This window comes from Lactobacillus sp. ESL0703, assembly GCF_029433435.1.
GTDB lineage: Bacteria > Bacillota > Bacilli > Lactobacillales > Lactobacillaceae > Lactobacillus.
Map to the genome: position 1 here is coordinate 1 of NZ_JAQTIB010000006.1, position 57671 is coordinate 57671.

The 57671-nt window shown below is 39.3% G+C and carries 56 protein-coding genes, 6 tRNA genes, 1 riboswitch and 1 other annotated feature; of the genes, 54 read left to right on the plus strand and 8 right to left on the minus strand.

Annotation, left to right across the window (positions count from 1 at the left end; translation table 11 throughout):
* Positions 1-86: 86 nt before the first annotated feature.
* The 7 genes from PT278_RS07555 to PT278_RS07585 all read left to right on the plus strand — a co-directional run bounded on the left by PT278_RS07555 (position 87) and on the right by PT278_RS07585 (position 4100).
* Positions 87-159 (plus strand) — tRNA-Asn (locus tag PT278_RS07555).
* A gap of 6 nt (positions 160-165) precedes the next feature.
* A tRNA-Ser gene (locus tag PT278_RS07560) sits at positions 166-257 on the plus strand.
* Between the two features lie 668 nt (positions 258-925).
* A tRNA-Val gene (locus PT278_RS07565) sits at positions 926-998 on the plus strand.
* Positions 999-1131: 133 nt separating this feature from the next.
* Positions 1132-1203 (plus strand) — tRNA-Glu (locus PT278_RS07570).
* A 4-nt stretch (positions 1204-1207) separates the two neighbouring features.
* A tRNA-Val gene (locus PT278_RS07575) sits at positions 1208-1280 on the plus strand.
* Positions 1281-1346: 66 nt separating this feature from the next.
* A riboswitch (SMK box riboswitch) is annotated at positions 1347-1434 on the plus strand.
* Positions 1432-2631, plus strand: coding sequence for a methionine adenosyltransferase (gene metK / locus PT278_RS07580; RefSeq protein ID WP_277131408.1), 1200 nt, complete (start codon positions 1432-1434; stop codon positions 2629-2631). (Overlaps the previous riboswitch by 3 nt.)
* Before the next feature lie 17 nt (positions 2632-2648).
* On the plus strand, positions 2649-4100 hold the full coding sequence (locus PT278_RS07585; protein ID WP_277131409.1) for an MDR family MFS transporter: 1452 nt from the start codon (positions 2649-2651) through the stop codon (positions 4098-4100).
* A gap of 43 nt (positions 4101-4143) precedes the next feature.
* Here the strand turns inward: PT278_RS07585 and PT278_RS07590 are convergent, their stop codons facing one another.
* Positions 4144-4782: a phosphatase PAP2 family protein gene (locus PT278_RS07590; RefSeq protein WP_277131410.1), complete on the minus strand. Its 639-nt coding sequence runs from the start codon at positions 4780-4782 to the stop codon at positions 4144-4146.
* Positions 4783-5070: 288 nt separating this feature from the next.
* On the opposite strand from PT278_RS07590, the gene leuS reads away from it, so the two are divergent.
* Both leuS and PT278_RS07600 read left to right on the plus strand, forming a co-directional pair.
* Positions 5071-7485 carry a leucine--tRNA ligase gene (gene leuS, locus PT278_RS07595; RefSeq protein WP_277131411.1) on the plus strand — a complete coding sequence of 805 codons (2415 nt, stop codon included), beginning with the start codon at positions 5071-5073 and terminating at the stop codon, positions 7483-7485.
* A gap of 98 nt (positions 7486-7583) precedes the next feature.
* A complete protein-coding gene (locus PT278_RS07600; protein WP_277131413.1) occupies positions 7584-9227 on the plus strand; it encodes a polysaccharide biosynthesis protein in 1644 nt (547 codons plus the stop codon).
* Between the two features lie 124 nt (positions 9228-9351).
* Here the strand turns inward: PT278_RS07600 and PT278_RS07605 are convergent, their stop codons facing one another.
* Complete coding sequence (locus PT278_RS07605) at positions 9352-9573, minus strand: PspC domain-containing protein (RefSeq protein WP_277131414.1); 222 nt, start codon at positions 9571-9573, stop codon at positions 9352-9354.
* 67 nt (positions 9574-9640) lie between these two features.
* A tRNA-Leu gene (locus tag PT278_RS07610) sits at positions 9641-9724 on the minus strand.
* 100 nt (positions 9725-9824) lie between these two features.
* On the opposite strand from PT278_RS07610, the gene PT278_RS07615 reads away from it, so the two are divergent.
* The 10 genes from PT278_RS07615 to PT278_RS07660 all read left to right on the plus strand — a co-directional run bounded on the left by PT278_RS07615 (position 9825) and on the right by PT278_RS07660 (position 19794).
* Positions 9825-11114 carry a serine hydrolase gene (locus tag PT278_RS07615; RefSeq protein ID WP_277131416.1) on the plus strand — a complete coding sequence of 430 codons (1290 nt, stop codon included), beginning with the start codon at positions 9825-9827 and terminating at the stop codon, positions 11112-11114.
* A 2-nt stretch (positions 11115-11116) separates the two neighbouring features.
* On the plus strand, positions 11117-11959 hold the full coding sequence (locus PT278_RS07620; protein WP_277131417.1) for an NAD(P)H-hydrate dehydratase: 843 nt from the start codon (positions 11117-11119) through the stop codon (positions 11957-11959).
* 63 nt (positions 11960-12022) lie between these two features.
* Complete coding sequence (locus PT278_RS07625; RefSeq protein ID WP_277131419.1) at positions 12023-12667, plus strand: L,D-transpeptidase; 645 nt, start codon at positions 12023-12025, stop codon at positions 12665-12667.
* 258 nt (positions 12668-12925) lie between these two features.
* Complete coding sequence (argS, locus tag PT278_RS07630) at positions 12926-14611, plus strand: arginine--tRNA ligase (RefSeq protein WP_277131420.1); 1686 nt, start codon at positions 12926-12928, stop codon at positions 14609-14611.
* A gap of 107 nt (positions 14612-14718) precedes the next feature.
* Complete coding sequence (gene fba / locus PT278_RS07635) at positions 14719-15633, plus strand: class II fructose-1,6-bisphosphate aldolase (RefSeq protein ID WP_277131422.1); 915 nt, start codon at positions 14719-14721, stop codon at positions 15631-15633.
* Positions 15634-15776: 143 nt separating this feature from the next.
* Complete coding sequence (locus PT278_RS07640) at positions 15777-16961, plus strand: MFS transporter (RefSeq protein WP_277131425.1); 1185 nt, start codon at positions 15777-15779, stop codon at positions 16959-16961.
* A gap of 1 nt (position 16962) precedes the next feature.
* Positions 16963-17508 carry a histidine phosphatase family protein gene (locus tag PT278_RS07645; protein WP_277131427.1) on the plus strand — a complete coding sequence of 182 codons (546 nt, stop codon included), beginning with the start codon at positions 16963-16965 and terminating at the stop codon, positions 17506-17508.
* A gap of 192 nt (positions 17509-17700) precedes the next feature.
* The gene (locus PT278_RS07650; RefSeq protein ID WP_277131428.1) at positions 17701-18456 is read left to right on the plus strand and encodes a hypothetical protein; all 756 of its coding nucleotides are present in this window, start codon (positions 17701-17703) and stop codon (positions 18454-18456) included.
* A complete protein-coding gene (locus PT278_RS07655) occupies positions 18456-19097 on the plus strand; it encodes an ABC transporter ATP-binding protein (RefSeq protein ID WP_277131429.1) in 642 nt (213 codons plus the stop codon). Before PT278_RS07650 ends, PT278_RS07655 begins: the two co-directional genes overlap by 1 nt.
* Positions 19090-19794 carry a hypothetical protein gene (locus tag PT278_RS07660; protein WP_277131431.1) on the plus strand — a complete coding sequence of 235 codons (705 nt, stop codon included), beginning with the start codon at positions 19090-19092 and terminating at the stop codon, positions 19792-19794. The genes PT278_RS07655 and PT278_RS07660 overlap by 8 nt, the downstream gene beginning before the upstream one ends.
* Positions 19795-19863: 69 nt before the next feature.
* Here PT278_RS07660 and PT278_RS07665 read toward each other — a convergent pair whose 3' ends face one another.
* Positions 19864-20718, minus strand: coding sequence for an RluA family pseudouridine synthase (locus PT278_RS07665; protein WP_277131433.1), 855 nt, complete (start codon positions 20716-20718; stop codon positions 19864-19866).
* A gap of 87 nt (positions 20719-20805) precedes the next feature.
* Between PT278_RS07665 and PT278_RS07670 the strand changes: the two genes are divergently transcribed.
* The 6 genes from PT278_RS07670 (at position 20806) to PT278_RS07695 (ending at position 28414) form a co-directional block, all read left to right on the plus strand.
* The gene (locus PT278_RS07670) at positions 20806-22863 is read left to right on the plus strand and encodes a PBP1A family penicillin-binding protein (protein ID WP_277131435.1); all 2058 of its coding nucleotides are present in this window, start codon (positions 20806-20808) and stop codon (positions 22861-22863) included.
* Between the two features lie 17 nt (positions 22864-22880).
* Complete coding sequence (locus tag PT278_RS07675; RefSeq protein WP_277131436.1) at positions 22881-23231, plus strand: YlbF family regulator; 351 nt, start codon at positions 22881-22883, stop codon at positions 23229-23231.
* Positions 23232-23239: 8 nt separating this feature from the next.
* The gene (locus PT278_RS07680; RefSeq protein WP_277131438.1) at positions 23240-24451 is read left to right on the plus strand and encodes a DNA repair exonuclease; all 1212 of its coding nucleotides are present in this window, start codon (positions 23240-23242) and stop codon (positions 24449-24451) included.
* Positions 24438-26933, plus strand: coding sequence for an AAA family ATPase (locus tag PT278_RS07685; protein WP_277131441.1), 2496 nt, complete (start codon positions 24438-24440; stop codon positions 26931-26933). Before PT278_RS07680 ends, PT278_RS07685 begins: the two co-directional genes overlap by 14 nt.
* Positions 26926-27903 (plus strand): HD domain-containing protein, encoded by a 978-nt coding sequence (locus PT278_RS07690; RefSeq protein ID WP_277131444.1) that lies wholly within the window; start codon positions 26926-26928, stop codon positions 27901-27903. Before PT278_RS07685 ends, PT278_RS07690 begins: the two co-directional genes overlap by 8 nt.
* Before the next feature lie 91 nt (positions 27904-27994).
* Complete coding sequence (locus PT278_RS07695) at positions 27995-28414, plus strand: type II toxin-antitoxin system HicB family antitoxin (protein WP_277131446.1); 420 nt, start codon at positions 27995-27997, stop codon at positions 28412-28414.
* Positions 28415-28662: 248 nt separating this feature from the next.
* Here PT278_RS07695 and PT278_RS07700 read toward each other — a convergent pair whose 3' ends face one another.
* The 4 genes from PT278_RS07700 to PT278_RS07715 form a co-directional block, all read right to left on the minus strand.
* Complete coding sequence (locus PT278_RS07700) at positions 28663-28824, minus strand: hypothetical protein (protein WP_277131447.1); 162 nt, start codon at positions 28822-28824, stop codon at positions 28663-28665.
* Positions 28825-29084: 260 nt separating this feature from the next.
* Positions 29085-29984, minus strand: coding sequence for a peptidylprolyl isomerase PrsA (locus PT278_RS07705; RefSeq protein WP_277131449.1), 900 nt, complete (start codon positions 29982-29984; stop codon positions 29085-29087).
* 115 nt (positions 29985-30099) lie between these two features.
* A complete protein-coding gene (locus PT278_RS07710) occupies positions 30100-30432 on the minus strand; it encodes a hypothetical protein (RefSeq protein ID WP_277131451.1) in 333 nt (110 codons plus the stop codon).
* 10 nt (positions 30433-30442) lie between these two features.
* Positions 30443-30874, minus strand: a complete 432-nt coding sequence (locus PT278_RS07715; RefSeq protein WP_277131452.1) for an HIT family protein — start codon at positions 30872-30874, stop codon at positions 30443-30445.
* Positions 30875-30964: 90 nt separating this feature from the next.
* On the opposite strand from PT278_RS07715, the gene PT278_RS07720 reads away from it, so the two are divergent.
* The 29 genes from PT278_RS07720 to PT278_RS07860 all read left to right on the plus strand — a co-directional run bounded on the left by PT278_RS07720 (position 30965) and on the right by PT278_RS07860 (position 57162).
* Positions 30965-31705 carry an ABC transporter ATP-binding protein gene (locus tag PT278_RS07720; RefSeq protein WP_277131454.1) on the plus strand — a complete coding sequence of 247 codons (741 nt, stop codon included), beginning with the start codon at positions 30965-30967 and terminating at the stop codon, positions 31703-31705.
* On the plus strand, positions 31698-32897 hold the full coding sequence (locus tag PT278_RS07725; protein ID WP_277131456.1) for an ABC transporter permease: 1200 nt from the start codon (positions 31698-31700) through the stop codon (positions 32895-32897). Before PT278_RS07720 ends, PT278_RS07725 begins: the two co-directional genes overlap by 8 nt.
* Positions 32898-32900: 3 nt before the next feature.
* Positions 32901-33560 (plus strand): tRNA (guanosine(46)-N7)-methyltransferase TrmB, encoded by a 660-nt coding sequence (gene trmB, locus PT278_RS07730; RefSeq protein WP_277131458.1) that lies wholly within the window; start codon positions 32901-32903, stop codon positions 33558-33560.
* Between the two features lie 35 nt (positions 33561-33595).
* A complete protein-coding gene (locus PT278_RS07735) occupies positions 33596-33916 on the plus strand; it encodes a thioredoxin family protein (RefSeq protein ID WP_277131460.1) in 321 nt (106 codons plus the stop codon).
* A gap of 16 nt (positions 33917-33932) precedes the next feature.
* Positions 33933-34580, plus strand: coding sequence for a YtpR family tRNA-binding protein (ytpR, locus tag PT278_RS07740; protein ID WP_277131463.1), 648 nt, complete (start codon positions 33933-33935; stop codon positions 34578-34580).
* 135 nt (positions 34581-34715) lie between these two features.
* The gene (gene murC, locus PT278_RS07745; RefSeq protein ID WP_277131464.1) at positions 34716-36032 is read left to right on the plus strand and encodes a UDP-N-acetylmuramate--L-alanine ligase; all 1317 of its coding nucleotides are present in this window, start codon (positions 34716-34718) and stop codon (positions 36030-36032) included.
* Between the two features lie 131 nt (positions 36033-36163).
* Entirely contained in the window at positions 36164-38833 is a 2670-nt protein-coding gene (polA, locus tag PT278_RS07750; RefSeq protein WP_277131467.1) for a DNA polymerase I, read from the plus strand.
* 12 nt (positions 38834-38845) lie between these two features.
* Complete coding sequence (mutM, locus tag PT278_RS07755; protein WP_277131469.1) at positions 38846-39676, plus strand: bifunctional DNA-formamidopyrimidine glycosylase/DNA-(apurinic or apyrimidinic site) lyase; 831 nt, start codon at positions 38846-38848, stop codon at positions 39674-39676.
* Complete coding sequence (gene coaE, locus PT278_RS07760) at positions 39673-40287, plus strand: dephospho-CoA kinase (RefSeq protein WP_277131471.1); 615 nt, start codon at positions 39673-39675, stop codon at positions 40285-40287. The genes mutM and coaE overlap by 4 nt, the downstream gene beginning before the upstream one ends.
* Complete coding sequence (gene nrdR, locus PT278_RS07765) at positions 40274-40753, plus strand: transcriptional regulator NrdR (protein ID WP_277131473.1); 480 nt, start codon at positions 40274-40276, stop codon at positions 40751-40753. Before coaE ends, nrdR begins: the two co-directional genes overlap by 14 nt.
* Positions 40746-42095 carry a DnaD domain protein gene (locus PT278_RS07770; protein ID WP_277131513.1) on the plus strand — a complete coding sequence of 450 codons (1350 nt, stop codon included), beginning with the start codon at positions 40746-40748 and terminating at the stop codon, positions 42093-42095. Before nrdR ends, PT278_RS07770 begins: the two co-directional genes overlap by 8 nt.
* Before the next feature lie 8 nt (positions 42096-42103).
* A complete protein-coding gene (dnaI, locus tag PT278_RS07775; protein WP_277131476.1) occupies positions 42104-43003 on the plus strand; it encodes a primosomal protein DnaI in 900 nt (299 codons plus the stop codon).
* A 295-nt stretch (positions 43004-43298) separates the two neighbouring features.
* A complete protein-coding gene (thrS, locus tag PT278_RS07780) occupies positions 43299-45230 on the plus strand; it encodes a threonine--tRNA ligase (protein WP_277131477.1) in 1932 nt (643 codons plus the stop codon).
* Positions 45231-45412: 182 nt separating this feature from the next.
* Positions 45413-46150: an amino acid ABC transporter ATP-binding protein gene (locus PT278_RS07785; protein ID WP_277131478.1), complete on the plus strand. Its 738-nt coding sequence runs from the start codon at positions 45413-45415 to the stop codon at positions 46148-46150.
* Between the two features lie 12 nt (positions 46151-46162).
* Complete coding sequence (locus PT278_RS07790) at positions 46163-46978, plus strand: transporter substrate-binding domain-containing protein (protein WP_277131480.1); 816 nt, start codon at positions 46163-46165, stop codon at positions 46976-46978.
* Complete coding sequence (locus PT278_RS07795) at positions 46975-47613, plus strand: amino acid ABC transporter permease (protein WP_277131483.1); 639 nt, start codon at positions 46975-46977, stop codon at positions 47611-47613. Before PT278_RS07790 ends, PT278_RS07795 begins: the two co-directional genes overlap by 4 nt.
* An 11-nt stretch (positions 47614-47624) precedes the next feature.
* Entirely contained in the window at positions 47625-48278 is a 654-nt protein-coding gene (locus PT278_RS07800) for an amino acid ABC transporter permease (RefSeq protein ID WP_277131484.1), read from the plus strand.
* Between the two features lie 129 nt (positions 48279-48407).
* Positions 48408-48519, plus strand: a sequence feature (ribosomal protein L20 leader region).
* A 23-nt stretch (positions 48520-48542) separates the two neighbouring features.
* Positions 48543-49067, plus strand: a complete 525-nt coding sequence (gene infC, locus PT278_RS07805; RefSeq protein WP_277131516.1) for a translation initiation factor IF-3 — start codon at positions 48543-48545, stop codon at positions 49065-49067.
* A 28-nt stretch (positions 49068-49095) separates the two neighbouring features.
* The gene (rpmI, locus tag PT278_RS07810; protein ID WP_122018520.1) at positions 49096-49296 is read left to right on the plus strand and encodes a 50S ribosomal protein L35; all 201 of its coding nucleotides are present in this window, start codon (positions 49096-49098) and stop codon (positions 49294-49296) included.
* A 44-nt stretch (positions 49297-49340) separates the two neighbouring features.
* Positions 49341-49697: a 50S ribosomal protein L20 gene (gene rplT, locus PT278_RS07815; protein ID WP_277131488.1), complete on the plus strand. Its 357-nt coding sequence runs from the start codon at positions 49341-49343 to the stop codon at positions 49695-49697.
* Positions 49698-49802: 105 nt separating this feature from the next.
* Positions 49803-50327, plus strand: a complete 525-nt coding sequence (locus PT278_RS07820) for a YqeG family HAD IIIA-type phosphatase (RefSeq protein ID WP_277131491.1) — start codon at positions 49803-49805, stop codon at positions 50325-50327.
* Positions 50320-51432, plus strand: a complete 1113-nt coding sequence (yqeH, locus tag PT278_RS07825; RefSeq protein WP_277131493.1) for a ribosome biogenesis GTPase YqeH — start codon at positions 50320-50322, stop codon at positions 51430-51432. Before PT278_RS07820 ends, yqeH begins: the two co-directional genes overlap by 8 nt.
* 9 nt (positions 51433-51441) lie before the next feature.
* A complete protein-coding gene (locus tag PT278_RS07830) occupies positions 51442-52080 on the plus strand; it encodes a nicotinate-nucleotide adenylyltransferase (protein WP_277131496.1) in 639 nt (212 codons plus the stop codon).
* Positions 52073-52672, plus strand: a complete 600-nt coding sequence (yqeK, locus tag PT278_RS07835) for a bis(5'-nucleosyl)-tetraphosphatase (symmetrical) YqeK (protein WP_277131498.1) — start codon at positions 52073-52075, stop codon at positions 52670-52672. Before PT278_RS07830 ends, yqeK begins: the two co-directional genes overlap by 8 nt.
* 10 nt (positions 52673-52682) lie before the next feature.
* On the plus strand, positions 52683-53030 hold the full coding sequence (gene rsfS / locus PT278_RS07840) for a ribosome silencing factor (protein ID WP_277131500.1): 348 nt from the start codon (positions 52683-52685) through the stop codon (positions 53028-53030).
* 6 nt (positions 53031-53036) lie between these two features.
* On the plus strand, positions 53037-54191 hold the full coding sequence (locus tag PT278_RS07845) for a nucleotidyltransferase (RefSeq protein WP_277131503.1): 1155 nt from the start codon (positions 53037-53039) through the stop codon (positions 54189-54191).
* 2 nt (positions 54192-54193) lie between these two features.
* The gene (locus PT278_RS07850) at positions 54194-54754 is read left to right on the plus strand and encodes a DUF177 domain-containing protein (protein ID WP_277131506.1); all 561 of its coding nucleotides are present in this window, start codon (positions 54194-54196) and stop codon (positions 54752-54754) included.
* 154 nt (positions 54755-54908) lie between these two features.
* Complete coding sequence (locus PT278_RS07855) at positions 54909-55622, plus strand: response regulator transcription factor (protein WP_277131508.1); 714 nt, start codon at positions 54909-54911, stop codon at positions 55620-55622.
* Positions 55600-57162: a HAMP domain-containing histidine kinase gene (locus tag PT278_RS07860; protein WP_277131511.1), complete on the plus strand. Its 1563-nt coding sequence runs from the start codon at positions 55600-55602 to the stop codon at positions 57160-57162. Before PT278_RS07855 ends, PT278_RS07860 begins: the two co-directional genes overlap by 23 nt.
* The last annotated feature ends 509 nt before the right edge of the window (positions 57163-57671 follow it).

A 57671-nucleotide genomic window follows, 5' to 3' on the forward strand; every position in this document is an offset into this window, starting at 1 on the left:
ACACAGTAGTTAAGCTTCTTCACGCCGAGAGTAGTTGGTGGGAGACTGCCTGCGAGGGTAGGACGCTGCCGTGCTTTTTTTAATATTCCGGCTTAGCTCAGTTGGTAGAGCGCTTGACTGTTAATCAAGATGTCGTCAGTTCGAGTCTGACAGCCGGAGTATTTTGGAGCGTTGTCCGAGTGGCTTAAGGAGCATGATTGGAAATCATGTATACGGGTTTTAATCCTGTATCGAGAGTTCAAATCTCTCACGCTCCGTCATTAATTTTAAAAAGGCAGTTAAATAAATTTAACTGCCTTTTTATTTGTTTTTGATATAAATATACACGAAGTTAAGTAATATAGATGATGTAATATTTCAAAACCTAGTTTTGATTCAATTTTATAGAGAAATTATACTAATAATTCAAAATGAGCTAAAAAGTACTTTTCTTGTTTTGTGTGTTCTTTATTCAAAATGAATTGGTATTGATCGTAAAAATGACAAATTAAAGTTTGGGTTGCTAAATTGGAATAGTTAACAAATTTTAAACTATTTAGTTTTGAGTAGGGCATATTATGGTTGACATCTAAATGTTCTACCCAAAATTAGTAAGAATCTGTGCTGCTATTGAAAAATATTTTCTATTATCTACAATTTTTGTTGGTTAATTTTTCAAGTGCTTTTCATGTTATTCTTTATAATATTTTTTATATCAATATTATGATTTATAGCTCAATCTTCCTTATAACACATGTTAATAATCAATATTGCTTTTGATAATTGCTCTCTTTATTAATGCTTTTAAATTGTTTTAAGCCTACTAACTTTTTAATTATAGTGGAGTAAAAAATTACGAATTTTGCAAAAAATGCTAAAAAAAGATAGACAAGTCCTCAACCTTTTGCTATAGTATTAAGAGTAGTCATGAGATGACAACGACCTCGGAGGATTAGCTCAGCTGGGAGAGCATCTGCCTTACAAGCAGGAGGTCACAGGTTCGAGCCCTGTATCCTCCATAATAATGGTGGTGTTAATTGCACCGCCATTATTTATGGGATTAATTAAATATTATTTTTCCTAATTGAGAAAGAATTCTTGCATTTTGCAATGTATCTAGTATACTAGTAAGAGTGCTTTGATTCAGGCTATGACCCGTTGGTCAAGTGGTTAAGACATCGCCCTTTCACGGCGGTAACATGGGTTCAAATCCCGTACGGGTCACTTTGGAGGATTAGCTCAGCTGGGAGAGCATCTGCCTTACAAGCAGGAGGTCACAGGTTCGAGCCCTGTATCCTCCATCGTTCTAAGACTACCGAATCTACGGTAGTCTTTTTTTATACAAAAGAACGAAACAATTTAATATTTATCGGTTCAAGTCCTGAGAGGATCCGCTGAGTAAGTGGAGATGCCTTGTAACCGAATAGCTGTTGTCTATACAGGGGGACTATTATGGAAAAACGTTTATTTACTTCGGAATCTGTTTCTGAAGGACATCCGGATAAAATTGCGGATCAAATTTCAGACGCGATTTTGGATGCGATTATTGCTCAAGACCCAGATGCACATGTAGCCTGTGAAACGATCGTTACCACGGGTATTGTGTACGTATTTGGTGAAATATCCACGAGTGCGTATGTTGATATTCAGTCAATTGTCCGCAAAACTGTTTTGCGAATTGGCTATGATAAGCCAGAGCTTGGTTTTGATGGCAATAATTGTGCGGTGCTTGTTGATATTGACGAGCAATCATCTGATATTGCTGACGGTGTCGATCATTCACTAGAAACACGTGAAAATCAGTCTGATGAAGATAATTTGGACCAAATTGGTGCAGGTGACCAAGGGTTAATGTTTGGTTATGCTATTAAGGAAACGCCAGAGTTGATGCCTTTGCCAATTTCACTTGCACACCGGTTAATGCGCCAAGTTGCACAACTTCGCAAAGACGGAACATTGACGTGGCTGCGCCCAGACTCTAAGGCACAAGTTACTGTTGAATATGATGAAGCCGGCAAACCGAAGCGGGTTGACACGGTTGTTATTTCAACTCAAACGGATGACCAAGTTACTAATGAAGAAATTCGCCAAGCAATGATCGATTTAGTCATTAACAAAGTAATTCCTGCTGAGTATTTGGATGAACAAACAAAGTTTTTGATTAATCCATCAGGCCGCTTTGTTATTGGTGGACCTAAAGGTGACTCTGGTCTAACTGGCCGTAAAATCATTGTTGATACTTACGGTGGTTACGCTCGTCATGGTGGTGGTGCTTTTTCAGGCAAAGATCCGACTAAGGTCGATCGTAGTGCTAGTTATGCTGCACGTTACGTGGCTAAGAATATTGTGGCTTCTGATCTAGCAGACCGCTGTGAAGTGCAGCTGGCTTATGCCATTGGTGTTGCTCATCCAGTATCCGTGATGATTGATACGGCAGGTACTGGAAAAGTCAGCGATGAGCTGTTGACTAAGGCTGTCCGTGAAATCTTTGATTTACGACCAGCTGGCATTATCAAGATGCTAGATCTGCGGCGCCCAATTTATGAGCAAACTGCTGCTTATGGTCATTTCGGTCGCACTGACATTGATTTACCATGGGAGAAAACTGATAAGGTTCAAGCAATCTTGGATTTTGTAAAGAAAAATAAATAATTTTAAGGAGGAGCATTATGAAAAAAACAAACGTACCAGTTGTTACGCTTGCGATTTTTATGACAACTTTTATGGCTGCGATTGAAGGAACAATTGTTTCAACTGCAATGCCAACCATCGTTTCTGACCTCAATGGTCTAGAAATTATGAACTGGGTTGTTTCAATTTTCTTATTTATGACGGCTGTATCGACTCCTTTATACGGAAAACTGGCAGATAGCATTGGTCGCAAGCCAGTTTTTTTGTTTGGTATTGCGTTGTTTGTCATTGGTTCAGCCCTTTGCGGTCAGGCACACAATATGATGGAGTTAATCTTGTTCCGGGTTATTCAGGGCCTTGGTTCTGGTGCAGTTCAGCCTGTTGCAATGACAATTATTGCTGATATGTACACTTTGAAAAAGCGGACCAAGATGTTGGGACTTAATTCTGGTTTTTGGGGTGTAGCTTCTGTTATTGCACCGCTTTTGGGTGGTTTTATCGTTCAAAACTTGTCTTGGCACTGGGTCTTCTATATCAATGTCCCAATTGGCTTAATTGCCTTCTTGCTGGTTGTGTTCTTTTTGCATGAACCAAAAGAAAGAGTGGCAGTCAAGCTGGATATTAAGGGGACTTGCTGGTTAACGATTCTATTATTAACCCTAATGTATGTACTGCAAGAATTAGGCTCGCTTAATTGGCTGATAACTGCGGCTCTAGTGGCTTTAATTGTAATTAGTGCAATTGCCTTTTATCAAGTTGAAAAGAAGGCAGATGACCCAATATTGCCGCTCTCGATGCTCAAAGGCAGAGAGTTCTTATCTTTGAACCTAATTACCTTATTTATTGCCGGAGTTGTAATTGGTTTTGAATTTTACATTCCGACTTGGATGCAGGGAATTAAAGGGACAAGTGCTACAATTGCCGGCTTTGCGGTTACGCCGAGTTCTGTAATGTGGGTTGTTGGTTCATTCTTAATCGGCAGTATGCTTGGGCGTTTTGGCGTTAAGAAAACTTTCTTCGGCATGCTGGGATTATTAGTAATTGCTGACTTTCTATTGCTGATTGTGCCGCTGCAAACACCATTTTGGGTATTTTGTGTTATTGCAACAATGAATGGTGTAGCTTTTGGGGCAATTTTAACCGCATCACAAGTTCGCTCACAAGTCCTGGTAGCCCCTGAAAACGTGGGTGTGGCAACATCCTTTAATACGCTGATGCGGTATTTAGGACAAACAATGATGGTTTCAATCTATGGGATTACTTTCAATACGATTGTTGCTGGTCAACTTGCTAAACATCCAAATCTGACACAGGCAATGATGAATAAGATTGTTTCATCAGTTAAGGCTAAGGAGCTTGCTGCTAATCTTGTTCCGCAGCTGCGGCAAGTATTGTTTAGTGCCTTAAAGGGTGTCTACGTTGTTTCAATGGTGGCAATTGTAATTTCAATTTTGATTAACTTTTGCTATAAAAAACAAGAAGAAAATTAAGTAATAAAAAAAGTCGACTGAAGTCGGCTTTTTTGTTAACAATTTATTCTTTTAGGTAGTAATGATACAGGATAGAATAACCAATTAAAACAAAGGTAATTCCTTCTAAGAACCCGCCTAAAACATCTGACGGATAATGAACATGTGTGAAAATTCGGGTGTAGCCAATTAATAATGGGAAACAAGCCCAAATAATACACAGAATAGTTTTACCAGCCCTATTTTTGACCATTAGAATAGTTAAAACAATTAAAATTCCGAACAACGTCGCACTACCAACAGAGTGACCAGATGGAAAACTATAGCCGTGGGCTGCAACCAAGTGGTGTACATAAGGCCTGTGGCGCGCAATCGCGTGCTTGATAACCCAATTGTAACCGTTGGCTGCAATCATTGTTCCCGCCGTAAAGAAAGCGTAGGCGTACTTTTTAAAGATGACCAAGATAATAAATAAGATAATCGTCTCAAGCACAATAACACTTGTGTTGCCCAAATTGGTAAAGGTTGTGGCAAATTTGATGTTAGCCGGATTGGTGTTACAGATAATTCCAATTACAGCTTGGTCAAATTTGTGAATGATTTGATTGCCTGAAGAAACTAGAATTGCCCAAATTGTATAAAGAGCCAAAAAGATAGTTGCGGGCACAATTGTATCTCTTTTGGCGTGTGTTGTATTACTCAAATGTTTTTCTCCCCTTGTTTTTTTTAGCATTTGTGGTAAATTATAATCATTATTGATAAAAAAATAAAGGTCAGGAACTAGTAGCAAGGTTGTTTTTCCTTAGAGAAAAGTCGGTTGGTGCAAGACTAAAAAAAACTAATTGTGAACTGAGCCTGAGAATAACCTTTCGTTGTGCTGCCGCGTTAAGGAGCGTTAGAGGGTCATGCTGCGGCATGAAACTTAGGTGGTACCGCGATTATTCGTCCTATGATTAGTTTCATAGGACTTTTTTTATGAGGTGAAGAATAGATGTACAATCACAAAGTCGTCGAAAAAAAATGGCAAGATTATTGGGCCAAGAATGATACTTTCAAAACGGGCAATGATCCGAAAAAGAAAAATTATTATGTAATGGATATGTTCCCGTTTCCGTCTGGCAAGGGATTGCATGTTGGTCACCCAGAAGGCTATACGGCAACTGATATTACCGCCAGAATGAAGCGGGCACAGGGCTATAACGTCTTATATCCAATGGGCTGGGATGCCTTTGGTCTGCCAACAGAGCAATATGCGTTAAAGACTGGTAAGGATCCGGCTGTTGTTACTAAGGAAAATATCGCTACTTTCAAAAAGCAGCTCCATAAGCTTGGCTTTTCATATGATTGGGACCGGGAAATTGCGACCTGTGATCCGAAGTATTACAAGTGGACCCAATGGACATTTGAGCAAATGTACAAGAATGGTCTTGCTTATGAAGCCGAAGTACCAGTTAACTGGTCGCCGGATTTAGGAACTGTTGTTGCTAATGAGGATATTGTTGATGGTAAGACTGAGCGTGGCGGCTACCCAATTTATCGCCGTAATATGAAGCAATGGATGCTCAAGATTACCGCTTATGCTGATCGACTTCTTGCTGGTCTAGACAATCTTGATTGGCCGGAAAACGTTAAGGAAATGCAACGTAACTGGATTGGTCGTTCAGTTGGTGCGCAAGTTACCTTCAAGATTAAGAATTCTGACAAGACCTTTGATATTTTCACAACTCGTCCTGATACCTTGTTTGGTGCCAGCTATGCTGTGTTAGCTCCAGAGAACAAGTTGGTTGAAGAAATTACAACAGCTGAACACAAGGCTGATGTTGATGCTTATGTTAAGGAAATTGAATCTAAGTCTGACTTGGAAAGAACTGATTTGAACAAGCATAAGACTGGTGTCTTCACGGGTGCGTATGCAATTAACCCAGTTAACAATGAAGAAATTCCAATTTGGATTTCAGATTATGTTTTAGCAACTTATGGTACGGGTGCTGTTATGGCAGTTCCAGCTCATGATGACCGTGATTACGAATTTGCCCAAAAATTCAACTTGCCAATTAAGGCTGTAATTAAGGGCGGCGACATTACTAAGGAAGCTTATACCGGTGATGGTGTCCACTTTGATTCCGAATTCTTAAATGGCTTGAATGTTGATGATGCCAAGAAGAGAATGGTCGCTTGGCTGGAAGACCACAATGTTGGTGAAAAGAAGGTCAACTACAAACTGCGTGATTGGGAATTTGGCCGTCAACGTTACTGGGGTGAACCAATTCCTATCATTCATTGGGAAGATGGCGAAACAACCTTAGTTCCAGAAGACCAATTACCACTAGTTTTACCGCATGCAACTGATATTAAGCCATCTGGTACGCCTGAAAGTCCGCTTGTTAACTTGACAGATTGGGTTAACGTAGTTGATGAAAATGGCCGCAAGGGTAAACGCGAGACTAATACAATGCCTAACTGGGCTGGCTCGTCATGGTACTTTATCCGTTACGTTGATCCGCATAATGACCAAAAACTTGCTGATTATGACTTGCTTAAAAAGTGGCTGCCAGTTGATTTGTACATTGGTGGGGCAGAACACGCAGTTCGGCACTTACTTTACGCTCGTTTTTGGAATATGGTTCTCTATGACTTGGGTGTTGTACCAAATGAAGAGCCATTCCAACGTCTATATAACCAAGGTTTGATTTTAAAGAACCACGAGAAGATGTCTAAGTCAAAGGGCAACGTTGTTAATCCAGACGATGTGATTGATGAATATGGTGCAGACAGCTTGAGAACTTATGAAATGTTCATGGGACCTCTTGATGCTTCAATCGATTGGGATGATAATGGTCCTGCTTCAACTAAGAAGTTCTTGGATCGCGTCTGGCGTCTATTTGTCAATGATTTAGATTTGAAGCCAATTCCACAAGAAAACATTGTTCCAGAAAATGATGGTGAGCTGGATAAAGTTTATGCAGAAACAGTTAAGAAGGTAACCGAAGACTTTGAGGCATTGCACTTTAATACTGCAATTTCACAAATGATGGTCTTTGTTAATGCCGCCCAAAAGGCCAAGACGATTCCACAAGAATATGTAGAAGGCTTCATTACCTTAATGGCACCAGTTGCACCACACATGATGGAAGAAATCTGGCAAATTATGGGTCATGACGAATCAGTTACCTTTGCCAAATGGCCAACTTATGATCCAGCCAAGTTAGTTGAATCAACAGTTGAGATTATGGTTCAAGTAAATGGTAAATTACGTGGCAACTTCAAGGTTGCTAAGGATACTGCTAAAGATGATTTGCAAGAACAGGCTTTAGCATTGCCACATGTCCAAAAATTCTTGGAAGGCAAAGATGTTAAGAAGGTAATTGTTGTTCCTAACAAGATTGTTAACATTGTTGCAAAATAAAATTTAATTTTTCCTAAAATGGATAGTTATCTGATTGAGAATTATCAGTTTTGCTTGCAAAATAGTATGGTTAGTACACTAGATTTAGGGAAAATTTAATGAAAGAAAATAATTTAAAAGAGCAAAACACGCAGGATACCTTTATTAAGGGTAGTGCATGGATGACTTTTGGCTCGATTACGTCGCGGATTTTGGGTGCGCTATACATCATTCCGTGGTTCATCTGGATGCAGCCGTATGGCAACATTGCTAACGCGCTGACAGCTAGAAGTTATAATATTTACAGTATTTTTATCTTGATCTCAACGGCAGGGATTCCTGGGGCAGTAGCTAAGCAGGTTGCCAAGTATAATGCTCTTAATGAATACGGTGTTGGCCGCAAATTATTTCGTAAGGGTCTAATGCTAATGGTGGCGCTCGGGATTGTTTCGGCAATTATTATGTATGTTGCATCGCCACTGCTGGCTTCTAATGGTTCACGCAGTGATCCGCGCCAAGTCGCGGTGATGCGCAGCCTATCTTATGCCATCCTGATTATTCCAATTCTGAGTATTATGCGGGGATACTTCCAAGGCTATACTGATATGATGCCATCGGCAGTATCCCAGTTTGTGGAACAGCTTGCCCGTGTTGTGTGGATGCTGTTAACTGCTTATGTTATCATGCAGGTGCAGCATGGCTCGTTTGTTGACGCGGTTGTACAGTCAAATTTAGCGGCGGCAATTGGGGCTGTCTTTGGAATTGCAATTCTAGTTTGGTTTTTGTTTTCAAGACGGCATAAGCTGAATGACCTTGTTGCTAACTCAAATAATGAAATTGAAGTTTCAACCATGGGTCTGTTTGGTGAAATTATCGCCCAAGCAATTCCGTTTATTATTATTGATGCGGGTATTCAGTTATTTTATTTAGTTGACCAGTATACTTTTCACCCAATGATTGCCAGTTTGGTGAAGGTAAGTTACAACACGATTGAAACTTGGTATGCCTTGTTTGCGCTCAATGCTAATAAGTTAATTATGATTATTGTGTCGCTTGCTAGTGCAATGGCAGTTACGGCAATTCCACTGCTTTCAGCAGCCCATGCTAAGCATGATTTCCATGGTATTTCCGAACAAATTGGTAATACGCTCGACTTATTTTTATTTGTCATGATACCGGCAGCATTTGGAATGGCAGCAATATCAACACCGATTTATACAATCTTTTATGGTTATGATAAATTAGGTTCGAATATTCTGTATTTGTCATCTTTTACAGCGATTTCGCTGGGACTGTTTACGGTTTTAATGGCAGTGTTGCAGGGCTTGTCAGAAAATGGTTTGGCAATAAAGTATCTCGTGCTTGGCTTGATTATCAAAATAATTGCGCAGTACCCAATGGTCTACGTCTTTAAAGTCTATGGACCTCTAGTAGCAACCAACTTGGGGATGCTGGTAATTATTTTCTTGGCTTTGAAGCATTTGCAGGTAAGTTACAACTTTAATAGCAGTCGGACTAGTCGGCGCTTCATTGGCATTACTTCATTTTCGATAATTATGTTTCTGCTTGTTTTAGCAGTTGAAAAGGGCTTGGAATTAGTGTTAAACCCAGTAGTTCGCTGGCAGGCATTATTAATTGTGGCTGTGGCTGTTCTTGTTGGTGGCATTTTCTACGTCTTTGCGGCAATTAAGTCTGAATTAGCCCAGAAGATTTTGGGTGACAAGATTGTCCCGATTTTAAGAAAATTACATATTCAAGCATAAGAAAAGACGCTATCACTTAATTGTGATAGCGTCTTTTTTGGTTACAAAAGTAGCTGATGAGCTATTTTTGTACGCCCCTGCCAAGGAACCTTATTGTAACATAATTAATGGATTAACTGCTTAATTAACGCTTAGTGTATTCACCATCTAAAACATCATTATGCTTGCCTTTTTCTGGAATTGCAAAGGCAGCGATAATGTAAAGGATTAGTCCCCAACCCGTGAAGCAAATCAAAGCACCGCCAATAATTCTTGTCCATGCTTTGTCCCAACCGAAATATTCGGCAATGCCACCCAAGACACCAGCTAAGATTTTATCGCGTGATTTTGTTAAATGTTTCTTCATTGTTTTGCTCCTTTGCTCCAATTTTATTTAATAAAAAAAGCTAATCATACAGATTAGCTTTTACTGATGCCCCGAAAAAGATTCGAACTTTCACTTAGTTACCTAAACAGCGACCTGAACGCTGCGCGTCTGCCAATTCCGCCATCGGGGCTTAAATATTTTTAACACAGTAATAATAATACCAAAAATTTGGTAAAATGTAAGCATAAAACGAAAAATATCTAAAATTTTTTTCTGACTAAGGAGGATTTATGACTTTTAAGCATAAATTTAACAAAATTATTGTTGCTCTGATAACGGTGGTGCTACTTATTTTACCAGTAGCACCAGCTTCTGCAGCAACGCAAGTATCGAGCGACTATCATGCCGATCAACTGCAGTTGAATGTTAAGTCAGCGATTGCAATTGATAGTAAGACTGGTCAGCTATTATACGGTAAAAATATCAATCAGCCGCTGCCAATAGCTTCAATGACCAAACTGATTACGGTTTATCTGACTCTGACCGCAATCAAAGAAGGAAAGTTAACGTGGCAAACTAAGGTGAAACCGACCGACGCGATTATTCGGGTTGCCAACAATAAGGATTTTTCTAATGTTCCGCTTCATGTGGGCCACGAATATAGCATTAAGCAGCTCTATCAGGCGACTTTGATTGAGTCAGCGAACGGTGCCGCAATGCTCTTAGCACAAGCCGTCAGTGGCGCTCAACAGCCGTTTGTTAGGCAGATGCGCAAGCAGTTAACCAAATGGGGAATTACTGATGCCCAAATCTATACAACTTGCGGATTGCCTAATAAAAATGTAGGTGCAGATGCTTATCCCGGCGCTTCTAGTGATGCGGAAAATAAGCTTTCAGCTAAGGATATGGCAATTGTGGGGCAACATTTACTGGCCGACTTCCCGCAAGTAATTAAAACGACTAAAATTGCTCACTTAGCTTTTGTCGATCAGACTACGAAAACACCAATGGCTAATTTTAACTGGATGCTTAAGGGGCTGTCACAGTATAATCCTCAGTTAAAGGTTGATGGCTTAAAGACAGGGACAACTGATGCGGCCGGTGCGTGCTTTATCGCGACAACTAAGTATAACGGTGCGCGGATTATTACTGTCGTGATGGGGGCTGAGCACCGTGATGGCACCGATCCTTCGCGGTTTGTTCAAACTAAAAAGCTATTAAGTTATCTCTATCATAATTATCGACCGATTATTTTTAATAAAAATGAAGTAATCACGGGGCTTACCAGTATGAAGGTTCATAATGGTAAGGCACGGCAGGTTAATATTGGAATGAAAGAAAATAGTGAAATCTGGGCACCGCTTACTGGTTCTAAGCTGCATGTTGAACTAGCCGATAATCAGGTTGAAGCGCCTGTAACGGCTGGACAAACAGTGACAGATTATAAATTTAAAGCAGGTTCAGAACAATTAATCTCACTGACTAATCCTGCTGGCATGCGTCTGCCAGCTAAATCGTTTCAAACGACAACGCGGGTCAACTTTTTAGTTCGCTTCTGGCGCTGGCTCTTTGGAGGTTAAAGATGGTTGCAATCCCAGCGGATATTTTAACTAAGGTAATTAAAAAAAGACCAAGTGATACTCATAAGGGTAATTATGGTCGCGTGTTATTAATCGGCGGTTGTGAAAATTATGGTGGTGCCATAATTATGGCTACTGAGGGCACGTTAAATAGTGGTGCTGGTCTAGTGGCGGTGGCAACGCACTCGCTTAATTTATCAGCGTTGCACGCCCGTGACCCAGAAGTAATGTATATTGATTGGCACGATCATGATTTGCCAGCTTTAATTAAAAAGATGGATGTGGTTGTTTGTGGCCCAGGGTTAGGACTAAGTAGTTTTGCGCAAGAGTTAATGCAAATGTTGTGCAGTACTTTGACCAGTGAGCAAACGCTGGTTTTGGATGCCAGCGGTCTTGATTTAATCGCTGAGAAGCGAAGTTTAATTCCCCAGCATGTTGGTAAAATTATTTTGACACCGCACCAAATGGAATGGCAGCGATTGAGTCAGATTAAAATTGCTTTTCAGACTGATAGCGCTAATTTAACGGCGCTAAATGAGTTATTTCCACGAAAAAATGCCATTTTGGTTTTGAAATCTAATCACACGCATGTCTATTGCGGGGATGGATCAATCTTTGTTAATCCATTAGGCAATCCAGGGATGGCAACTGGGGGCATGGGCGATACGCTTGCCGGCATTATTGGCGGCTTTTGTGCTCAATTTGGTAATAATCTTGATTCGATTATGGCTGCCGTTTACATTCATTCTTTGGCTGGCGATCATATTGCCCGAACAGATTATGTGGTCCGACCGACCAAAGTCAGCGCGCTATTGCCGCAGATAATGAAAAAATATGCAAATTAAAATAGTTATATAGAATTGGTTTTGTTGTAAAATAGGACTACGTGTTAGAAAGAAAGGATGAGAATGAAAAAAAGTCTATTAAAGCCGCTTACTTTTTGTTTTATAGTTTTAATCTGCGTCATTAGTTTGGCCCGAATTTCAATGCCGCAAACTCATGAAGAAATAAGTAATGCCAAGGCAAACCAAACTGTAGTTAAAAAGACAGCTGCTTCTTTTCGTCCTTATCAAGATCCTAGCGATTTGCGTCGGCCGTACAATTGGCGCAAGTCAAGCGAACGTAAGCCATACCCTAAGATTAAACGATTGGAAAACGATATCTCGATTCGTGTTTCGCTTAAGGGCAACCGAGTATATATTTTGCGCAATAACCGGCGTGTCTATACTATGCTGGCTAGCGGCGGGATATTCAAAAAGGGCAAGTCGTTAACACCAACAGGTACCTTTAAGATTCAAGACAATCGCGGGGAATCATTTTATAATCCTAACTTAAACGAGGGTGCCAACAATTGGACCAGTTGGGATAAAAATGACGTTTATTTGTTCCATTCAGTGCCAACTAAAGATAATGGTCAATATAATTTGAAAGAAGCTAAGAAATTGGGCAAGCAGCAGGGGTCACATGGCTGTGTTCGTCTAAGCGTACCTGATGCGCAATGGATAATGAAAAATATTAGGTCGGGTACCAAAGTAATTGTGAAGAATAATTAAATAAAAAGAGTTGGCTAAGACTCTTTTTCCTGTTATAATTTGTGCTGAGAACGATTAGAAGTAGTAGGCAATTTTCCATTTAGCGAGTCTGCAGCTGGTGTAAGGCAGGTTGGTAAAATTGTATGAAGGCGTGTCTAATCGATAATTCAGTAAATTTAATAAGCGGATACTTTGTATCAAATAGAGTGGTACCGCGGGTAAGAACTCGTCTCTTTCTGCATGAGCAGAAAGGGACTTTTTTTGTAAAGTGAGGTAAAAATGAATTTCAAAAATGAAGTAGTCGAGTTATTGGCACCAAAAGTTGACTTGCCAAAGGAAAAAATTGCGGCGTTAATCGAACGACCAAAAAATGAAAAAATGGGTGATTATGCCTTTCCAGCTTTTGCATTAGCTAAAGTGATGCATAAAAATCCTGCTGAAATTGCTAAAGAAATTGCAGAGCAATTGTCTAGTCCAGCTTTTTCTAATATTCAAGCAGTTGGTCCGTATGTCAACTTTGCAATTAATCATGAAAAATTAATTTCACAAACATTGACTGAAGTTTTAACCCAAAAAGAACATTTTGGTGACCAAAAATTAGGTACGGGCAACGTTCCGATTGATATGTCCAGCCCGAATATTGCCAAGCCGATGTCAATGGGCCACTTGCGGTCAACCGTAATTGGTAATTCAATTGCCAAAACCTTGCAAAAGGTTGGTTATACACCAGTAAAAATCAATTTCTTGGGAGATTATGGTACGCAATTTGGTAAATTGATTGCGGCTTATAAGCATTGGGGTAATGAAGAAGACGTTAAAAAAGACCCAATCATGAACTTGTTCAAGTACTACGTTAAGTTCCACGCTGAAGCTGAAAAGCATCCAGAACTTGACGATGAAGGTCGTGCTTGGTTTAAGAAGTTAGAAGATGGTGATCCAGAAGCCGTTGAGTTATGGCAATGGTTCCGTGAAGTTTCATTGGTTGACTTCAAGCGTATTTACAAAGATTTAGGTGTTGAATTTGACTCTTACAAGGGTGAAGCCTTCTTCAATGATAAGATGCAACCAGTTATTGATGAGTTGAAGCAAAAAGATTTACTGCATGAGTCACAAGGTGCGCAGGTTGTTGATATGGGCGAGGATGAGAATCCAGCTTTAATTGTCAAGTCAGACGGTACTAGTGTATATTTGACACGTGATATTGCTGCAGCACTCTACCGAATGAAGAGCTATAATTTTGTGAAAATGCTATATGTGGTTGGAAATGAGCAGGCACAGCACTTTGTGGAACTTAAGACAGTTCTAAAGAAGATGGGTTATGACTGGGCCGATGAAATTTACCATGTTCCATTTGGCTTAATTACCCAAGGCGGTAAGAAATTATCAACGCGTAAGGGTAACGTTGTCTTCCTTGACAAGGTATTAAAAGATGCAGTTGCACTTGCCCAAAAGCAAATCGAACAAAAGAACCCTGATTTAGCTGAACAAAAACAAGTTGCTCATGATGTTGGTGTTGGTGCCGTTATTTTCCATGACTTAAAGAATGATCGGACAGATAACTTTGACTTTGACTTAGAAGAAGTTGTCCGTTTTGAAGGTGATACTGGTCCTTATGTACAATACACAAATGCCCGGGCACAAAGTGTATTGCGCAAAGCTGCAAAGATGGACCAAAAACCTGAATTAAGCAACTTGAAATTGAATGATGACTGGTCCTTTAGTGTGGCTAAAGCCTTAGCTGATTTCCCTCGAATTATTGCCCGCAGCAGTGACAAATTTGAGCCGTCAATTATTGCTAAGTATGCACTAGATTTGGCTAAAAAATTCAACAAGTATTATGCCAATGTCAAGATTTTGACCAATGATGAGCAAATCGCTTCCCGCTTAGCGCTAGTAGAAGCAACATCAATTGTTTTGACGGAATCTCTGCGTCTGTTAGGAGTTAACGCACCTAAGGAAATGTAGTTGAAAAATATTTTTCTAAAACAAGCGCTTACATAAAATAAAAGATTGTTCAATGATTAATTATTACGGTACAATAGCAGTGTAAGTTTATATAGGAGGTATTTTTAATGGCTTATTTAGATAATGGTAATCAGATCTTTAAAGACGCTCGTAAAAACCATTATGCAGTAGGTGCATACAACACTAACAACTTGGAATGGACTCGTGCAATTTTGCGTGCTGCTGAAGAAACTAGAACTCCAGTTTTAATTCAAGTTTCAACTGGTGCTGCTAAGTACATGGGTGGCTACAAGATTGTTAAGGACATTGTTGAAGACACAATGGATGCAATGAACATTTCTGTTCCAGTTGTTTTGAACTTGGACCACGGTGACTTTGAATCAGCTAAGGAATGTATTGCACTTGGCTACTCTTCAGTTATGTTTGACGGTCATGCACTTCCAACTGATGAAAACTTAGCTAAAACTAAGGAAATCGTTAAGTTAGCTCATGAACGCGGAATTTCTGTTGAAGCAGAAATCGGTAAAATTGGTGAAAACCAAGGCACCGATGGTGGTGAATTAGCATCTGTTGAAGATGCTAAGGCATTCGTTGCTGCTGGTGTTGACAAGCTTGCTTGTGGTATTGGTAATATCCACGGCGTTTATCCAGAAGGCTGGAAGGGCTTGAACTTTGACCGTTTGAAGGAAATTGCTGATGCTGTTCCTGTACCACTTGTTTTGCACGGTGGTTCAGGTATTCCTGAAGACCAAGTTAAGAAGGCTATTTCTCTTGGTATTTCTAAGGTTAACATTAACACTGAATTCCAATTGGCTTTCCAAGGTGCTACTCGTAAGTACTTTGAAGAACATCATGATGAAGATAAAGCTAACAAGGGTTACGATCCTCGTAAGTTGTTGTTGCCAGGTACTGAAGCCATTACTGATGCCATGAAAGAAATGATTGGTTGGCTTGGGACTCCTTCAATCGATGAAGAACTTAAGAATGCTGCTTTTGACAGAAGCTCATTGAACGAAGAATAATTTAGCTTAATAATCAATAAAAGTCCTATTTGACTAATAAAGTCAGGTAGGGCTTTTTTGATATAACCGATATTTAGCTGCTTTTGAAAATAATTATTGCTTATGCTATATTAATAAAATATTAAAAAGAGGTGATTAATAAAATGAAATCTAGAACTATTGCTGGCAAAATTGCGGTAACTTTTTTAATATTTACTGCGTTTTTTACTTTATTTCGTTCTTCTATGGCGGGAATTTTTTCTTTATTTTATGCGAACAATGGTATTCATGATGCACAAATTTCTACAATTAAATCATGGCAAAGTGTTGGTATTTTAATTGGGATGCTGCCATCAGGATTTTTGGCAGATAGAATAGGCCGACTTAAAGTGCTAAACCTGTCAGCGATAATAATTAGTTTTAGTTTCTTTTTATTGATCTTAAAGCCGTGTTTTATAATATTTTCTCTAGCAGAATTTCTATATGGTATTGGCCTAGCTTTTAATTCTGGAACTTTGCTGGCGTATATTACTGACTTACAAGAATTAAACAAAATAAAGCCTGATAGTAGATTAATGGGTAAGCAAACAGCGATTTTGAATATTGCGACGCTGATTGGCGGTAATATTGGAACATGGCTCTTTGGCGTTAAAATGACTGCTCCTGTTTGGTTCGGACTGCTAGGGCTGGCTCTATATCCTTTGTTCGTCATTATTTTTATTAAAATCATGGGTTTTCATGATAATCGGGCATGGATTTTTAGTAATCGCATTAATTTTTTTAGTGCAATGATGGCTATCATTAAGAAAAAATCATTTTGGATTTTATTTTTAGTTAATATTGGTTACGATTGTGGAACGCAATTTTTAATGATTTATTGGTCGATTATTTATGTTAAACAGTTAGGTTTTAACTTATCCTTTGTGTATACGGCTTTTATGTGTGCAACAATTTTTGGAGCATGGTTGTTTCAACAAATATCCGGGAAAAATCTTAAGGGATTAACAATTATCAGTACATTATGCATGATGCTGCTATTATGTAGCAGCTCTATTTTTAGCAATCGATATATGTTACTGGTCATATTTTTACTTATTGAATTATTAATGGGTCTACTATCTGGTCAAATTTCTGCTTTTAGCAATTGGGCAATTTATGGTGAAAATAATAAGTCACTGATGTTGTCGACTGTTTCGTTTGGGGTAGAAGTTGTTGTTAGTTTGTCCCTAATTGTTGATGATAAAATTATCGCTGCTAGCAGTAATTTAACTATTATGTATTGGGTTTCAGCTGCATATTTTGCCTTAATTTTATTGGCTGTCCCATTATTAAACAAAGGTAAGAATTAAGATGACTACAATTTATTTGATTAGGCATGGTGAACCTGACACAAGCGTGCATGATGATTGGACAAGACCATTAACTAAGCTAGGACAGCAGCAAGCGCAAGAAATTGCTGATAAATTTAAGAATGTGTCGTTGACTGCTATATATTCAAGTCCGCTTAATAGAGCAGTGGCGACAGTAACACCTTTGGCGCAGCAACAAGATTTAATAGTACAAACAAGTAACTTGTTAGTTGAGCGCAGAATGCCTGAATGGTTTAGTGATGCTCAAGCTTTTGATGAATATACTAAGCGGCAGTGGCAGGACTTTACTTTTGCTGCCAAGGGTGGTGAATCCTTGGCAGAAGCACAGACAAGGTATCTTGATTTTTTAAAGAAAATACCTGAATCGGGGACAGTTGCAATTGGTACTCACGGGACAGTAATGTGTTTAGTCTATGATGCGGTATATCGCGGCAAAGGTTTTAATGTATGGAAAAGTTTACCATATACGGCGATTTTAAAACTAAATGTATTTAAAAATAGTATTGTTAATACAAGCTGTATTTAAAAAATAGAACCAATAAAATTGATGAATTTATTATTGATTTATGTCACAAATATGTTTATAATAACTTTTTTGTAAACATATTAAAACAAATTTAAAAGGTAGCAAATTAAGAGCAGCGTTTAGAGCCAATGGATATAATCTTCGTACCACAGAAGCTAATCTTAAATGGAGACCATAGAGAGATAAATTTAAATGAAAAAGTCTTTGAATAAGCCTGAATGCATTACTTTTTGGGCTAGCGTATTACTATATATTTTGATTTCTATGTTCTGTCAAATTGGAATTCCCCAAGAGCCTGTGTATTACAAGGCAATCGAGCAGAATTTTTATTTTAACAGTGTCGTAACTTATTTAATTCCGTTAATTGTTATCTTTATGGGTTGGCAAATGACATCAAGATATTGGTTTTCTAGTTTTAGAGAGTGGCAACTTTTAAGAAATAAAAAGAAGTATTGTTGGCAGCAAGTAAAGCGATTATTTATAGTTGCAGTATTGTTCACATTAATTAGCTGGATTCTTACGATGCCATTTGTTAAGTTAACATCATTTATTGGAGTGACTGCTCAAGACTATCATGAGCCTTTTACTTTTAGTAACGGCCTATTATATATTTTTGGTCATGGTGTGGGAATGTTTATTGCGATATTAATTGCAATACTTATTAATTTTGAGATAATGATGGTTCCTTTGATTAGTAATTACTGCTTCAAAAAGCAATGGCAAGTATTTGCGTTTTCTGTTTCTATAGTTACTTTTTTGCCGATACTGTTATTTGGATTGGGAATCATACCAGAGCAATGGGTTAGTTATAACTTGATCGGACTTTTTGATACTGCTGAGAGAGTAAGTCAACTGCAAGCACCTTTTTGCTTTTTATTTTTGGTATTGATGATAGAAATAATATTATTATATTTGATAAATAAGTATCGTGAAAGGACAAGTTATTAATGAATCAAGCAGTTATACTTGAAGATGTTGCCATTTCTTTTAAAAATCGTCCTTTGTTAACCAAGGTTAATTTTAAAATTTCTGCAGGAGATATTGCATTACTTAGTGGTGAAAATGGTTCAGGTAAATCAACTTTACTAAAAGTAATATGTGGACTAAGGCAGCCTAAAAGTGGTCGTGTTAATGTATTTGGAAAAGAATTAGGGCCTGGAAAGTTTGCCCAGCAAACTGCAGTATTGATTAATTCTCCTAGATTTATTAATGATATGTCAGGATTTGATAACTTGTGGGCATTGGCACAGATTAAGCATCAGATTAGTCAAGAAACAGTTAGATTGTGGATGAATCGTGTAGGCTTAGATCCTACAAGTAAGGTAAAGGTAAGAAAGTATTCCTTAGGGATGAACCAAAAATTAGGTTTAGCACAAGCTTTAATGGAAGATGAGAACTTAATTTTGTTGGATGAACCATTAAATGGCTTAGATAAAAACTCAAAACAAAAAATTGTTGACTTAGTTGAAGAAGTTCATTCAGAAAACCCACAAAAAACCTTTATAATTGTTTCCCATGATAATTATTTCAATACGATAGCCAATCGCTTTTTTGAAATTAATGGGGAAGAAGTTGCCGAAAATGTTTAAATTCTTAATTAAAACAAGTCACAAAAAGATTACTAGATTGATTATTGGATTAGTTTTAATCGCCCTTTGTGCTAGCATTTTTGGCTATATTGGGCCTATTTATGGCAAACCGAGTATCTGGCCTACTTTTTTTAACTTATCTGTAGGTATGGAAATGGCGGCTTTTGTCTTGCCGCTAGTAACTTTATTTGTCGGGTTTAGTATTTTTGAAATTATCGGAACGAGTTATTTTGATGTAATTGAAATTCGTGCAGGTGAGCGAAAAGATGACTTAAATGCATTCATGGTATTAGCATTTTTTGTGGCATTTTTAATTGAATTAATATTTCTTGTAACTGTAGTTATTAAGGGAATATTAACTGGTACTAGTGCTGATTCTAAGTATTTGGTTACAGCTCTAATTGAATTTTGGCTGCAGTTAATTGATATATATGTGTTTTTATTATTTATGTTGTTAATTCAACTGATTTTTAAAAAGACGGGCTTAACATTTTTATTTGGTTCTGTATATACAATATTAATGTTCGGCAGTTTAAAAGGTCTTTTACCTTTTAATCGCCCAATAATTGCTGGCACAGAATTGTTCTTTTTAGCGCGTAAATTAATTAGTCCGGCGTATTCATTCTTAGGATTAATTTGGTTAATAATAATGGTAATTGCAATTAAGTTTACCGCAATTAAACTTTATGAAAAATGACCAAGCTGTAACGTAAATGTAAGTGAAATTACAAAAAATATGAGATATTAAAAATCGCTAGACTTTTGTCTAGCGATTTTTTTCTAGTGGCAGTTTAACCTGAACTTTATCAAAGGAAAAGGGCTTATTAAATGACATCTGGTAGGCAGTTAAGTGCAAAAGCTCATCTGGTCTGTATTCCGGATTATAGAGCGGATCGCCAACAATTGGGCAGCCAATAGCGGCTAAGTGGACGCGGATTTGGTGTGTACGGCCAGTTTCAAGCTGTAATTTAATTAGTGCTGTGTCAGATGTTTGGCTTAAAACTTGATAATGGGTGATTGATGCCAACCCATCTTCACGAACCATTCTTTTGCGTTGGTCATTGGGGTCATGACCGATCGGTAGAGCGATTGTACCACTTGCTTGCAATTTTTCTGGGTGATTAACAACAGCGAGATATTCACGATGAAAAATTTTGGTGGTTAATTCGCGATTAAGAATTGGCACGACAGCTGGATTTTTAGCAACTAGCAATAAGCCATTGGTTAACATATCTAGCCGGTGGACAACAAAGGGACTGAAGCCTAAGTAAGTAGCACAGTCGTTTAATGCAGTATTGGTTTCAGCTAAATTTGGATGCGTCTTTTGTCCGGCTGGTTTATTAATTACTAATAAGTCTTGGTCTTCATAAATAACGTCGGGCAAGTTGCCGCTTGCTGGATAGATACCTTGCTGGGAATCAACACAATCCAATTCCAATTCAATTTTGTCATCGGGATAGACTAACTGACTAAAATATCGGTAATTGCCATTGACGCGAATTTTTTGCTCAATTCGCAAGAAATGCCGCCACTTGCGCGGCACTAAAAGTTGGCGCAGCAGGTCACCGACAGAACATGGTTTGAGATTTTTGGGATAATTAAGTGTAAAATAATAGCTCATAAATATTTATTAAGTCTTTTTGTAAATAAAACTAATCCTCTTCTAATATGATACAATTCTAAGTGTTTCTAAAAAGGAGCAGAATTCATGGACAATAATGAACCAAAGAAAAACGGTTTAAGTAGGGCGTGGCATCGCTTTGACAACCGTTTTTATATCGGTCGCTGGATTATTTTAATCCTGCTTAGCGTGATCCTTTTGGTTTGTACGTATTATACCGTTAAAGTAAAAACTTCGAATATATCTAATTTAAAGGCCTCTTTGTCAACAACGACTGCCATTTATGATTATAAAGGTCAGAAGGCAGGCTCGCTGTATTCTCAAAAAGGTTCCTTTGTCGAATATAATAAAATTTCGCCAAATGTCAAGAATGCTGTGATTTCGACCGAAGATCGAACATTTTGGACTAATCCCGGCTTTAGTGCTAAAGGAATGGCACGGGCGGCATTGGGACTTGTTATTCATCATGGACAGATTTCTGGTGGTGGTTCAACCATTACCCAGCAGCTTGCCAAAAATGCGTTGTTAACCCAGCAGCAGACATTTTCGCGTAAGTTGGAAGAATTATTTTTTGCCGTTGAGATTACGCATGTTTATTCCAAAAAAGATATTTTAACAATGTATCTCAATAATGCCTATTTTGGTAATGGTGTCTGGGGAGTTCAAGATGCCAGCAAAAAATATTTTGGTAAAGATGCCAGTCAGTTGACTGTTGGCGAGGGTGCAACACTGGCTGGAATTCTGCGTAATCCTAGCCAATATAATCCAATTGACCACATGTCTTATGCATTGTCGCGGCGAAATTTGATTTTGAATTTGATGGTTGCTAACAAAAAATTGTCGCAATCAGCTGCTAGTGCGGCGCAAAAGCAAGGTCTAACCTTAGTTGATGCTTACCATAACCAAGATGGTTACCGTTATCCATACTTTTTTGATGCTGTGGTTGATGAGGCCATTGACCGTTACGGCTTAAAAGAAGAAGACGTAATGAATAAGGGGCTGAAAATTTATACGACGCTGAACCAGAATTATCAAGGACAGCTGCAGGATAAATTTAACCAGGACTGGTTGTTCCCACAAAACGCTGCTGATGGCACCCAAACGCAGGGAGCGAGTGTAGTGATGGACCCGGCAACTGGTGCTGTGCGAGCAGTTATTGGCGGACGCGGCAAGCATGTCTTTCGTGGGTATAATCGGGCAACGCAAATGAAGCGCCAGCCTGGCTCATCCATTAAGCCGCTGGTTACGTATGCGCCAGCTCTGCAAGAGGGTTATCATTATGATTCGTCGTTATCTAATAAGCTCCAGCGATTTGGGAAGAACGGCTATGAGCCTCACAACGTTGATAATGGCTATTCTGATAAAATTCCAATGTATACAGCGGTGGCTCAAAGTAAGAATGTACCGGCAGTTTGGCTTTTAGATAAGATTGGGGTTGCCAAGGGCGTTCAGTCGGCAAACAATTTTGGCTTGAAGGTACCTAAGTCTGACCAAAATCTGGCTTTGGCGCTTGGCGGCTTGTCTAGTGGTGTCTCGCCGTTGCAAATGGCTAGGGCTTACTCTGCCTTTGCCAATAAGGGAAATTTGCCCAATAATTCATACTTTATCACTAAGATAACTGATGCTAGTGGCAAAGTTTTGGCTGAAAATCATAATCCAGGCACCCACCGCATAATTTCAACTAATACTGCCAAGGAAATGACAACTATGCTTCTTGGCGTTTTCAGTAATGGTACGGGGGCTTCGGCACAGCCTAGTGGTTATCGAGTTGCGGGGAAGACGGGGTCAACGGAAGTACCTAATTCTTATGGCTTTGGTACTAAGGACCAATGGATCGTTGGGTATACCCCTGACGTTGTTATCGCAACTTGGGTTGGCTTTGATCGAACTAACAGAGAGCATTATATGCATGGCATTTCGGAAACGGGAATTACAAGGCTGTATAAGGCCGAGATGGAAGGCATTCTGCCGTATACCGCGCAAAATCAATTTACCGAGCAGGCCCCTAACCAAATTGTTAAGCAAAATGGTTCCGGAACGGATTGGACCGGTGGTATTGGCGATAAAATTGAAAAAGGTTTTGGTTCGGCGAGTCAAAAGCTCAATGAATGGTATAATAATATCAAGGGCCTAATCGGCCATTAATTTAGGAGGACTTTTATATGGTAAACATCTACGACTCAGCTAATCAATTAGCTTCTGACTTGCAGGAAATCGACGAATACAAGGCTTTAGAAGAAGCAATTGACGGCGTTAAAAAGAATGCTGATAGTTCTGCCCTGTTTAAGGAAATGGACAAGATGCAAGCACAAATTATGCAAGCCCAAGCTCAAGGTAAGGATATTACAAAGGATATTCAAGATGAGTACAACCAATTGAACGAAAAAGTACAAAAGGATCCACAAATTTTGAAATTGCTGCAAGCAGAACAAGGTTTGTACAAGACAATTGACGATGTTCAAAAGGCAATTACTAAGCCAATTAATGATCTTTATGAAGGTCTTAGAAATTAGAAGTAATTATGAAATTTATCCACTTGGCGGATGCACATTTAGATAGTCCATTTTTGGGGCTATCTTTTTTGCCATCTAAGCGATTTTCTCAAATAGAGCAAGCACCGAATCAGTCTTTAAGTAAAATTGTTGACCTAGCGCTGGCAGAACAGGTTGATCTGGTGTTAATTGCCGGTGATACCTTTGACAGCGCGCGGCCAAATCCTAGCAGTCAGCTTTTTTTCGCTAAAGAAATTAAGCGCTTGACCCAAGCAGAAATTCAAGTTGTGATGATTTTTGGTAATCACGATCATATGCGGGCAGCCAATTTATTGGTGGCAGATAGTCCGTACTTTAAGCTGCTGGGTGACGGCGAGCAGGTTGAAACCGTGTCTTATCAGACTAAAAGCGGCTTTGACTATGACATTAGCGGCTTTTCGTATCTTAATAATCATATTACTTCTGATTTGGTGCCGGATTTCCCTATGAAGACATCGCATTATACCTTTGGGATGATGCATGCGCAGGAGAAGGCGGGGCAGGCTAATCAAAATGTCTATGCACCCTTTACTTTAGGTGAACTGAAAAATCTGAATTATGATTATTTTGCTCTTGGTCATATTCACTTGCGGCAAGTTCTGTCGGAAAAGCCATTAATTGTCTATCCCGGTAATATTCAGGGTCGTCATATTAACGAGTTGGGTGTTAAGGGTTGCTACATGGGAACAATCAATGAGCAAACCAAGAAGACCCAAATTGAATTTGTCCCAACTAGTCCGATTACTTGGGCTAAAGCTGACTTGACCTTAACTGCCGAAATTAGTCCGAATGACTTGCATACGCATCTTTTGGCAAGCCTTAAAAAGCAGACAACGACCTATTATAGTCTGCAAATTATTGGTGCGGAATACCTGAACGAGCAAGAACGTGAATTAATGCAGGACACTGATTATTGGCAGTCAATTTCACAAGAATTAGCTTTTGATTCGCAGCTAGTAGATGTGCGGTTTACGACTAACAGCCGCTTGGAGATTGCAGCTAATGACCAAGATTATTTTACGCAGGCAGAAAGTGAACTTTTTACGCCGGCAACATTTGCTAAGTTAAGTCAAGACTGGCTTAAAAAAGATGAATTAGCTGCTGAACTTGCGCAAGATCCTGAGTTTTTACAAGAAGTGAAGGAGTTGGCGGCGGTTAAATTGAATAATGAGTTAAAGGGGATTAATGATGAAGCTGATTAAGATAAAAATTGTCAATTTTGGTCAGTTTTCGAATTTTACCTTTGACTTAGGAAATGAGAACTTGAGTGTCTTTTTTGGCGCTAATGAAGCGGGCAAGAGTACGGTCGTAGCTTTTATCAAGCAAATTTTATTTGGCTTTCACTTGGATAAACGCAAGAGTGACTTCTTTGAAGATTACAAGCCGTTGGCACGTGTAAGTCCGATGGGTGGGTCGCTGTTTTTTATCGCTGATAATGGTCAGCAGTTTGAATTAGAACGCCTCTATGCCAGTGGTAAGGGGTCTAAGCTAGGGACACTGACTGTGAAATGTGACGGGCAGATTGTTCCCGAAAGTATCTTTTTTGACCAAATTAAAAATATTGATGGTGACTTTTATGCCTCAAGCTTTATTTTTAATCAGGATATGCTGGCCAAGGTAATTGATATTAGCCAGACAGACTTATTGGAGCGGATTTATTATTTAGGAGCCGCCAACAGCGACCAATTAATTGATTTGCGTGACAAGTTTGCTAAAAAAGCGGATAAATTATTCAAAAGTCGCGGTTCTGTGCCGCCAGTCAATAAACTGCTGAAAAAGATGCAGGAGCAAAAAACTCAGTTAGCTGCAGTAGAAGATGAATTTACGGATTATCAAGCATTAGAAACTAGTGCAGCTAAGCAAAAAAATTTGCAAGAAAATAGTGAAACTGAGTTGCGTAAATTGCAAAGTGAGTTAAATCAAATAGAACAATTGCGTAAGCAGCTGCCTAATTACCAAAAATTGCAGGCTTTGAAACAGCAGGTAAAAGAAGTGAAGTTTGATCCGGAACAGTATCAAATAGCGCAAGGATTGGACATGCAGCAGCAAAGTTTACAAAAGACAATTGCGGGATTGAAGCAGCAACTAACGCAGTTAACGGATGTTGCGGAAGATACTGCGGCAGCTAAATTAATTCAAAAAAAGCCCGAATTACTGCAATGGCAGGCAGAATATCGTGCATGTGTGCAAAAAGCAAAGCAAATAGAGCAAGCTAAGCAGCAGTTATTAGCATTGAGTCCAGATTTAGCAAAGATTGCTGAATTTAATCAAACTGCAATTGTTAAATTACAGCAGGATTACGAAGAATTACCGCCAAAGGAGCCAGTAGCGCAAAAGAGTAGCACCAATCAGGGGTGGCTACTTGTAGGTGGCGCTTTGGCAATTATTGGCATGATTTTGCTAGCTACGGGTTCTAAGATTATTGGCGGTTTGTTATTAGTCAGCGGAATTATCGGTGCAGGTTGGGGCATAAAGGAGCAAAAACAACAACAGAAGAAGCAGGTTGCTTTGCGAGCAAAGCAAGCTAAAATTAAGCAAAAACAAGCGGCTTTCGGTCAAAAATATGGCCTTAATCCAGAGAATTTGGATTTAGCTAATTTGCTCAATCAATGGCGCCAGTATCAATTGCAAAAACAAAATGAGCAAGCTAACCAAGAGCAGCTAGGCAGTTTACAGGAACAGGTGGACCAATTGGCTCAAGAGCTCAGTATGGCTCTGCACCAAAATGTAGCTACTGACTTTGCTTCAGTAATTACAGCGATTGATTCACTTACTGAACAAAAGTCCCAACAGCAGCGTCAAGAAGAGAAAAAAGCATCACTTGAAAACAATTTGACAGAAGATACAAGGAAATTGCAGCAGGTACAATTAAAGTTAAAGGCTGTATTAGCAGAAGCTGGTGTTAAGACGTTAGCTGATTACGAGCAATTGCAAATTAATAAGCAGCAGCAGGAAACAATTAAAATGCAGATTGTAGCTTTGACTGCTAATTTACAAGAAGACTTGCCAGAATTAGAACAATTTTTACAAAATGAGTCAAAGGTTCAAGAAAAAGAAACAGCTTTGCGGAAAGAAATTGCGGCTGCTGAAGAACAAAATCATGTATTGCAAGGTCAAATAGCTGAAAGTAATGTGCAAATGGCTAATCTTGCCAGTTCCACAGCTGTGTTTACGGCTAAGCAGGAATTAGCCAATACCCAAACGCTGTTTCGCAATCAAAGTGCTGAATATTTAGCTGATTTATTTGCCAGCAAGTGGATTGGACGAGCCCTTGATCTCGCCTCCAATGAACGTTTTCCAAAAATGTTGACTGACGCAAAAGAATATTTGCGACTGTTAACAAATAACCGGTATAATAATATTAAAATTGACAAAAAATTGTCAGTCACGCGCGCTGATGGCAAATCTATCAAGGTAAAATACCTTTCGCGCGGTACCCAGGAACAACTTTACTTTGCCTTAAAATTAGCTTTTGTACAGCAGATTAAGGACCAAATTAAATTACCAATCCTAATTGATGATTCGTTTGTTAATTTTGACGATCAAAGAACGGGCCAAATTGAACAGCTCTTAAAGCAAATTGCGCAAACTACTCAAGTTTTGATTTTTACGGCACAAAACAAGTTAGTTGAACAATTACAGCTGCAACCGCTGACTTTTACGAAAGGAACCGAAAATGTTTAAACGCCTACTGGATTACAATGATGGTGAAGAATTAGAGTTAGTAGTTTTAATTAAAAATTCCCAATTGCGTCACACAAAAAAGGGCAAGTTGTACTTAGCAATGTCTTTTGGGGATAGTTCTGGTGAAATCCGTGGTAATTTTTGGGATGCAAATAATCAAGATGCCGCGACTTTCAGTGCTGGAACACTTGTTGAACTTAATGGTAGACGTGAGGAATATCAGGACCAGCCGCAAATTAAGATTTATAGCTTACGGGTCGTTGGTCCTGAAGAAGGTTATGATCTTCAGGAATTTATTAAGTCGGCTCCCGAAAAAATTGCGGACATGAAGGAAGAAATCAACCAATATGTGTTTGAAATCCTGAATCCAACATGGAATCGGATTGTGCGCTATTTATTGAAAAAGTGGGATAAGCGGTTCTTTGATTATCCGGCAGGTAAGAGCAACCACCATGCTGTTCGTGGCGGGTTAGCCTTCCATACGGTGTCAATGCTGCGGGATGCTAAAGGAATTGCGGATAATTATTCGCAGGTTGATCGGTCGCTGCTTTATGCTGGCTGTATTTTGCACGATATGGGCAAAGTCCTAGAGCTGACTGGACCTGCGGCAACCCAATATACGACAGAAGGCAATCTGGTTGGGCATTTGGTACTGATTGATGAACAAATAATGATGGCGGCCCAAGAGATGAAGATTGATCCAGAATCAGAAGATCTATTGCTATTGCGGCACATGGTGCTGTCGCATCACGGCAAGTTTGAATATGGTTCGCCAAAATTGCCGGCCTTGCTTGAAGCAGAACTATTGCACCGCATTGATGACATGGATGCGGCGGTTTATGCTATTACCAATGCCTTGCAGCACACGCGTCCTGGAACTTTCACTGATAATATTATGAGCCAAGGTGGGCGCAAATTTTACCGCCCGAAGGTCGATGAAGCTTTAAGCAAGTCGCATAAATTAGAATAAAGCAAAAAAGAAGTTCACTGGAACTTCTTTTTTGTTGACTAGGACATGCGTTGAAGTGTATAAACATATATAAAGCTAGGGAGTAGAACTTATGAATAAAAAAGACTTATATGTTTATCCGGCAATCTTTGATGATTCGGAGAATGAAAAGAATACTTTTACGGTAACTTTTCCAGATATTCCGGGAGTATTTACAGAGGGAAAGGGACTTGCAAAAGCCATGGCAATGGCAAGGGAGTGTCTGGAACTAGCGTTATTTAATGAAGATGATGTTGATGAGAGATATCCAGCTAGTGACATAAATCAAATTAAAAATGAAAATCCGGGTAAGCTAGTAAATTATGTTTTGGCAGATATGCTGGAAGCTAAACGGATTGTTAAGCCTGCTTGGGTAAAAAAGAATACAAGAATTCCAGGTGTGCTAGCTGCTAAAGGAGAACAAGCCGGCATTAACTTTTCTCAATTATTAATAGAAGCTCTTGAAGATAAATTGGGAAAATCTGACTATTAAAGTATTATTTTTACTTTTTTGGTCATTCACAATGTATAACAATTTTTGTTAAAGGCTGATATACTAGGTATTTTCAAATTGTCTTTAAGTTATTTTTTGACAAATTATACGCTATGTATTATAGTAATGCTGTATACAAAAAGAAGTCCTACTGGAATAGGACTTCTCAACATGAGTTTCCGCATAAAGCGGTGACTTACTAACATTTTTAATAAATTAAATAATCGCTAGGGTCTTAAGCTAGGCGGTTATTTTTTCGCTTTAAAATTTTTTAAAGCAGCTCTTAGTTCATTAAGTGCGCTAACTAATTTGGTGGCATTATCAGTTAATTTAATTAAACTACTGATAATTTCTGCCAGTACCCAAATAGTTGCGGCAAATGATAAACCAAAGGCAATAACAATATCCAAGGTGGATACCTGACTAATCCTTTCTGCAAAATTCTAGGAGTTACAGTTGTTACACCATAAGCACCACTTCCTCAGTTTAAAAATTAGTCACCGCAATCTAGCTTCAATTCATGTTCACTGTCAATTATAACTGGAAGCTAATCATTAATGCAAGAGGGGGTATATATTACTATTTTACTCAATTTAGCCATAGTAAAACCCCGAAACTAGGACAACTAATTTCGGGGTTTTATTTAATATTTGACTTTATAAATTCAAGATTATTTGCTTGAATCACTCTTAGAAACGTATGATGCTAAAACATTCTTCAAGTCATCATCCTTGATTGAAACATCAGCCTTCTTTAAGACTGTTGCGATTACATCACGCATTGTTTCTTGGTCTTGTGACATTGATTGGTAAATTTGGTCATCAATTTCCTTCTTGTGTGAGGCAAATGAACCCCTAGCTGGGTGGTTAATCATCTTGATAATATGGTAACCATATTGTGACTTAACTGGAGTCTTGGTGATTTCACCAGTCTTTAATTGGAATGCAGCCTTCTTGAAGCCAGCATCTAGGCTAGTATCAGTTGAATCGAATGCAGGCAACTTACCAGCATTTGACTTAGTAGCAGTATCTGTTGAGTACTTCTTAGCTAAAGTCTTGAAGCTCTTACCATCCTTTAATTGGCTGATAATGTCTTCGGCTGTTGACTTCTTAGTAACCAAGATATGTTGAACAGTAACTTTAGGTTGGTATGACTTCCAAGCCTTGTCTTCTTGACTCTTAGAAACTTTCTTGATGTCTTTCAAAGCTGCTTCGGAAAGCAGAGTAGTCTTCAAGTTATCCTTAAAGCTTGATTCAGTCATGCCTTGTTGTTGCAAAACGGCGCTGAATTGAGAACCGTATTGTTTCTTATAATTGTTAAATTGTTTGTTAACTTGATCCTTAGAAACCTTGCTGCCGTATTGTTGGTCCAAAACATGGTTAATAATCATGTTAGCCAAAGCTGATTGACCAGCTTGCGACTTCTTCATTTCGTTGTAGTAATCATTTTGAGTAATTTTACCACCCTTGTATGAAGCAACGGTTTTGCCGCCGTTAGAACAAGCAGCAGTTGATAATGCGATTCCAGCTACAGCGATTACTGCAGCTGCCTTTTTCAAATATTTTTTCATAAAATAACTTCTCCACATCCTTAATAAAATTAAGTCATCGACAACTAATATAACATAAATTAACTAGCAACGTTTTCTATTTTCGTATTTTCACAGAAAATTCAAACTTTCTTTACTATTTTTTAGTTTTAGCAGCTAAATCACTAGTTAAATTGTTATTTTGTTCTTTCAAATCCTTGATTAAGCGGTCCAATTTCATTTGGTAATATTCAATATCTTTTTGCAAGGCAATAATTGACTTTTCTGCCAGGGGAATAGCATCAGCTAATTCTTGCTTAGCATCTTTCAAATTGGCAATAGCTGTTAAAAAGTTACTTGTATCTTCTTTAGTCTCGTCGACTTCACGTTTAATTGGCGCACCAAAACGGCTGCCTTCTTTGTCCGTTAATAATGATAAGACAATACCAATCACGGCACCTGCAGCAGCACCTAAACTAAAATGTTTCATAATTTACTCCTTAGAATTGTGCTTTAATTTCATCAGCGATCTTTTGGTAATCTGCTTCACTATACTTGTCGGCGTTATTGCGGGTGGCAAGCTTAAGACCGTCGCCTTCAAACCGAGGAACAAAGTGAATATGTGAATGCATGACAACTTGGTTAGCACTAGCACCGTTATTGGTGTTAATGTTCATGCCGGTGATTTTTGGATCAAACTTTTTAATAGCGTTAGCGATTTCTGGGATATATTGCAAAAAGCGTCTGGCATCTTCTGTTGTGTAGTCAAATAGGTTGGTAATATGCTTTTTGGGCACCATTAAGGTGTGGCCAGGATTGACTTGCGATAGATCTAGAAAAGCTTTAACGTCATCATTTTCAAAGACGGTGTAACTAGGCACGTCACCACGAATAATTTTACAAAATAAACAATCTGCGTCTAATTGATTCATTTTTTACCTCTTTTATTTCAAAATTTAGTTTCTTTTAATATCATGCTATCATATAAAATGAGTAAATTCATTAAAAGAAAGACAGGAAATATGGTTCTTAAGATTGAACACTTAACTGGTGGCTACACAGGAGTACCAGTAATTAAGGATATTAACTTAGAAATTAAGCCGGGTGAAGCACTAGGATTAATCGGCCTCAACGGTGCAGGGAAGTCGACAACGATCAAGCACATATTGGGTTTGTTAAGACCGCAGAAGGGGACAATCAGCCTTAATGATGTGGAATTAACTAAGCAGCCGACTAAGTTTAAGCAGCAGGTTGCCTATATTCCGGAAACGCCGGTTTTGTATCCAGAATTGACCTTGGCAGAACATCTGGAATTAACAATGCTGGCTTATAAGCTTGATGAGCAAACAGCTTGGTCACGGGCAAAGGAATTGTTAAAGCTGTTTCGTTTAGATGATAAGTTGGACTGGCTGCCCGTTCACTTTTCTAAGGGAATGAAACAAAAGGTAATGATTGTAACAGCCTTTTTGGCTGATACTAGCTTACTAGTGATTGACGAGCCATTTACGGGTCTTGATCCGTTAGCTGTTGCCAATCTGATAGACTTAATCAAACAGGCAATTGCGAATGATAAGATGGTCTTAATGACGACCCACGTATTAGCAGATGCCGAACAGGCAATTTCTAATTATGCAGTTTTGAATAATGGCACGATTGAGGTAATTGGCAGTCTTGATGAAATTCGGGCTCATTATGGTTTGAAGTCAAGTGATGCATTTGATAAACTTTATCAAGTTTTGAATCAGGAGCAGCAACATGCGTAAATTGGCTCAAAATAGACTTCAGGATAATTTGCGGCAATCCCTCAAATATTTAATGCTGGTGTTCAACGACTTCTTTATCTTGGCGTTAATTTTTCTTTTTGGTGCCTTGATGTACTGGTATGCTCAAAGCATGAAGACGATGCCGCAGGGGCGCTGGTTTTACCGTCCATTAGTTGCTGTCTTATTGTGGCTGCCGTTATTAACGGGTAACCTAGTTACGCTCCTGCAAGAGGCAGATTTGCAATTCTTATTGCCGCAAGATGAGCAGATGGGCCAGTACCTAACGCCCTTAATTAAGTACAGTATGGTGCTGCCAACATTATTAATTGCCTTATTGGCAGGAATTTTGTTTCCTTTTGCGACACTTAAGGCGGGACTAGCACCAGTAAATTATTTGCTGTTTGCAGTTGCCATTTGGCTGGCTAAGTTTTTACAATTAAAAATTACTCAGCAGAATCTTTATTTCGGCCGAAAAATTTCGCTTGTCTTAGTTAATTTAGTATTATTGGTTGTACTGAGCTTGGCAATATTGCAGCCAGTATTAATCTGGGTCTTGCTAGTTTTATTGGTAGTTGGCATTATTGCGATGCACTTTATACTTAAACGCAAAACATTATTTGATTGGCGTTATGCGGTAGCTCAAGAAGAAAAACGTAAAAATCGTGTCTATACGGCTTTTAGCATGTTTACCGACGTTAAAGAAAAGCAGGTAACGATCAAACGGCGTAAGTATCTTGACTTTTTGTTGCCAAGGGCGCTAGCTAAGGAAAATCCCAACCGCTTTTTGTATCGGCGCTCATTGCTTCGGAATCCTGAGAATTTAAATTTATTAGTTAGAATGACGGCATTTGCGGTATTGATTTCGTGGTTGGTTCAAAACTGGGCATGGGCACTTGGATTGTCATGTTTAGTGATTTTTCTAACAGCCTATCAATTATTACCCATGGCCGACGAATTTGATGATAATATTATGTATCGGGTAGCACCGATTACACGCAAAGATCGTGGCCGCGACCTAATTGTTGCTTTGTCAGTGCCAATGTTATTACAATGGCTGATTATAAGCGTGTCGTGGTTGTTATTATTGCCGCTTAACTTGCAGTTGTGGGAGGCAATCGGATTACTAATTTGCTTTAGCATTTTGGTTGTGCAGCTGTATTTACCATACAAGATTAAGAAGAGGAAGATTTAATAAATGAGATTACGAAATAAGCCGTGGGCGGTTGAGTTAGTGAAGAACCATCCGGAGAGTGTTCTTGACAGACCAGATCCAGATGTGAAGATTGACTGGGCTGCCCGCTTTCCTAAGCCTGAGCAGCCACTTGAAATTGAAGTAGGTTCAGGTAAGGGTCACTTCATTACTACTTTGGCTGAAATGCACCCAGAGAAAAATTTTGTGGCGGTTGAATTACAGATCACGGCTGCCGGTATTATTTTGCGGACGAAGCTTGATAAAAAGCTCGATAACTTGCAGATTTTATGTGCGGACGCAGCCGCAATTGATGCCTTTTTTGCACCAAATTCAACTGATGTAATTTATCTTAACTTTAGTGATCCGTGGCCAAAAACACGGCATGAAAAACGTCGGCTGACATACCAGTCATTTTTAAACAAGTACGAAAAGGTCTTGACTAATTCAGGACAGATTGAGTTTAAGACGGATAATGCGGGGCTATTTGCGTATTCACTCAAGAGTATGAATAATTACGGGATGCACTTTGACTTTGTGTCTGTTGACTTGCACCATGAAGCAGAAGAGATTGTGGCGCAAAATGTGGAAACTGAATACGAACACAAATTTGCGGCTAAAGGTAATCCAATTTATGCTCTTCATGCTGATTTTGGAGTAAAATAATTAGGTATCGGTTAACAATAAAAGGGGTTTTACTGATGGAACAAATTAAAGAATTAACGCAAACAAAATTAACTGAAATTACTAAAAATGGTCGTACTGTCTTGGAATTTTCTGCTGATTGGTGCCCAGACTGCCGCTTTTTAGATCCATTTATGCCGGCAATTGAGCAAGATTTTGCCGATAGCAAGTTTTATCAAATTGATCGTGATGGCTCAATTGATTTAGCTAAAGAACTAAATATTATGGGAATTCCATCATTTGTTGTCTACCAAGATGGCGCAGAAATTGGTAGACTAGTAAATAAGGATCGTAAGACCAAAGATGAAGTTGAGGACTTTTTGCGGTCACTTGACTAATTAAGGAGATTATTTAATGATTACTAGTATTAATAAACGCAGTTATCCTAATACATTAATCGTGATTTTGGGTCAAGATCACGGTAAGAGCGAATACGTGGAAAAGGGCGACATTACTCAAGTTATTGATGAACAAGGTAACGTTACTGGTTACAACTTTTTTAACGTTGACAAGGTAATTGACTATGCTAAATTGCCAGATGGTCAAGTTAAGTTGACAGATGCTGAGCTGGCAGCTTTGAACCAAAAGCTGACTGAAGCTGGCTTTGATACTGAATTAGCTTATGGCAAGCCAACTCTTGTTTATGGCTTAGTTAAGACTTGTGACAAGCACCCAGATTCCGACCACTTGCATGTCACCACGATTGAAGTTGGCGATGGCGAGGAACACCAAATCGTTTGTGGTGCACCTAATATTGCTCAAGGTCAAAAGGTAGTTGTTGCCTTGCCTGGTACGTTGATGCCTAATGGTCAACAAATTTGGCCTGGCGATTTGCGTGGCGTTGACTCATACGGCATGATTTGTTCAGCTCGCGAATTAGGCTTAGAACATGCAGAGCAAAAGCGCGGTATTATGGTTGTACCTGATGACTTTACAATTGGCGCTGCTTTTGATCCAGAAGTCTGTGATGAATTGCTAGCTAGCGGCAAGATTAAGTTATAATCTGCAAAAGACCTTTTTGGAAAGGTCTTTTTTCTTTGTAAAAAATTTCTTTAGCTTCCAATTAGCCTCTGCTCTTTTGGTCTTAATAATGGTAAAATAATAAACGATTATTGAATAAAATTTGGAGCAAATGAAATGTTAGATAAGAACAAACAAATTTGGTTTATTGGAATTAAGGGTACAGGGATGGCTTCTTTGGCCTTGTTGTTGCACGACTTAGGCTATAAGGTTGCCGGCAGTGATATTACTAAGTACACTTTTACGCAAGTACCGCTAGAAAAAGCTGGGATTGAAGTTGCTGACTTTGCGGCTGCTAATATTAAGCCTAGCGGTCAAATAATTGTTAAGGGTAATGCTTTTAAAGACGATAATGTTGAAGTCAAGGCATGTGAAGATCAGGGTATTACTTGGCAGAGTTATCCTGACACAGTTGAAGAAGTCGTAGCGATGCATACCAGTATTGGTGTTTCTGGAACTCACGGCAAGACTTCGACGACAGGCCTATTAGCTCATGTACTCGGTGAAGCTGCACCAACTTCTTATTTAATTGGTGATGGTGAAGGTAAGGGCGTCCAAGATTCGCGCTTCTTTGTTTATGAAGCCGATGAGTACCGCCGTCACTTCTTGGCTTATCATCCAGATTATCAAATTATGACTAACATTGACTTCGATCACCCTGATTACTTTAAAGATCAGGACGATTATACTTCAGCCTTCCAAACAGCTGCCGATCAAACTAAGAAGGGGTTATTTGTTTGGGGCGGCAACAGTCGTCTGCAAGCTTTAAAGACTAGTATTCCTAAGTATACTTATGGTTTTGAAGACACTGATGACTTCCAAGCAGTTAATATTGACCGGACAACGACTGGTTCAACTTTTGATGTTTTAGCTCATGGTAAAAACATTGGCCGCTTCACAGTTCACTTATTTGGTGACCATAACATTTTGAATACGACGGCAGTTGTGGCGGTTGCTTATACTGAAAAAATTCCGCTAGAAGATATTCAAGAAGGTTTGTTGACTTACAGTGGTGCCAAACGCCGGTTTACTGAAACTGACTACGGTGATATTAATGTAATTGATGATTATGCTCACCACCCAACCGAAATGAAGGCTACCATTCAAGCTGCCCGCCAAAAGTTCCCGGGTAAACGTCTAGTTGTTGTCTTTCAACCGCACACATTTTCACGGACTAAAAAATACGCTAAGGACTTTGAAGAAATTTTGCGTGATGTTGATAAGGCTTATATAACGCCGATCTATGCATCTGCTCGTGAGAGTGCTGGCGATATATCAAGTGAAGACTTAACTGCGCAAATTCCAGGCTCAGAAGTTATTGATTTGGCTAATATTGCTGATTTAACCCAGAACCATGACAGCGTTATTGTCTTCATGGGTGCCGGTGATATACCAAAATACGAAGATGCCTTCGCAAAATTATTGCAAAAATAAAATTAACTAAGAAACTAGTTGCAACGCGACTAGTTTTTTTAAATTATAAGTAAGTCAGTAACCTGCTAGAAGCCATTAAAACTGTTAGAATGGTATGTGAATTAACTGACGAATTAATAACGAGGAGAATTATGGCTAATCAAAAATTACTTTTAATTGATGGTAATTCCGTTGCCTTTCGTGCGTTCTATGCACTTTACCGGCAACTTGAAAACTTCAAAAACGCTGAAGGTCTGCACACTAATGCCATTTATACTTTTAAAAATATGCTGGATGTTCTATTAAAAGACGTTGAGCCAGATTATGTCTTGGTTGCTTTTGATGCCGGCAAGACAACTTTTAGAAATAGCATGTACGATGACTACAAGGGCGGCCGCCAGAAAACACCGCCTGAATTATTGGAGCAGTTACCGTATATTCAAGAAATGCTGCATGATTTAGGGATTGCGACTTATGAACTAAAGAATTATGAAGCCGATGATATTATCGGGACTTTCGCGCGTCTTGGCGAAGAACAAAATATGGCGGTGACAATCGTTACTGGAGATAAGGATTTAACTCAATTAGCTTCAGAAAAGACAACGGTCATGGTAACTAAGTCTGGCGTTTCAGACCTAGAAGCATATACGCCAGAGCACATGAAGGAAATCAATGGCGTGACGCCAACTGAATTTATTGATATGAAGGCACTCATGGGAGACAATTCTGATAATTATCCCGGAGTAACTAAGGTTGGTCCAAAGACGGCTTCACGTTTAATCCAGCAGTATGGTTCAGTTGAGGGACTTTACGAGCATGTAGCTGATATGAAAAAGTCCAAGCTAAAGGAAAACTTAATTAACGACAAGGATAAGGCCTTTTTAGCTAAAAAATTAGCAACCATTAACCGTGAAAGTCCAGTAGCGATTGGTTTAGCAGGTGTTAAGCGGCAAAAGGTTGACCAAGAAAAATTACGGCAGTTTTACGAAAAGATGAATTTTCGTAAATTTTTAAACCAATTGGACACATCAGATACTGCTTCTGGTGAAAATGCGTCTGAAGAAGTTAAGATTGACTATGTTGAACTTACTAAAGAGCGGCTAGAACAAATTAAGGTTGTTGAAGGAGATACTGTCAGCTTTTATTTGGGGATGCTGGGTGCCAATTATCACTTGGCAGAATTTATTGGTTTTGCCCTTAAAATTGGCGAGCAAACCTTTGTCAGCCGGGATGTTGAACTTTTGCAGACCGAGCAATTAAAGCAAATTTTAGAAAATAACGAAATTCAAAAAGATGTCTTTGACCTTAAACGAACAATGGTTGGTCTCAATCGCCTAGATATCCAAGTTCAGGGAATTGATTATGATATGCTGCTGGCATCATACTTAGTTAATAACGAGAATAATTCCAATGACATGGGCGAAGTTTGCCATTTGTATGGTGACTATTCTGTCAAGAGTGACTTTGAAGTTTATGGTAAGGGCAAAAAGGAGCACGTTCCTGATGATGACCAGATTTTATTCAGCCACTTGGCCAGCAAAGCCCAGTCGATTGTTAGGTTGAAGGATGAATTATTAAAGCAGCTCAAGGATCATGAACAGGATGACTTATTTGCCAGTATTGAAATTCCGGTAGCGCGCGTTTTAGCAGTAATGGAAATGAACGGCATTAAGGTACAGGCAGGCACTTTAATTCAACTGCAGAATGAGTTTGCTGTGGAATTGCAAGACCTTGAAAACAAGATTTACCAAGAAGCTGGGGAACGTTTCAACCTTAATTCTCCTAAGCAATTAGGGCATATTTTGTTTGAAAAGATGGGCTTGCCGCCAATTAAAAAGACCAAAACCGGTTATTCAACCTCAGTTGACGTTTTGAACCAGTTAAAAGACCAAAGTCCAATTATTGATGAAATTTTGACTTACCGACAGATTGCTAAAATTCAATCGACTTATGTTAAGGGTCTGCTTGATGTTATTCAAAAGGATAGTCGCGTTCATACGCGCTATTTGCAGACGTTGACGGCAACAGGACGTTTGTCTTCAGTTGATCCTAACTTGCAAAATATTCCGACTAGAACCGAAGAAGGCAAGCAAATCAGAAAGGCCTTCGTTCCAAGCACGCCTGATGGCTACATTTTTTCTTGTGACTACTCGCAAATTGAATTGCGGGTTTTGGCACAAGTTTCTGGTGACGAAAACATGCAGGAAGCCTTTAAGACAGGTTATGATATTCACTCACACACGGCAATGAAGATTTTCCACTTAGATTCTCCAGATGAAGTAACGCCATTAATGCGTCGCCGAGCAAAGGCCGTTAACTTTGGGATTGTTTATGGAATTTCTGATTATGGCCTGTCTAAGAATTTGAACATCAGTCGAAAACAGGCCAAGGAATTTATTGATAATTACTTTGAGCAATATCCGCAAATTCGCGATTATATGGACAAGGCTGTTCAAGAAGCGCGTGAAAAGGGCTATGCCGAAACAATTATGCACCGACGTCGTTACTTACCTGATATTCATGCCAAGAATTTCAATGTGCGGTCGTTTGCGGAAAGAACCGCGATAAACTCACCAATTCAGGGGTCAGCTGCTGATATTATTAAGATTGCCATGATTAATATGCAGAAGAAGTTGGATGAATTACACCTCAAGACAAAGATGGTAGTTCAGGTTCATGATGAGCTGATTTTTGATGTGCCTAAGGATGAACTGGAAACGATTAAGAAGATTGTTCCCGAGGTCATGCAGTCAGCAGTCCAGCTTGATATTCCGCTAATTGCTGATTCCGGTTGGGGTCACAATTGGTATGATGCAAAATAAGGAGAAAAATTAATGCCAGAAATGCCGGAAGTTGAAACAGTGCGCCGTACTTTGCTTCCCTTGATTAAAGGAAAAACAATTAAAGAGATCACCTTGTGGTATCCTAAAATTATTGCCAGCGACCATGATGAGTTTGTCAAACAAGTTACTGGTCAGAAGGTTTTAACCATTGATCGCTATGCTAAGTACTTATTAATTCGTCTAAGTGGCGATTTAACAATTGTGTCGCATTTGCGTATGGAAGGTAAATATCGGCTGACAACAGTTGCCGAACCTAAGGATAAACACGATCACGTGCAGTTTGCCTTTACTGATGATACAGCCTTACGCTATAACGACGTGCGCAAGTTTGGCCGCATGCAGCTGGTTGCAACGGGAACAGAAAAGATTGTCACTGGAATTAGTAAACTTGGTTTTGAACCTAATTCTACCGAGTTTACGGTGGAATTTTTAGCAGCCGGACTTAGCCGCAAGAAGAAAAATATCAAGAGTACTTTGCTTGACCAAACTATTGTTGCCGGGTTAGGCAATATCTATGTTGACGAGGTCTTGTGGGAAACGAAAATTCATCCATTAAGTGTTGCTAGTCAAATTCCTAGGGAAAAAGTGGCAGAACTGCATGACAATATTAACGCGCTAATTACTCTAGCGATTGCTAAGCGTGGTACTACAGTGCATACTTATCTTGATGCTAATGGTGAAACCGGCGGCTTTCAAAAAATGTTGCGGGTCTATGGTCATCAGGGTGAACCGTGCGCGCGCTGTGGCAATTCGCTTGAAAAGATCAAGGTTAATGGTCGAGGGACGACTTTTTGTCCTGAGTGCCAGGTGGTTTACAAATGACTCTAGTGTTGGGCTTAACCGGCGGAATTGCCAGCGGCAAAAGTACGGCAGATGCCTTTTTTAAAAAGCAGCAACTGCCGATTATTGACAGTGACCTGATTGCTCATGATATTTTGAATGTTGGTGAAGCTGGTTATCATCAAGTTGTCCAGCAATTTGGCCGTAATTTTTTAAATCCGGACCAAACGATTAATCGTCATCAGCTTGGCGAAGTGGTGTTCAGTGATCCTAAGCAATTGAGTATCTTGAATAAAATTACCCACCCGTTGATTTTTCAAATAATTCAGACTAAAATTACGCAAAATAAACAAGCTGGTGAGCAGCTGGTTATTCTGGATGCTCCGGTCTTATTTGAATCGGGCGCGCAAAAGTATTGCGACAAGACGTTGCTAATTACAGTTTCTGAAGAAATGCAGATTAAGCGGCTGATGGCGCGTGATGGCTTAACGCGTAAGGCGGCGCTAAATCGGATTAACAGTCAGATGCCACTTGCTAAAAAAGTCAAGTTGGCCGACTATGTAATTACAAATACTGGTACAATAGAAGAATTAGAGGCCCAATTGGCCCAGTTGCTATTTAAATTAAAAGGAGAGAAGAATGGAATGTCCTAATTGTCGGCAAAATGCCTCACGCGTAATTGATTCTCGTCCCAGCGACGAAAATCGGGCGATTCGTCGCAGACGTGAATGTGAAAATTGCGGCTTTCGGTTTACAACCTTTGAACGCATGGAAACGACCCCATTGTTAGTCATTAAAAATGATGGTACAAGGGAGCCGTTCAGCCGTAAGAAAATTTTGCATGGTGTGATGGCTGCTGGGCAAAAGCGTCCAATTACGAGTGCCCAATTTGAACAGCTGGTTGACCATGTTGAAAACAAGGTTAGAAAACAAGGCATCAGCGAAATTTCATCAAAGAAAATCGGGCAAATTGTCATGGACGAATTGGCTGATATTGATGATGTTGCTTACATTCGATTTGCCTCGATTTACCGGGAATTTAAAGATATGTCCAGTTTTATGAAGACCATGGAAGACATGATTGCTAAACGTGAGGAAAAGGGGACTAATGATGTTTGAGACCGCTAATCCCAAACAACCTTTTTTTATTATTAATCAGGTGACGGTTTTCCCGCAGGATCTGCAAGTCTTAATTAAGCTGTACCAACCGCTCGTTGGTGCTAGTGGCATTGCTCTCTACTTAACTTTGATGGCCGATTATGATGCGGCGGCAATTTTATCTGACAGCAAGGGTATTTACCATCTGCAAGAACAGCTTGACTGCAGTTTGAAAGAATTGTTTCAAGCACTGCATAAACTAGAGGCAGTGGGACTTGTTAAGACGCGTATTATTAAGAATAAAATCATGGGGCAAGTGTTGCTGTTTTCTTTAACTTGCGTGCCCACTAGCAGTGAATTTTTTGCGACAGCCCTTTTGGCAAGCTTATTAAAAGAAAAAGTCGGCGTGACAACTTTTCAGTCGTTGAGCCATGCCTTTGCCCGGGAAAATAAGCGCAGTGAAAATCAGGTTAATGGCATGCAGAGTGCTAAGGATGTCTCTGCCTCATTTATGGATGTTTTTCGTTTGCCGGATGAGGAGGCAATTAGTCCCTCGCAAGATGTCCAGCAAGCAGCCCAGGAAAATCAAGCACAGCCGGCTGCTAAGGCCAGTGTTAATGAGCAAGATACGATTGACTGGCAGTTTATGAAAGAGCAGTTTGAAATTTACCAAATTGATTCCAGTGAAATTGATAAAAATCGGGCAGCAATTAGGGGAATAATGCGCACTTATGGCTTGTCGGAGCAGGAATTTGTCGACGAAACTTTGCCCTGCCTGCATGATAGCTATGAGCTTGATATGCCGCTGATTAAGCGGACCATTGCGGAAAATATTCACGCTGAAGGTACACGGAAGAATTTGCAGCAAACACAAGACCAACAAGCCTCAATTCAAGACAATTCTAGTTTGAGCTTGCGTGACCAGCGGATTTTGCAGCTAGCGCAGACGAAGTCGCCGGCGCAATTTTTGTACCGCTTGAAGACTGACAAGCATGACTATGTTGACGCCAGTGAGTATAAGGTGCTGGATAATTTGTATAATCAAAAAGATATTCCAGCAGAATTACTCAATATCTTGACCTATGCCTGCTTAAACAGTGGGCCGTCAGTGTCTTACCGTTTGGCTAATACAATCTTGCATGATTGGCTGCAGCATGGTGTTAAGACAGGCAGTCAGGCTTTAGAATACATGGAAAAGCGCCAGCAGAAGAAGAGTTACTATCCTCGTTATTCGACAAAAGCTAAAAAGGTTGAAAAGGGTACCGACTGGAGTAAGAAGACAGCAGAGCAAAGTACAGATGTTTCTTCTGCCGACTTGAAAAAATTCTTTAAAGATTTAGAAGATAAAAATGGCATGAAGTAGGTGAGTTTATGCAGTCAATTGGTGATATTATTAATAATTTGAATCCGGAAATTGCTAGGAAGCATAATTTGGAACAAATTTACCAGCAGGTTTTGGCGGATGAGAGTATTCAGCAATTTTTGAACCATCACAAGGACCAAATTACTTCCGAAATGATTAAAAAGAGCTGGTCTAACCTCTATGAGTACTATTCGGCTCAGCATAAACAAGACCCAGTAACAGCAGGTTATCGACCTGAATTATTTTTGAATCATCATGCTATTGACTTGCGTTATGTGCCGGATGAAAGCAAAATTGAGCAAAATTTGCGTGCTAATACCAAAAAGCATTTGCACCTGATTAATTTGCCGCAAACTCTGCACGATGTGCGCTTGAGTCAAGCGGATGCAACGTCGGAACGGTCTTCGGCGTTGACAGCTATTGGTAAATTTTTAGCTGCTTATCCCCTAAATCCTCACCAAAAAGGGTTGTACTTATCAGGAAGCTTTGGTGTGGGTAAGACTTACTTATTAGCTGGGTTAGCTAATCAAGTTGCGGCGATGGGCAAGCAGGTGGTCTTTTTACACGTGCCGACATTTATTGCTGGTCTGTCCAGTCATTTTGAAGATAACAGCCTGCAAAAAGAAATTGACCGCGTTAGTCAAGCTGATGTATTGCTATTAGACGATATTGGTGCCGAGACTCTGAGCCAATGGTCACGTGATGACGTGTTGGGCGTAATTCTGCAGGCACGAATGGATAATGTGCTGCCGACCTTTTTCTCATCTAATTTTGCAATGGCGGACTTGGAAGAACATTTCAAAGAGACCAAGAATGCAATTGATCCGATTAAGGCAAAGCGCCTAATGGAGCGTGTACGGACACTCGCCAAAGAGGTAGTAGTGTCAGGTCCTAATCGGCGTCATTAATTTATTTTTAAGCAATTTCTATTAAAAAGTTCTTGCATTTAAATGTCGTTTGCGTATAATTAAGTGCAACGAATGAACATGATGTTGCTTAATTCAGAGAGAAGGACGCTTTTCTGGAAGTCCTTCATGAGCAAGACCCCACTCATTCTACTAATAAAGGTTTTAACAAAGGCTGGATTCCATTATCAATCTTAAGAGAGGGTTAGAGATACTCTAATCTAATTTGGGTGGAACCGCGCTAATATACGTCCCAGTGCTTAATTGCACTGGGACTTTTTTGTTTATGGAGGTAAACATGAGTTTTTCAATTACTTTGCCTGATGGGTCAAACCGTGACTATGACCAAGCTGTTTCAATTGCCGATTTGGCACATGACATTTCAACTTCACTTGGTAAGGCTGCCTTGGCCGGAAAAGTTAACGGCGAATTAAAGCCAGTTGATTACGAATTAAATGATGATGCAGAAGTAGCAATTATTACTGATAAAGATGAAGACGGCTTGAACGTTTTACGTGCAACTGTTGCCTTTGTTTTTGAAGCAGTTGCTAAGAAGGCTTATCCAGAATTACGTTTGGGTGAGCATGATGCAGATAGTGATGGCTTTTTCGTTGACACTGATAAAGAAAACCAAATTAAAATTGGTGAATTACCACAATTAGAAAAGGCTATCCAAAAGGCTGTTAAGAGTGGTGCCAAGATTGAACAAGTAGAAATGTCTAAGAGCGAGTTAGAAGACATCTTTAAAGATGACAAGTTCAAGCTTGAATTGTTAAAGGCTGAAGATGATACAGTTTCTGCATACAAGTTAGGTGACTTCGTTGACTTTGGCTTCAGTGCACTTTTGCCAAATACTGGTAAGATTAAGCAATTTAAGTTGCTCAGTGTTGCTGGTGCATATTGGCAAGGTCAATCTTCTAACCCAATGCTGCAACGGATTTCTGGAACTGCCTTTTTCAAGAAGACTGACCTTGATGCCGACATTAAGCGCCGCGAAGAAATTAAGGAACGCGACCACCGGACAATCGGTCGTGACCTTGACTTATTCTTCGTTGACCCTAAGGTTGGTGCTGGTCTTCCTTACTGGATGCCAAAGGGTGCCACTATTCGCCGCGTGATTGAACGCTACATCATTGATAAAGAAGTTGCTCGTGGTTACCAACACGTTTACACACCAGTATTGATGAACTTGGATGCCTACAAGACTTCAGGTCACTGGGCACACTACCGCGATGACATGTTCCCACCAATGGATATGGGTGATGGCGAAATGCTTGAATTAAGACCAATGAACTGCCCATCACATATTCAAATTTACAAGCACCATATTCGTTCATACCGTGAATTACCAGTGCGGATTGCTGAACTTGGAATGATGCACAGATATGAAAAATCAGGTGCTTTATCAGGTTTGCAACGGGTTCGGGAAATGACCTTGAACGATGGTCACACCTTCGTTACTTTAGACCAAGTCAAAGATGAATTTGCTAGAACTTTGCAATTAATCATGGACGTTTACAAAGACTTTGACATTACTGACTACTACTTCCGTTTGTCATACCGTGATCCAAAGAATACCGAAAAATACTTTGCTAATGATGACATGTGGGAAAGAAGTCAATCAATGCTTAAAGGTGCTATGGATGATATGGGCCTTGACTATGTTGAAGCAGAAGGCGAAGCAGCATTCTATGGTCCTAAGCTTGATATTCAAACTAAGACAGCTTTGGGCAGCGACGAAACCATGTCGACCATTCAACTTGACTTCATGTTGCCAGAACAATTTGACTTAACTTACATTGGTCAAGACGGCGAGGAACATCGTCCAGTTATGATTCACCGTGGAATCGTTGGTACGATGGAACGGTTCATTGCTTACTTAATTGAAATTTACAAGGGTGCATTCCCAACTTGGCTGGCTCCAGTTCAAGTAGAAATTATTCCAGTTAACCTTGATGCTCACGGCGATTATGCTAAGAAGGTTCGCGACGAATTGAACAAGCGCGGCTTCAGAGCAGAAGTTGACTTTAGAAATGAAAAATTGGGTTACAAGATTCGTGAAGCTCAAACCCAAAAAGTTCCTTACACGCTTGTTTTGGGTGATAAGGAAATGGCAGACAATAGTGTCAATGTTCGTCCTTATGGTACCGACAAAGAACTTGCTAAGAGTTTAGACGAATTCATTAAAGAAATTGACGCTGACGTTAAGTCATATTCACGTGAAAAATAAAAAAGATAATTAAGAATTAGAAAACATATTATTAATTTCGGCACTTTTAAATTTAAAAAATCTGTTGGTATTGTCTGTCGAGTTACAAACGTAGTGTAGACGATTGGCTTTACTGGATTTTAGCTAGCTGAGTGTTCAATTTGATACTTAAACTTTCTACTAATATTAATGAGGAGAAATTTATGTCGATGATCGAATTCCGCAATGTGCAGAAATTTTATGGTAAGTTTCATGCTTTACACGATATTAATCTAAAAATTGATCGAGGAGAGACCGTTGTCTTGATTGGTCCTTCTGGCTCTGGTAAAAGTACGTTAATTCGGACAATTAACCAGTTAGAATCAATTGAGGATGGGCAATTAATCGTTAATAATCGCGATTTGTCAGATCCTAAGACTGACGCCAATCTTTTGCGTCGCGACGTTGGGATGGTTTTTCAGCATTTTAATCTTTATGCGAATAAAAATGTTTTGGAAAACATTATGTTAGCGCCGCGAATTGTGAGTCATGTGCCAGAAGCTGAAAATAAGCAGCGAGCACTAGCCTTACTAAAGATGGTTGGTCTAGCTGATAAGGCTGAAAACATGCCGCGTCAGTTATCCGGCGGGCAAAAGCAACGGGTTGCAATTGCAAGGTCTTTGGCAATGCGTCCTAAATTACTGCTCTTTGACGAACCAACATCAGCACTTGATCCAGAAATGATTGATGAAGTGCTGCAGGTTATCAAAAAAGTCACGACAGCTAGTGACATGACTTCATTAATCGTGACGCATGAAATGGGCTTTGCTAAAGAAGTAGCTAACCGCGTGATTTTTATGGATCAGGGTCATATAGTCGAAGATGACGCCAGCCAAGACTTTTTCCAGCAGCCGCAAACTGAACGTGCACAACAATTTTTAAGTAAAATTATTGCGCATTAAGGAGTGACCATCATGAAAAAGAAATTTTGGTTAATTCCGGTTTTGTTTTGTATGTTGTTTTTGTCAGGCTGCCGGCAAAAAGTTGCCGATCAGGCAGTTTTGAAAAATGCGCAAAGCTCCAAGACGATTACTTGGGGCGTAGAAGCAGATATGAAACTCTTTAGTCTGATTGACGTGCGTGACGATGTCCATAAGGGGTTTGAAATTGACCTTGCCAAAGCAATTACTAAGCAGATTTTAGGGCCAAGTGGTCAAGCTAAGTTTGTGACCGCAACTGCTCAATCTCGGATTCCGCTGCTCAAAAATGGTAATGTGGATGCCGTGATTGCCACAATGTCGATCACTCCTGAGCGTAAAAAAGTAATTGACTTTTCTAATTCGTATTTCAATGCGGGCGAGTCCTTGCTCGTGCCAACTAATTCAAGCATTAAAAACGTGCATGATTTGAATGGGAAAACCGTTATTGGAATTGTTGGTGATAATTCTTCTGAAGTAGTTAAAAAGTTTGCGCCCAAGGCAAAAGTAATTGGGATGCAAAACTACGGTCAAGCTGTAAGTGCTTTGAAATCGCACCAAGGTGATGCCTTAGTGTCAGATAATGGGGTGCTGTATGGTTTGGCAGTTGAAAATCCTAGTTTGGTTGTAACTGGCGGTACTTTTACCAAAGAACCGTATGGTATTGCGATTAATAAGCAGCAAAAACCGTTTGAACGGGCTGTTAATCGCGCAATTACCCAGCTGCAGCATAGTGGGGAATACAATCACTTGATTAAAAAATGGTTTGGTCAAGTTCCCGGGTTTAACTACAAGGAGATGTATCAACGATGATTAATATCTTTACCCATTTTGGTAGTCAGCTTTTAGTTGGTCTGGGTTGGACTTTATTATGCAGCTTGATTACCCTAGTTTTTAGTTCAATCATTGGAACAGTACTTGCACTTTTGCAAATGCTGCCGAGCAAATTAGTTCATTTGCTGTGCCGAATCTATATCGAAGTCTTTCGTAATATTCCGTTACTGGTCATTGTAATGTTCTTGTACTTGATTATTCCGTTATACTTCTTTAAAATTAACGGTTTCACTGCAGGGACAATTGGCTTGACGCTCTACACGTCAGCATTCATTGCCGAGATTATCCGCTCTGGAATTCAGTCAGTTGAATCGGGCCAGCTGGAAGGTGCCCGTTCTACAGGAATGACTTATTGGCAGGCAATGCGCTATGTGGTTTTGCCGCAAGCTTTTAAAATCGTTATTCCATCTCTTGGCAATCAATTTGTCAATTTGATTAAGGATTCTTCTATTTTGGCCTTTGTGGCTGGGTTTGATTTGCTTTATCAGGCCAATGCGATTGCATCGAAGACATTTGATACAATCAATAGTTATTTGGTGGTCGGTATATTGTACTTACTTTTAACAATGCCATTAAGTTACTACATGCATTATTTAGAAAAGAAATTAAGCTAGGAGGAAGAGCGATGCAAATTTGGACTAATGCTTTTTCGTGGATTAATATTCGCTTTTTATTACTTGGATTAAGGGTTACACTGTATATTTCCCTAATTGTGATGGTTTTGAGTTTTATTATTGGCTCATTAATGGGAATTTTACGGTTTGCTAAAATCAAGTACGTTTCGGCAGTTGTCGGCTTTATTGTTGATCTGGTCAGAAACTTGCCGTTATTACTAATTATTTTCTTTACTTATTTTGGCTTGCCTAACTTTGGCTTTCGCCCCGATGTTGTTCCGGCAGCAATCATTGCGATGACAGTTTTTGAATCTGGAATGATTGCAGAAATTGTGCGTTCGGGAATTCAATCGGTAGCAACCGGACAAATGGAGGGTGCACGTTCGACAGGGATGAATTTTGCCCAGACAATGTGGCATGTGGTCTTGCCGCAGGCATATAAACACATGATTCCAACGCTTGTCAGTCAATTAGTATCGTTAATTAAAGATACGTCACTAGCAACAATCATTGTTGTTCCTGAAATGACGCAGCAAGCGCAAATTGTTTACGGTCAAAATGCTAACTTCACATTGCCGATGTTTGTGGCTCTGGCGCTACTTTATTTTGTGGTTTGCTTTACTTTGTCGATAGTGGGCAATCTAGTTGGTAAACAGTTAAATTGATTTTGAATAGAAATGCATTCAGATGATTAGTTTTAATCATACTGGGTGCATTTTTTACTTAAATATCGAAAAGTTATCGTCAACTTATTGACAAGAATGCCGCAGCAGTACTATAATAATTTATTAGTTGAGAACAAGAAGAAGCTCCCGCTTCTCGCCTAAGTTAAGTTGACCTCTGGGCTAATCGATATTTTCTGTTGATTATGGGCGGGTAACTTAATACCCGTCCTTTTTCTTGTCCTCAAATTAACACGGAGGTGAAGAATTATACCAAGGAATTTAATATTAAACGATCAAATTCGTTCACGCGAAGTTCGTTTAATTAATGCAGATGGTGATCAAGTTGGTGTAGTAACTAAGACTGAAGCATTACGGCAAGCAAGTGTTGCGAATTTAGATTTAGTTCTGATTTCGCCTAATGCTAAGCCACCAGTTGCTCGCATCATGGACTATGGTAAGTACCGTTTTGAACAACAAAAGAAACTCAAAGAGTCTCGTAAGAAGTCCAAGACTGTCAGTGTTAAAGAAATCCGTTTAAGTCCAACCATTGAAGGTAACGACTTTAACACTAAGTTAAAGCACGCGCAAAAGTTCCTCACTAAAGAGGGCGCTAAGGTTCGTGTTTCGATTCGGTTCAGAGGTCGTGCAATCACCCACAAGGAATTAGGACGTGAAGTGCTGGAGAAGATGGCTGAAGCCACTGCGGATATTGCTACTGTGATTAGCAAGCCGAAGATGGAAGGTCGTTCAATGTTCTTGATACTCGCTCCTAAGAGTGACAAAAAGTAAAAACTAGTTAATTTGGAGGAATTGAAAAATGCCTAAAATGAAAACCCACCGCGCTTCTGCAAAGCGTTTCAAGAGAACAGCTTCTGGTGAATTAAAGCGTCATCACGCATTTACTGGCCACCGTTTCCACGGTAAGACCAAGAAGCAACGTCGTCATTTGAGAAAGGCTGCATTAGTTTCACGCAGCGACTTGAAGCGCATCAAACAGATGCTCTCTCAAATGCGTTAATTATCAAGTTAGACGAGAACAACGATATTTAGGAGGAATTTCAGATGCCAAGAGTTAAAGGTGGAACAGTAACACGTAAACGTCGTAAGAAGGTTATGAAGCTTGCCAAGGGTTACCGTGGCGCAAAGCATATGCAATTTAAGGCTGCAAGTACACAATTATTTGTATCTTACAGATATGCATTCCGTGACCGTAGAAGACGTAAGAGCGAATTCAGAAAGTTATGGATTGCCAGAATCAATGCTGCAGCAAGACAAAATGATATTTCATATTCTAAGTTAATGCACGGCTTGAAAGTAGCTGGTGTTGACATTAACCGTAAGATGTTGGCTGACATTGCTTATAACGATTCAAAGACTTTTGCACAATTAGCAGAAACTGCTAAAAAAGCTTTAAATTAATTCAAAAATGGCGCTTATGGCGCCGTTTTTTTATGTCAAAATTTATGACCTTGACGCTATTTTTTGATATATTAGACTAAGAATATGCTAGAAAAGGGGAGCCAGATGATATTCAGGCCACGTTACACAATTGATACAATCTATCATTTAGATACTGATGTACTTCATGAAATGGATGTTAAGGCAGTGTTCTCGGATTTAGATAACACGCTCATTGCATGGAATGAGTTTGAGACGGCTAAGAAAATGGATCAGCTCAATCGCAGACTGGCTGCTGCCGGTATCACGCTAGTTGTTATTTCGAATAATAATGCAGCTAGAGTTGGGAAGGTACTTAACCCGTATCATATTGAGTTTGTTGCCAAAGCCAAAAAACCGATGCCTTTTGCAATTACGAAGAAGCGGCAGGAAATGGGTTTGACTAAGAAGCAGGTCATGATGGTTGGTGACCAGCTAATCACCGATATTCAAGCCGGTAACTTGGCTGGTGTTGAATCGGTACTAGTTAAGCCATTAATTGAGACAGACAAGTGGAATACACGGATTAACCGCTTTTTTGAAAAAATTATCTTTTTCTTTTTAGCAATTTCTCACCGTGTAACTTTTAAGGAGACATTAAAAAATGGATGATATTATTTGTATCGGTTGTGGCGCCAAGCTGCAATCTGATGACCCCAAAGAAGCCGGTTACTTACCAGCTTCGCGACTTAAAAAGGCACTTGAAAGTGAAGACGAGGCGGATGACCTGTATTGTCAACGCTGCTTTCGGCTAAGACACTATAATGAAATCATGCCGGTTGATGTTGATAACGATGACTTTTTGGCACTGCTCAACTCTCTAGCTGAAAAGAAGGCATTAATAGTTAATGTTGTTGACTTGTTTGACTTTACTAATTCACTCTTATCATCAATGAAACGTTTTGTCGGTGATAATGAGTTGATTTTAGTCGGCAACAAGTTTGACCTGTTTCCACTTAATTCACGCGAAAGTAAAATCAAAGATTGGATGCGGCAGGAAGCAAACCGGGTTGGCTTGTTTCCAAAGAAGATTTTCTTAGTCAGTGCTGCCAAAAAGAAAAATTTGACTGAGTTAATTGCTTATTTAGATAAAAAATCACGCAATGAAGATGTTTATTTTGTTGGGATGACTAATGTTGGTAAATCTACGCTATTAAACGCAATTGTTGACAAGATGGGCGACATCAAGAATTTAATTACGACATCACGTTTCCCAGGAACAACACTTGACCGAATTGAAATTCCATTAGAAAATGGCCATTTTTTGGTTGATACACCGGGAATTATGTCGGAAAATCAGTTAGCAACTCACCTTAATCCGCAAGATTTGGCTGCAATTTCACCGCAAAAGCCGCTTAAGCCAGCTACTTACCAGTTAAAGCCGGGTAATACGCTATTTTTGGCGGGTCTGGGCCGGATTGATTACTTAAAGGGTGAGCCAACCAGCTTTACGGTTTATGTTGCCCGTGACTTGTATGTTCACCGGACAAAGACAGAGAATGCGGATGAGTTTTACCAAAAGCATGTAGGCGACTTATTAACGCCTCCGTCAGAGGGTGAAAATTTGCCGGCACTTAAGGGTCAAGAAATGCATACGGCTTATAAGAGTGACGTCTTATTTGGTGGAATTGGTTTTATTACAGTTCCAGCTGATTGTTTAGTTAAAATATACACGCCTGATAAGATTGGATTGGGAATTAGACGCGCGTTAATTTAGAGGCGAAGAATGACGTTTGCAAAAAGTATTGAAAAAAAGCCGATAATTCAAGTTGAAGAAGAAGAAATTACGCAAGCTCATGGACTACAGATTGGGATTATGGGCGGCACCTTTAATCCGGTTCACTTAGCCCATTTGGTGGTTGCCGAACAGGTTCTGACGAAGCTGCATTTGGATGAGATTTGGTTTATTCCAACTAATATTCCGCCTTTGAAAGATAAGCCGACTGTAGCTGCAGAAGATCGGGCAAATATGCTAGAATTAGCAACCCAGGATAATCCGCGCTTTCGGGTGAAGTTATTCGAATTGCTTCGCGGCGGTGTTTCTTATACAGTTGATACGCTGACTTATTTGCATGAAAAAGCACCACAAAATCATTATTATTTGATTATGGGCAGCGATCAGGTGAATAATTTAGGTGAATGGAAAGAGCCGCTTAAGTTAGCCCAATTGGCAACTTTGGTTGGCATTAGGCGTCCTGGTTATGAGCAAAAGCCGCAACTGCCAATGATTTGGGTTGATGTACCAGCAATTGACATCAGCTCAAGTTTAATTAGGCAAACAATTACAATGGGTGGTTCAATTAGATATTTAGTTCCAGAATCAGTGCGCGATTATATTCATCGAAAGGGACTGTATTATGACTGATTTATTTTTTGCCAACACTTATTCACCGCTATCAAGTCAGGAAATTATTGCTAAAGAAAAAGCTAACATGGATGCACCACGATTTGCGCATTGCGTGCGTGTTAGTCAAACAGCACAAAAATTGGCTCGTCTTAACCATTATGATGAGGATAAGGCAGCTTTAGCCGGCTTTGTTCATGATTATGCTAAACAGGTACCTGTTTCTGAATATCGTGAAGTGATTAAGACGCAGGGCTTTGACCAAGACCTTTTAAATTGGAATCGGGCAATTTGGCACGGAATTGTTGGGACTTACTTTATTAAACGTGACTTGCAAATTACTGACAGTGAAATTCTGACAGCAGTTGACCGGCATACAACTGGTGATGTCGAAATGACAACTTTAGATAAGATTGTTTTTATGGCAGACTTTATTGAGCCAGGACGAGATTTTCCGGGTGTCGAAGAAGCGCGTCAGGTTACGTTTGCCAATTTAGATGCTGGTGTAGGCTATCAGTTAGCGCACAGTCTCAGTTTTTTAGCTGAAAAAAGAAATAAGATTTATCCCCGCACTTTTAAGGCTTATAACGTGTGGAGTATTAAAGATAATTAAGGAGAAAAATTTGACTAGTAAAGAAATTTTAGCTTTTGTATTAAAAGCGATCAGCAACCGTCATGGTGAAGATACAATTGCCTATGACATGCAAGGAATTAGTATTTTGGCTGATTATTATGTTGCAACTAGTGCTGGCTCAAATCGCCAGCTGCACGCGATTGCCAATGCAATTGTTGATGAAGCGCACCAGGCTGACTACTATGATTACCGCATTGAAGGGTCAAGCGAGTCTAACTGGCTATTACTTGATTTAGGCGATGTCGTTGTCAATGTCTTTACCGAAGAAGCACGCGATTTTTATAATGTTGAAAAATTGTGGTCAGAAGGTAAGCAATTAGAAATAAAGGAAGACTAGCTGACAATGAGTGTAGTGGGGATTATTGCCGAATTTAATCCATTGCACAGTGGCCACGAATTTTTGTTAAATCAGGCACGGCTGCTGGCCGGCAGTAAAGATCCGATTGTGGTTTTAATGTCGGGGAATTATGTTCAACGTGGCGAAATGGCCATTATGGATAAGTGGTCACGGACGCAGGCTGCGTTAAATAGTGGGGCTGATCTTGTTTTTGAAATGCCTTTTTCTACTTCGGTTGAACCTGCCGATCTTTTTTCACTGGGAAGTATTAATCAACTAGCTAAATTAGGTGTTAGTGATTTGATATTTGGTGTGGAAGATGCAACGCTTAACTTTGCTTATCTTGGCAGTAAAATCGCTGAAATTCCGCCAAATCACATGAATTTTAACGATTATAGCCAGACATATTCAACTCAATATAACGAAATGGTTGCCCGTGAAGTAGGCTATGAAGTCAGCCAGCCAAATGCAATTTTGGGTTTAGCTTATGCGGTTGCCAATTATAACTTGGGAACGCCACTTACTTTGCATCCAGTTAATCGAATTGGCGCAGGGCATGATGACTTACTGCAGCGAGAAGGTGTGGTTCAGAGTGCCAGTGCAATTCGGAATATTATTTTGCACCAAAAAACAGGAGCGGAACTGGAACAATGGCTGCCTAAGTCTGAAGTAGCGCAACTTTACCAGCAGCCGGTTTATCCTAATTGGAATTTACTGTTTCCGTTTTTGAAGTATCGCCTTGAGTCTTCTTCAGTTGAAGAATTGCGGCAAATTTATCAGATGAGCGAAGGACTTGAATATAAAATGAAGCAAGAAATTCATCGAGCACGTAATTTTACGGAATTCTTGCGCTATATTAAGTCTAAGCGGTATACTTATTCACGCTTGCGTCGACTAAGCTTGTATACTTTATTAAATGTTACTCAAGATGATATGCTCGATAGCTTTAATCATGAATCATTATTTTTGCTTGGTTATAGCAAGTTGGGCCGCCGTTATCTAAAAAAAATCAGAAAAAATACAACTACTGACATTATTTCAAAAGTTGACCAGAAAAATACACGTACGGGGTCAATGCACTTACAATTGCGTGTTGATCGCTTGGTTGAGCAAATTTTGCAAGTTGACCAAAACTTTGGTCGTAGACCGTTGGAGGTTTAAGGATGTTTACGATTAGTTTTTCGCAGGTAGAAAATAGCAAATCGCCGCTAATGCATATTGAACGTGAAGTTACAATGCGGCCGGAATTTTTAGAGCGTAGCCAGAAGCTGCTATATAAGGTGGAGAATGTTCATCTAGTTGGCGATGCTTTTTACAGCGAGCCATATGTTACCTGTGATTTGCATGTAACAGCTGATTTAGTTGTACCGTCAAGTCGAAGTTTGGCACCCGTGAATTACCACGAAGATTTTCATTTTAGTGAAAATTATTCTGAGGATCAGGTAGCTAAAGAAGAATTAGAAGCAAGTGAAACACCAATTGTGCAGATTGAGAATGATCAAATTGATTTGCAAACGGCAATTGAGGATAATTTGCTGCTGCATATTCCAACGACGATTTTGACGCCTGAAGAAGAGGACCAAGATATTTATCCAGAAGGTCAAGGTTGGGCCGTTATTTCAGAAACTGAATTTGATGAAGGCAAAAAGAATCAGGTTAATCCGGCGTTTGCTAAGCTAAAAGAATTATTAGACCAAAAGGACAACCAGCAAGATAAAGATTAATTAAATTGAATATTTTAAGATAATTAAGGTTGAGGTAACTTAGGTGCTTAAGCTTGTTTTGTATGCTTTTTTACAGTATCCTTTAGTTATTAAATTAAGTTTAAAAATATTTTAGTTTTTGGTGTGAATAATAATTTTAAAAGGGATGAATAAGATGGCAAAGATATTAATAATTGAAGATGAAAAAAATTTAGCTCGTTTTGTCGAGCTAGAATTAAAACATGAAAAGTATGAAACAGTTGTTGAAGGTAATGGCCGTAAAGGACTAGAAACGGCATTAAATGAAGACTTTGATGCTATTTTACTTGACCTAATGCTGCCAGACTTAAACGGCTTAGAGATTGCTCGGCGTGTTCGTCAGGTTAAGACAACACCGATCATCATGATGACAGCTCGTGATTCTGTAATTGATCGTGTTTCAGGTTTGGATCACGGTGCCGATGATTACATTGTTAAGCCGTTTGCAATTGAGGAGTTATTAGCTCGTCTTCGTGCAGTTTTACGCCGGGTTAAGATTGAAAAAGAAGCTTCTGATGACACAATTGAAAAGAAGGTCATCAAGTTTAAAGATATGACAATTGAAACAGCTAACCGTATTGTTCGTCGTGGTGATGGCAAGACTGTTGATTTAACTAAGCGGGAATACAACTTGCTCATGACATTAATCAAGAACAAGAATAATGTTGTCAGCCGGGATCAATTACTTGCTAAGATTTGGGGACCTGGCTCAAACATTGAAACTAATGTTGTGGAAGTCTATGTTCGTTACCTTCGTAATAAGATTGATGTACCAGGACAACCATCATATATCAAGACCGTTCGTGGTACTGGATATATGGTAAGAGATGAAGATGATGAAAAGAACTAAGCAGCAAGATCAAAATAAAAAGGGGACCAAGCACTCGTCGCTAATTGTACGGTGGATTAGTATCGTCAGTTTGACGATTATGGTCTCCTTTATTGTATTTTCAGTAGTTATTTATACGTTTGTTGGTCAGCAATCAATTGGTCAGCAGAAGGAAACTTCTAACCAAATGGTTGTGCAGCTGAATGGTAACTTGAGTTCCATTCCAACCGAACTGCAAATTGCCAATGTTGTGCCTGCACTAACACCTTCTGCTAAAAAAGTCCTGCAGGGTGATCCGGTAATTAGTCAGGATGGCCGCTCAACTAATGCTTTCAATGATAATTTACTGTCGTCATTAACTAATCCAGATTTGAACGTGGTCGTCTATAATTTGCAGCAGGAAGATGTTTTTGACAATGGCAGTGAAGATATGATTCCTGCATTTAAAAACTTTAAGGGTGAATATAAGCAGGAACAGACTTTTCGTAATCATCGCCAGGTGCTAATTACATACCAAAAGGTACGCTCGATTAGGACTGGTAAGTTAACTGGGTATATTGTTGTTCTTAATCGGATGTCGTATTACAACGGTCTGATGAAAAATTTGCTCAAATGGATGGTGCGGATCTCAATTATTGCAATTGTATTGTTTACGGCAATTGCCTTTATTATTGTGCTTGATATTGTGAAGCCGATTAAGGAAATGTCTAAGGTGGCACGTGAAGTTAATGATGATCCGAATAGCACCGCACGGATTGCTGATTTTCATCGTCATGACGAACTGCAAGAATTGGCAGTGTCCTTTAATCAAATGTTGGATCGAATGCAGCGCTATATTGACCAGCAAAAGGAGTTTGTTGGGGATGTCTCGCATGAGTTGCGCACACCTGTGGCAGTAATTGAGGGTCATTTAAATATGCTTGAGCGTTGGGGCAAGGATGATCCTGAGATTTTGAATGAATCAATTAAGGCATCACTGCAAGAAGCAAAACGGATGCAGCATTTAATTCAAGAAATGCTGGACTTAACGAGAGCTGAGCAGATTAATGTGCAATATCCTAATGCGGTGACCAAGGCTTCTGAGGTTTTAAATCGAGTTGTCAGCGATCTGTCACTGGTTCATCAAGACTTTACTATCAGCCTTGACATGGATGATCTACCGCAGGATACAGAAATTCAAATTTATCAGGGACATTTGGAGCAATTGCTTGTAATTCTAATTGATAATGGTATTAAATATTCAACTGATCGCAAGCAGATGAATGTTTCTGCCGGACTTTCACAAGATGAGGTCAATATTATTGTGCAAGACTTTGGTGAAGGGATTTCTAAGGTCGATCAGGACAAGATTTTTAATCGCTTTTACCGGGTGGATAAGGCTCGTACTAGAGAAAAAGGTGGTAATGGTCTGGGCTTGTCAATTGCGCAGAAGCTGGTTACCAGCTACCACGGTAAAATTAGTGTTGAATCCGTTGAGGGACAGGGTAGTCAATTTAAAATCGTCTTTCCAGCGCTAACTAAGCAGCAGGCAGCTAAGTTGCGTAAACGTGATGATAAATGATATTAAATAATTGGTAAATGTAACAAAAATTAAATAACATTAAAAGCATTATAGGCTATTACAAGAATTAGCTTATAATGCTTTTTTATTTATTTTTATTTTTATATATTTTTTTAAAATATTTTTCAAAATTATCTTTATATATAATCATCATATATGTTATTTAAATAAAATTAAGTAATTACATGGTTTTCAGAAATAAATCAAAAGAAGAAAAACTGTTGTACATAAATGTTATTTAATAAAATTGTTATTAATCAAAACTACTATTGTGCAAGAATTGCCATTGAATTTATTAAATTAATTATTATAATAGTTACAGTTAGGTCATTAATATGTGACTTATAAAAAGTGTTTAGTAAAAGTGATTGTTATCAAAAAGATAACAGATAATGTGGTTTTATGATTATTGCTAGAGATAATAGTAAAGCTACTTTTTCAGGTCTAATTAGGATTAATGTAAGTTAGTGCTAAATGGGTAACCGTCATGAAATCCGGGTTAACTATTA

Excerpts from the sequence above, each read along its gene's own strand:
- PT278_RS07725 (WP_277131456.1), top strand. The coding sequence starts at position 31,698 with ATGCGTAAATTGGCTCAAAATAGACTTCAGGATAATTTGCGGCAATCC.
- PT278_RS07665 (WP_277131433.1), bottom strand. The coding sequence starts at position 20,718 with ATGAGCTATTATTTTACACTTAATTATCCCAAAAATCTCAAACCATGT.
- PT278_RS07735 (WP_277131460.1), top strand. The coding sequence starts at position 33,596 with ATGGAACAAATTAAAGAATTAACGCAAACAAAATTAACTGAAATTACT.
- PT278_RS07850 (WP_277131506.1), top strand. The coding sequence starts at position 54,194 with ATGTTTACGATTAGTTTTTCGCAGGTAGAAAATAGCAAATCGCCGCTA.
- PT278_RS07660 (WP_277131431.1), top strand. The coding sequence starts at position 19,090 with ATGTTTAAATTCTTAATTAAAACAAGTCACAAAAAGATTACTAGATTG.
- fba (WP_277131422.1), top strand. The coding sequence starts at position 14,719 with ATGGCTTATTTAGATAATGGTAATCAGATCTTTAAAGACGCTCGTAAA.
- PT278_RS07855 (WP_277131508.1), top strand. The coding sequence starts at position 54,909 with ATGGCAAAGATATTAATAATTGAAGATGAAAAAAATTTAGCTCGTTTT.
- PT278_RS07715 (WP_277131452.1), bottom strand. The coding sequence starts at position 30,874 with ATGAATCAATTAGACGCAGATTGTTTATTTTGTAAAATTATTCGTGGT.
- PT278_RS07655 (WP_277131429.1), top strand. The coding sequence starts at position 18,456 with ATGAATCAAGCAGTTATACTTGAAGATGTTGCCATTTCTTTTAAAAAT.
- PT278_RS07790 (WP_277131480.1), top strand. The coding sequence starts at position 46,163 with ATGAAAAAGAAATTTTGGTTAATTCCGGTTTTGTTTTGTATGTTGTTT.
- PT278_RS07615 (WP_277131416.1), top strand. The coding sequence starts at position 9,825 with ATGACTTTTAAGCATAAATTTAACAAAATTATTGTTGCTCTGATAACG.
- PT278_RS07645 (WP_277131427.1), top strand. The coding sequence starts at position 16,963 with ATGACTACAATTTATTTGATTAGGCATGGTGAACCTGACACAAGCGTG.
- thrS (WP_277131477.1), top strand. The coding sequence starts at position 43,299 with ATGAGTTTTTCAATTACTTTGCCTGATGGGTCAAACCGTGACTATGAC.
- nrdR (WP_277131473.1), top strand. The coding sequence starts at position 40,274 with ATGGAATGTCCTAATTGTCGGCAAAATGCCTCACGCGTAATTGATTCT.
- PT278_RS07695 (WP_277131446.1), top strand. The coding sequence starts at position 27,995 with ATGAATAAAAAAGACTTATATGTTTATCCGGCAATCTTTGATGATTCG.
- PT278_RS07640 (WP_277131425.1), top strand. The coding sequence starts at position 15,777 with ATGAAATCTAGAACTATTGCTGGCAAAATTGCGGTAACTTTTTTAATA.
- PT278_RS07670 (WP_277131435.1), top strand. The coding sequence starts at position 20,806 with ATGGACAATAATGAACCAAAGAAAAACGGTTTAAGTAGGGCGTGGCAT.
- PT278_RS07705 (WP_277131449.1), bottom strand. The coding sequence starts at position 29,984 with ATGAAAAAATATTTGAAAAAGGCAGCTGCAGTAATCGCTGTAGCTGGA.
- yqeH (WP_277131493.1), top strand. The coding sequence starts at position 50,320 with ATGGATGATATTATTTGTATCGGTTGTGGCGCCAAGCTGCAATCTGAT.
- PT278_RS07690 (WP_277131444.1), top strand. The coding sequence starts at position 26,926 with ATGTTTAAACGCCTACTGGATTACAATGATGGTGAAGAATTAGAGTTA.
- PT278_RS07605 (WP_277131414.1), bottom strand. The coding sequence starts at position 9,573 with ATGAAGAAACATTTAACAAAATCACGCGATAAAATCTTAGCTGGTGTC.
- yqeK (WP_277131498.1), top strand. The coding sequence starts at position 52,073 with ATGACTGATTTATTTTTTGCCAACACTTATTCACCGCTATCAAGTCAG.
- trmB (WP_277131458.1), top strand. The coding sequence starts at position 32,901 with ATGAGATTACGAAATAAGCCGTGGGCGGTTGAGTTAGTGAAGAACCAT.
- PT278_RS07585 (WP_277131409.1), top strand. The coding sequence starts at position 2,649 with ATGAAAAAAACAAACGTACCAGTTGTTACGCTTGCGATTTTTATGACA.
- PT278_RS07620 (WP_277131417.1), top strand. The coding sequence starts at position 11,117 with ATGGTTGCAATCCCAGCGGATATTTTAACTAAGGTAATTAAAAAAAGA.
- PT278_RS07860 (WP_277131511.1), top strand. The coding sequence starts at position 55,600 with ATGAAGATGATGAAAAGAACTAAGCAGCAAGATCAAAATAAAAAGGGG.
- PT278_RS07820 (WP_277131491.1), top strand. The coding sequence starts at position 49,803 with ATGATATTCAGGCCACGTTACACAATTGATACAATCTATCATTTAGAT.
- PT278_RS07800 (WP_277131484.1), top strand. The coding sequence starts at position 47,625 with ATGCAAATTTGGACTAATGCTTTTTCGTGGATTAATATTCGCTTTTTA.
- PT278_RS07650 (WP_277131428.1), top strand. The coding sequence starts at position 17,701 with ATGAAAAAGTCTTTGAATAAGCCTGAATGCATTACTTTTTGGGCTAGC.
- PT278_RS07685 (WP_277131441.1), top strand. The coding sequence starts at position 24,438 with ATGAAGCTGATTAAGATAAAAATTGTCAATTTTGGTCAGTTTTCGAAT.
- dnaI (WP_277131476.1), top strand. The coding sequence starts at position 42,104 with ATGCAGTCAATTGGTGATATTATTAATAATTTGAATCCGGAAATTGCT.
- PT278_RS07720 (WP_277131454.1), top strand. The coding sequence starts at position 30,965 with ATGGTTCTTAAGATTGAACACTTAACTGGTGGCTACACAGGAGTACCA.
- rplT (WP_277131488.1), top strand. The coding sequence starts at position 49,341 with ATGCCAAGAGTTAAAGGTGGAACAGTAACACGTAAACGTCGTAAGAAG.
- PT278_RS07675 (WP_277131436.1), top strand. The coding sequence starts at position 22,881 with ATGGTAAACATCTACGACTCAGCTAATCAATTAGCTTCTGACTTGCAG.
- PT278_RS07600 (WP_277131413.1), top strand. The coding sequence starts at position 7,584 with ATGAAAGAAAATAATTTAAAAGAGCAAAACACGCAGGATACCTTTATT.
- PT278_RS07845 (WP_277131503.1), top strand. The coding sequence starts at position 53,037 with ATGAGTGTAGTGGGGATTATTGCCGAATTTAATCCATTGCACAGTGGC.
- PT278_RS07830 (WP_277131496.1), top strand. The coding sequence starts at position 51,442 with ATGACGTTTGCAAAAAGTATTGAAAAAAAGCCGATAATTCAAGTTGAA.
- PT278_RS07785 (WP_277131478.1), top strand. The coding sequence starts at position 45,413 with ATGTCGATGATCGAATTCCGCAATGTGCAGAAATTTTATGGTAAGTTT.
- PT278_RS07795 (WP_277131483.1), top strand. The coding sequence starts at position 46,975 with ATGATTAATATCTTTACCCATTTTGGTAGTCAGCTTTTAGTTGGTCTG.
- murC (WP_277131464.1), top strand. The coding sequence starts at position 34,716 with ATGTTAGATAAGAACAAACAAATTTGGTTTATTGGAATTAAGGGTACA.
- polA (WP_277131467.1), top strand. The coding sequence starts at position 36,164 with ATGGCTAATCAAAAATTACTTTTAATTGATGGTAATTCCGTTGCCTTT.
- coaE (WP_277131471.1), top strand. The coding sequence starts at position 39,673 with ATGACTCTAGTGTTGGGCTTAACCGGCGGAATTGCCAGCGGCAAAAGT.
- leuS (WP_277131411.1), top strand. The coding sequence starts at position 5,071 with ATGTACAATCACAAAGTCGTCGAAAAAAAATGGCAAGATTATTGGGCC.
- rpmI (WP_122018520.1), top strand. The coding sequence starts at position 49,096 with ATGCCTAAAATGAAAACCCACCGCGCTTCTGCAAAGCGTTTCAAGAGA.
- PT278_RS07710 (WP_277131451.1), bottom strand. The coding sequence starts at position 30,432 with ATGAAACATTTTAGTTTAGGTGCTGCTGCAGGTGCCGTGATTGGTATT.
- argS (WP_277131420.1), top strand. The coding sequence starts at position 12,926 with ATGAATTTCAAAAATGAAGTAGTCGAGTTATTGGCACCAAAAGTTGAC.
- ytpR (WP_277131463.1), top strand. The coding sequence starts at position 33,933 with ATGATTACTAGTATTAATAAACGCAGTTATCCTAATACATTAATCGTG.
- metK (WP_277131408.1), top strand. The coding sequence starts at position 1,432 with ATGGAAAAACGTTTATTTACTTCGGAATCTGTTTCTGAAGGACATCCG.
- PT278_RS07680 (WP_277131438.1), top strand. The coding sequence starts at position 23,240 with ATGAAATTTATCCACTTGGCGGATGCACATTTAGATAGTCCATTTTTG.
- mutM (WP_277131469.1), top strand. The coding sequence starts at position 38,846 with ATGCCAGAAATGCCGGAAGTTGAAACAGTGCGCCGTACTTTGCTTCCC.
- PT278_RS07770 (WP_277131513.1), top strand. The coding sequence starts at position 40,746 with ATGTTTGAGACCGCTAATCCCAAACAACCTTTTTTTATTATTAATCAG.
- PT278_RS07625 (WP_277131419.1), top strand. The coding sequence starts at position 12,023 with ATGAAAAAAAGTCTATTAAAGCCGCTTACTTTTTGTTTTATAGTTTTA.